Source organism: Micromonospora sp. NPDC047467 (assembly GCF_040643095.1).
Lineage (GTDB): Bacteria > Actinomycetota > Actinomycetes > Mycobacteriales > Micromonosporaceae > Micromonospora.
In genome coordinates this window covers 1-57,671 of the sequence record NZ_JBEYTO010000012.1, presented here as the reverse complement: position 1 = coordinate 57,671, position 57,671 = coordinate 1, and the positions used below count along the sequence as shown (strand labels likewise).

At 71.4% G+C, this 57,671-nt stretch carries 45 protein-coding genes (1 of these 45 running past the window's edge); 17 read left to right on the top strand and 28 right to left on the bottom strand.

Annotated features, from left to right (window positions below):
* On the bottom strand, positions 1-87 hold the start of the coding sequence (locus tag ABZ780_RS27625; protein ID WP_357487957.1) for a hypothetical protein. The gene continues 1,533 nt to the left of window position 1, outside the view; the window shows 87 of its 1,620 coding nt (coding positions 1-87); its start codon is at positions 85-87; its stop codon lies off the left edge, out of view.
* A 40-nt stretch (positions 88-127) separates the two neighbouring features.
* Between ABZ780_RS27625 and ABZ780_RS27620 the strand changes: the two genes are divergently transcribed.
* Both ABZ780_RS27620 and ABZ780_RS27615 read left to right on the top strand, forming a co-directional pair.
* Positions 128-1,249, top strand: coding sequence for a phosphatase domain-containing protein (locus ABZ780_RS27620; RefSeq protein ID WP_357487956.1), 1,122 nt, complete (start codon positions 128-130; stop codon positions 1,247-1,249).
* Positions 1,250-1,314: 65 nt separating this feature from the next.
* A complete protein-coding gene (locus ABZ780_RS27615; protein WP_357005968.1) occupies positions 1,315-1,659 on the top strand; it encodes a hypothetical protein in 345 nt (114 codons plus the stop codon).
* 477 nt (positions 1,660-2,136) lie between these two features.
* On the opposite strand, the gene glgB is transcribed toward ABZ780_RS27615, so the two are convergent.
* Together glgB and ABZ780_RS27605 are read right to left on the bottom strand one after the other, a co-directional pair.
* Positions 2,137-4,239: a 1,4-alpha-glucan branching protein GlgB gene (glgB, locus tag ABZ780_RS27610; protein WP_357487955.1), complete on the bottom strand. Its 2,103-nt coding sequence runs from the start codon at positions 4,237-4,239 to the stop codon at positions 2,137-2,139.
* Entirely contained in the window at positions 4,227-6,416 is a 2,190-nt protein-coding gene (locus ABZ780_RS27605; protein ID WP_357487954.1) for a maltotransferase domain-containing protein, read from the bottom strand. Before ABZ780_RS27605 ends, glgB begins: the two co-directional genes overlap by 13 nt.
* 144 nt (positions 6,417-6,560) lie before the next feature.
* On the opposite strand from ABZ780_RS27605, the gene ABZ780_RS27600 reads away from it, so the two are divergent.
* On the top strand, positions 6,561-6,800 hold the full coding sequence (locus tag ABZ780_RS27600) for an AbrB/MazE/SpoVT family DNA-binding domain-containing protein (RefSeq protein ID WP_357487953.1): 240 nt from the start codon (positions 6,561-6,563) through the stop codon (positions 6,798-6,800).
* Positions 6,790-7,245, top strand: a complete 456-nt coding sequence (locus ABZ780_RS27595; protein WP_357487952.1) for a type II toxin-antitoxin system VapC family toxin — start codon at positions 6,790-6,792, stop codon at positions 7,243-7,245. Before ABZ780_RS27600 ends, ABZ780_RS27595 begins: the two co-directional genes overlap by 11 nt.
* A gap of 136 nt (positions 7,246-7,381) precedes the next feature.
* Here ABZ780_RS27595 and ABZ780_RS27590 read toward each other — a convergent pair whose 3' ends face one another.
* The gene (locus tag ABZ780_RS27590; RefSeq protein ID WP_357487951.1) at positions 7,382-7,609 is read right to left on the bottom strand and encodes a winged helix-turn-helix domain-containing protein; all 228 of its coding nucleotides are present in this window, start codon (positions 7,607-7,609) and stop codon (positions 7,382-7,384) included.
* A 219-nt stretch (positions 7,610-7,828) separates the two neighbouring features.
* Here ABZ780_RS27590 and ABZ780_RS27585 point away from each other — a divergent pair, with 219 nt between their 5' ends.
* Together ABZ780_RS27585 and ABZ780_RS27580 are read left to right on the top strand one after the other, a co-directional pair.
* Positions 7,829-8,026: a hypothetical protein gene (locus tag ABZ780_RS27585; RefSeq protein WP_357005983.1), complete on the top strand. Its 198-nt coding sequence runs from the start codon at positions 7,829-7,831 to the stop codon at positions 8,024-8,026.
* A 31-nt stretch (positions 8,027-8,057) separates the two neighbouring features.
* Positions 8,058-9,314, top strand: a complete 1,257-nt coding sequence (locus tag ABZ780_RS27580) for a helix-turn-helix domain-containing protein (protein ID WP_357487950.1) — start codon at positions 8,058-8,060, stop codon at positions 9,312-9,314.
* 13 nt (positions 9,315-9,327) lie between these two features.
* On the opposite strand, the gene ABZ780_RS27575 is transcribed toward ABZ780_RS27580, so the two are convergent.
* Positions 9,328-10,578: a DUF222 domain-containing protein gene (locus ABZ780_RS27575; protein ID WP_357487949.1), complete on the bottom strand. Its 1,251-nt coding sequence runs from the start codon at positions 10,576-10,578 to the stop codon at positions 9,328-9,330.
* 174 nt (positions 10,579-10,752) lie between these two features.
* On the opposite strand from ABZ780_RS27575, the gene ABZ780_RS27570 reads away from it, so the two are divergent.
* A complete protein-coding gene (locus ABZ780_RS27570; protein ID WP_357487948.1) occupies positions 10,753-11,631 on the top strand; it encodes an inositol-3-phosphate synthase in 879 nt (292 codons plus the stop codon).
* Between the two features lie 28 nt (positions 11,632-11,659).
* Here ABZ780_RS27570 and glgA read toward each other — a convergent pair whose 3' ends face one another.
* Positions 11,660-12,868, bottom strand: a complete 1,209-nt coding sequence (gene glgA / locus ABZ780_RS27565; RefSeq protein ID WP_357487947.1) for a glycogen synthase — start codon at positions 12,866-12,868, stop codon at positions 11,660-11,662.
* Positions 12,869-12,940: 72 nt separating this feature from the next.
* Between glgA and glgC the strand changes: the two genes are divergently transcribed.
* Complete coding sequence (glgC, locus tag ABZ780_RS27560) at positions 12,941-14,173, top strand: glucose-1-phosphate adenylyltransferase (RefSeq protein ID WP_357487946.1); 1,233 nt, start codon at positions 12,941-12,943, stop codon at positions 14,171-14,173.
* 31 nt (positions 14,174-14,204) lie between these two features.
* Positions 14,205-15,848 (top strand): phosphoglucomutase (alpha-D-glucose-1,6-bisphosphate-dependent), encoded by a 1,644-nt coding sequence (gene pgm / locus ABZ780_RS27555; RefSeq protein ID WP_357006000.1) that lies wholly within the window; start codon positions 14,205-14,207, stop codon positions 15,846-15,848.
* A gap of 135 nt (positions 15,849-15,983) precedes the next feature.
* On the opposite strand, the gene ABZ780_RS27550 is transcribed toward pgm, so the two are convergent.
* Complete coding sequence (locus ABZ780_RS27550) at positions 15,984-16,904, bottom strand: NAD(+)/NADH kinase (RefSeq protein ID WP_357006003.1); 921 nt, start codon at positions 16,902-16,904, stop codon at positions 15,984-15,986.
* Positions 16,905-17,103: 199 nt separating this feature from the next.
* Here ABZ780_RS27550 and ABZ780_RS27545 point away from each other — a divergent pair, with 199 nt between their 5' ends.
* A complete protein-coding gene (locus tag ABZ780_RS27545) occupies positions 17,104-18,354 on the top strand; it encodes an acyltransferase (RefSeq protein ID WP_357487945.1) in 1,251 nt (416 codons plus the stop codon).
* A 67-nt stretch (positions 18,355-18,421) separates the two neighbouring features.
* Here ABZ780_RS27545 and ABZ780_RS27540 read toward each other — a convergent pair whose 3' ends face one another.
* The 12 genes from ABZ780_RS27540 to ABZ780_RS27485 all read right to left on the bottom strand — a co-directional run bounded on the left by ABZ780_RS27540 (position 18,422) and on the right by ABZ780_RS27485 (position 37,326).
* Positions 18,422-21,529 carry a M14 family zinc carboxypeptidase gene (locus ABZ780_RS27540; RefSeq protein WP_357487944.1) on the bottom strand — a complete coding sequence of 1,036 codons (3,108 nt, stop codon included), beginning with the start codon at positions 21,527-21,529 and terminating at the stop codon, positions 18,422-18,424.
* 189 nt (positions 21,530-21,718) lie between these two features.
* On the bottom strand, positions 21,719-23,434 hold the full coding sequence (locus tag ABZ780_RS27535) for a nucleoside-diphosphate sugar epimerase/dehydratase (protein ID WP_357487943.1): 1,716 nt from the start codon (positions 23,432-23,434) through the stop codon (positions 21,719-21,721).
* Positions 23,435-23,684: 250 nt separating this feature from the next.
* Positions 23,685-24,953 carry a glycosyltransferase family 4 protein gene (locus tag ABZ780_RS27530; RefSeq protein ID WP_357487942.1) on the bottom strand — a complete coding sequence of 423 codons (1,269 nt, stop codon included), beginning with the start codon at positions 24,951-24,953 and terminating at the stop codon, positions 23,685-23,687.
* The gene (locus tag ABZ780_RS27525; protein ID WP_357487941.1) at positions 24,950-26,218 is read right to left on the bottom strand and encodes a glycosyltransferase family 4 protein; all 1,269 of its coding nucleotides are present in this window, start codon (positions 26,216-26,218) and stop codon (positions 24,950-24,952) included. The genes ABZ780_RS27530 and ABZ780_RS27525 overlap by 4 nt, the downstream gene beginning before the upstream one ends.
* 14 nt (positions 26,219-26,232) lie before the next feature.
* On the bottom strand, positions 26,233-28,959 hold the full coding sequence (locus ABZ780_RS27520; protein WP_357487940.1) for an O-antigen ligase family protein: 2,727 nt from the start codon (positions 28,957-28,959) through the stop codon (positions 26,233-26,235).
* Between the two features lie 140 nt (positions 28,960-29,099).
* Positions 29,100-30,323, bottom strand: coding sequence for a glycosyltransferase family 4 protein (locus tag ABZ780_RS27515; RefSeq protein WP_357487939.1), 1,224 nt, complete (start codon positions 30,321-30,323; stop codon positions 29,100-29,102).
* A 72-nt stretch (positions 30,324-30,395) separates the two neighbouring features.
* A complete protein-coding gene (locus ABZ780_RS27510; protein WP_357487938.1) occupies positions 30,396-31,040 on the bottom strand; it encodes an acetyltransferase in 645 nt (214 codons plus the stop codon).
* Positions 31,037-32,185, bottom strand: coding sequence for an aminotransferase class I/II-fold pyridoxal phosphate-dependent enzyme (locus ABZ780_RS27505; protein ID WP_357487937.1), 1,149 nt, complete (start codon positions 32,183-32,185; stop codon positions 31,037-31,039). The genes ABZ780_RS27510 and ABZ780_RS27505 overlap by 4 nt, the downstream gene beginning before the upstream one ends.
* A complete protein-coding gene (locus ABZ780_RS27500) occupies positions 32,182-32,874 on the bottom strand; it encodes a sugar transferase (RefSeq protein WP_357487936.1) in 693 nt (230 codons plus the stop codon). The genes ABZ780_RS27505 and ABZ780_RS27500 overlap by 4 nt, the downstream gene beginning before the upstream one ends.
* 444 nt (positions 32,875-33,318) lie before the next feature.
* Positions 33,319-33,738 carry a hypothetical protein gene (locus tag ABZ780_RS27495; RefSeq protein WP_357487935.1) on the bottom strand — a complete coding sequence of 140 codons (420 nt, stop codon included), beginning with the start codon at positions 33,736-33,738 and terminating at the stop codon, positions 33,319-33,321.
* 23 nt (positions 33,739-33,761) lie between these two features.
* On the bottom strand, positions 33,762-34,646 hold the full coding sequence (locus ABZ780_RS27490) for an aminoglycoside phosphotransferase family protein (RefSeq protein ID WP_357488023.1): 885 nt from the start codon (positions 34,644-34,646) through the stop codon (positions 33,762-33,764).
* A 190-nt stretch (positions 34,647-34,836) separates the two neighbouring features.
* Positions 34,837-37,326, bottom strand: coding sequence for a Tex family protein (locus ABZ780_RS27485; protein ID WP_357487934.1), 2,490 nt, complete (start codon positions 37,324-37,326; stop codon positions 34,837-34,839).
* 205 nt (positions 37,327-37,531) lie between these two features.
* On the opposite strand from ABZ780_RS27485, the gene dgt reads away from it, so the two are divergent.
* Positions 37,532-39,043 (top strand): dGTP triphosphohydrolase, encoded by a 1,512-nt coding sequence (dgt, locus tag ABZ780_RS27480; RefSeq protein WP_357487933.1) that lies wholly within the window; start codon positions 37,532-37,534, stop codon positions 39,041-39,043.
* 2 nt (positions 39,044-39,045) lie between these two features.
* On the opposite strand, the gene ABZ780_RS27475 is transcribed toward dgt, so the two are convergent.
* The 6 genes from ABZ780_RS27475 to ABZ780_RS27450 all read right to left on the bottom strand — a co-directional run bounded on the left by ABZ780_RS27475 (position 39,046) and on the right by ABZ780_RS27450 (position 46,204).
* On the bottom strand, positions 39,046-40,182 hold the full coding sequence (locus tag ABZ780_RS27475; RefSeq protein WP_357487932.1) for an MBL fold metallo-hydrolase: 1,137 nt from the start codon (positions 40,180-40,182) through the stop codon (positions 39,046-39,048).
* A 110-nt stretch (positions 40,183-40,292) separates the two neighbouring features.
* Entirely contained in the window at positions 40,293-41,300 is a 1,008-nt protein-coding gene (locus ABZ780_RS27470) for a serine hydrolase (RefSeq protein ID WP_357487931.1), read from the bottom strand.
* A gap of 148 nt (positions 41,301-41,448) precedes the next feature.
* Positions 41,449-42,633: a zinc-dependent alcohol dehydrogenase gene (locus tag ABZ780_RS27465; protein WP_357487930.1), complete on the bottom strand. Its 1,185-nt coding sequence runs from the start codon at positions 42,631-42,633 to the stop codon at positions 41,449-41,451.
* 187 nt (positions 42,634-42,820) lie between these two features.
* Positions 42,821-43,585 (bottom strand): succinate dehydrogenase/fumarate reductase iron-sulfur subunit, encoded by a 765-nt coding sequence (locus tag ABZ780_RS27460; protein ID WP_357487929.1) that lies wholly within the window; start codon positions 43,583-43,585, stop codon positions 42,821-42,823.
* The gene (locus tag ABZ780_RS27455; RefSeq protein ID WP_357487928.1) at positions 43,582-45,519 is read right to left on the bottom strand and encodes a fumarate reductase/succinate dehydrogenase flavoprotein subunit; all 1,938 of its coding nucleotides are present in this window, start codon (positions 45,517-45,519) and stop codon (positions 43,582-43,584) included. The genes ABZ780_RS27460 and ABZ780_RS27455 overlap by 4 nt, the downstream gene beginning before the upstream one ends.
* A 1-nt stretch (position 45,520) precedes the next feature.
* Positions 45,521-46,204: a succinate dehydrogenase cytochrome b subunit gene (locus tag ABZ780_RS27450; RefSeq protein ID WP_357006063.1), complete on the bottom strand. Its 684-nt coding sequence runs from the start codon at positions 46,202-46,204 to the stop codon at positions 45,521-45,523.
* Positions 46,205-46,287: 83 nt separating this feature from the next.
* On the opposite strand from ABZ780_RS27450, the gene ABZ780_RS27445 reads away from it, so the two are divergent.
* Complete coding sequence (locus tag ABZ780_RS27445) at positions 46,288-47,217, top strand: LysR family transcriptional regulator (RefSeq protein WP_357006065.1); 930 nt, start codon at positions 46,288-46,290, stop codon at positions 47,215-47,217.
* A gap of 6 nt (positions 47,218-47,223) precedes the next feature.
* Here the strand turns inward: ABZ780_RS27445 and hrpA are convergent, their stop codons facing one another.
* Positions 47,224-51,285 (bottom strand): ATP-dependent RNA helicase HrpA, encoded by a 4,062-nt coding sequence (gene hrpA / locus ABZ780_RS27440; RefSeq protein ID WP_357487927.1) that lies wholly within the window; start codon positions 51,283-51,285, stop codon positions 47,224-47,226.
* Positions 51,286-51,422: 137 nt separating this feature from the next.
* On the opposite strand from hrpA, the gene ABZ780_RS27435 reads away from it, so the two are divergent.
* Positions 51,423-51,779: a cytidine deaminase gene (locus ABZ780_RS27435; RefSeq protein WP_357487926.1), complete on the top strand. Its 357-nt coding sequence runs from the start codon at positions 51,423-51,425 to the stop codon at positions 51,777-51,779.
* Positions 51,780-51,812: 33 nt separating this feature from the next.
* Here ABZ780_RS27435 and ABZ780_RS27430 read toward each other — a convergent pair whose 3' ends face one another.
* Positions 51,813-52,172 (bottom strand): YciI family protein, encoded by a 360-nt coding sequence (locus ABZ780_RS27430; RefSeq protein ID WP_357006073.1) that lies wholly within the window; start codon positions 52,170-52,172, stop codon positions 51,813-51,815.
* Positions 52,173-52,304: 132 nt separating this feature from the next.
* Between ABZ780_RS27430 and ABZ780_RS27425 the strand changes: the two genes are divergently transcribed.
* From ABZ780_RS27425 to ABZ780_RS27410, 4 genes are read left to right on the top strand one after another with little or no spacing between them, the layout of a single operon-like run.
* Positions 52,305-53,351, top strand: a complete 1,047-nt coding sequence (locus tag ABZ780_RS27425) for an iron ABC transporter permease (protein ID WP_357487925.1) — start codon at positions 52,305-52,307, stop codon at positions 53,349-53,351.
* Complete coding sequence (locus ABZ780_RS27420; protein ID WP_357487924.1) at positions 53,348-54,418, top strand: iron ABC transporter permease; 1,071 nt, start codon at positions 53,348-53,350, stop codon at positions 54,416-54,418. The genes ABZ780_RS27425 and ABZ780_RS27420 overlap by 4 nt, the downstream gene beginning before the upstream one ends.
* A 20-nt stretch (positions 54,419-54,438) precedes the next feature.
* Complete coding sequence (locus tag ABZ780_RS27415) at positions 54,439-55,356, top strand: ABC transporter ATP-binding protein (protein WP_357487923.1); 918 nt, start codon at positions 54,439-54,441, stop codon at positions 55,354-55,356.
* Positions 55,356-56,303: an iron-siderophore ABC transporter substrate-binding protein gene (locus ABZ780_RS27410; RefSeq protein ID WP_357487922.1), complete on the top strand. Its 948-nt coding sequence runs from the start codon at positions 55,356-55,358 to the stop codon at positions 56,301-56,303. The genes ABZ780_RS27415 and ABZ780_RS27410 overlap by 1 nt, the downstream gene beginning before the upstream one ends.
* 216 nt (positions 56,304-56,519) lie before the next feature.
* Here the strand turns inward: ABZ780_RS27410 and ABZ780_RS27405 are convergent, their stop codons facing one another.
* Positions 56,520-57,440 carry a hypothetical protein gene (locus ABZ780_RS27405; RefSeq protein WP_357487921.1) on the bottom strand — a complete coding sequence of 307 codons (921 nt, stop codon included), beginning with the start codon at positions 57,438-57,440 and terminating at the stop codon, positions 56,520-56,522.
* Between the last annotated feature and the right edge of the window lie 231 nt (positions 57,441-57,671).

Sequence of the window (57,671 nt, the reverse complement as noted above, 5' to 3'; positions counted from 1 at the left end):
GCCGATCAGCCCGAACAGCAGCGCCACGAGCGCCGGCCGGTCGAGTCGCGGACGCCACCGCCCACGGTGCTGCTCTGGATGTGTCACGACCACGCCCCCGTCGTCGCTCCGACGGAGTGTTTCACGTTTGGCGGGGCCGTCGAGGTGGATCAGCAGAGCCGGGCCGGCTCGCGTGGCCGCGATTGTCGACGTGTGGCAGGGTTGGCGGGTGCCACCCACTCCCGCCGGCCAGCTGGCCGTGCCGAACCTGCACCGGGCCGCGCGGATCGAGGACGCCGTGCACCAGCTCGTGGAGCGTCGGTTGCGGCGCACCGGCTGGCGGATGAACATCGTCGCGTACGCCGGTTACGGCCGCCCCGGTTGGGTGCGGGTGATGTGCCGGGTGTTGCTGGGCCGCCCCGACACCCGCCAGCGGGGCCGCCTGGACAAGGTCCGCGGCTGGCGCAGCTTTACCACGCTGCCCGCCAAGCACGTCACCGTGCACATCGAGGCCGGCGGGGTGCGGCACGAGACGCAGGCTGACCGCAGCGGCTTCGTCGACACGCTCGTCGAGGCCGACCTGCCACCTGGCTGGGGGACGGTCCGGCTCAGCGTCCCCGACGCCGAGCCGGTCGACGCGCCGGTGCGGATCCTCGACCCGGAGGTCAAGTTCGGCATCCTCTCCGACATCGACGACACGGTGATGGTGACCGCGCTGCCCCGGCCGCTGCTCGCCGCGTGGAACACGTTCGTCCTCGACGAGCACGCCCGCAACGCCGTGCCGGGCATGGCGGTGCTCTACGAGCGGCTGGTCACCGCGCACCCCGGCGCCCCGGTGTTCTACCTGTCCACAGGCGCGTGGAACGTCGCGCCGACGCTGACCCGGTTCCTGTCCCGGCACCTCTACCCGGCCGGGCCGCTGCTGCTCACCGACTGGGGGCCGACCGCCGACCGCTGGTTCCGCAGCGGCATGGAACACAAGCGCAGCACCCTGGCCCGGCTGGCCAAGGAGTTCCCGGACGTGCGCTGGCTGCTGGTCGGCGACGACGGCCAGCACGACCAGGAGATCTACCGCGAGTTCGCCGCCGCGCACCCGGAGAACGTCGCCGGGGTGGCGATCCGCCGGCTCTCCCCGACCCAGTCGGTGCTGGCCGGCAGCCTGCCCGCCCCGGCGGGCGCGTCGTCGGCGGGACCGGTGGGGCAGAAGTGGCTCTCCGCGCCGGACGGCGCCGGCCTGTGGCAACTACTGCGCGACGCCGGCCTGGTTTGAGACCGCCGGTTGGATCACCGGGGCCGGGGCGAGCGCGGCCGACGCGACGGCGGTGGGAGGTAGTCATGCTCAGCGACCAGAGAGACGACATCCGTAGGCGCAGGTCGTACCGCTTGCACGTGCTGTCGTGGCGGGCGATGTTCTTGTCGCTCGCCGTCATCGCGTCGACTCAGGTCCTACAGGCTTATCACCTGGTCCGCCATGAAGTATCGGTGGGCGTGGTAGCCCCACTTGCCGTGGTCTTCGTTGTTTCCGCGACGACGGGGATCGTGACGCTGGGGATCCAAGCGGCCTATCTTGCGTCCAACCCGCTTGGCAGAGGCATTCACGAACGCCAGATTCGATTCGCTCGCATGCTCCTGGTGGATCTGGTGACCCTTCGCTGGAGTCTTAAAGCCCCCGAGAAGTGATCGGCGCTTCTCGGGTCTCGTGAGCTAATCGCCTCCGGGGAATGGCGACTCTCGTGCGGTGCGTAGCGAGCCCACCGGAGCGACCGCGTGCGTTCCCTCCTGTCCGTAACAGCGCCAGCTCACGTCGTCTCCCACCTCGGCCGCTGACGATCCCTGCGACTCACCTCGTAGGCGATAGACGCTGGCGACGGTCCGGTGCACGGGGCACTCTGGCCATGCCTTCCAGAGGACACCCATGACGGTGTCCTGAGCGGCTTCGGCGACCACCGCGATGATCATGGCGGCAGTGTCCCCGGGCCGAACCTGGACCGGGTCACCGTGAAACCGGCCATCACGTAAAGCTACGAATACCTCGCCCCTGTCGGTGACCAGGCGTAGTCCTTCGGCATCGCCGAGTTCTGCCTGCACGTCTTTCTCCACGATGGAGAGTGCATGGTCGAGCAGCGGGTGTTCGGCCGGTGTCGGCGGCGGCACGGGTCAGCCCTGGCGCAGCCAGACGGCACCCAGCGGGGGGACCTGGAGGGCCGCGGACGCCACCATTCCGTGCCACGGCACGTCCTCGGCCCGCACCGCGCCCAGGTTGCCCACGCCCGACCCGCCGTAGTGGTGGGCGTCGGTGTTGAGCACCTCGGTCCACGTCCCGCCGGCCGGCAACCCGATCCGGTAGTCGTGCAGCGGCTGGGCGGAGAAGTTCGCGACGCAGACAAGCGTCGAACCGTCTGGGGCGATCCGGATGAACGAAACGGTGTTGTTGGCGACGTCGTCACCGGCGATCCAGCGGAACCCGGCCGGTTCGGTGTCCTGCGCCCAGAGCGCCGGGGTGTCCCGGTAGACCCGGTTGAGGTCGCCGACGAGCCGTTGCACGCCCGCGCGGGCGGGGTCGTGCAGCAGGTACCAGTCGAGGCCGCGCTCCTCGCTCCACTCCCGGTCGTCGGCCAGCTCGGAGCCCATGAACAGCAACTGCTTGCCCGGGTGCGCCCACATGTACGCCAGCAGCACTCGTACGTTTGCCAGCCGCTGCCACGTGTCGCCGGGCATCTTGCCGGCCAGTGAACCCTTGCCGTGCACCACCTCGTCGTGGCTGATCGGCAGCACGTAGTTCTCGCTCCAGGCGTACGCCAGGGAGAACGTGAGCTGGTGGTGGTGGTGCTGACGGTAGATCGGGTCCTTCGACGTGTAGAGCAGGGTGTCGTGCATCCAGCCCATGTTCCACTTGAACCCGAAGCCCAGCCCGCCGTCGGCGGTGGGCCGGGTGACGCCCGGCCAGGCGGTGGACTCCTCGGCGATCATGACGACGCCGGCGTGGTGCTTGTAGACCGTCGCGTTCACCTCCTGCATGAGCGCGAGGGCCTCCAAATTCTCCCGGCCGCCGTACTTGTTGGGCTCCCACTCGCCGTGGTTACGGGAGTAGTCCAGGTAGAGCATCGACGCGACCGCGTCCACCCGCAGCCCGTCGACGTGGAACTGGTCGCACCAGTAGAGGGCGTTGGCGACCAGGAAGTTGCGCACCTCGCGGCGGCCGAAGTCGAAGACGTACGTGCCCCAGTCGGGGTGCTCGCCCCGGCGCGGGTCGGGGTGCTCGTAGAGCGGGGTGCCGTCGAAGCGCGCCAGCGCCCACTCGTCCTTGGGGAAGTGCGCGGGCACCCAGTCCAGGATCACGCCGATGCCGGCGGCGTGCAGCTCGTCGACGAGGTGCCGGAACTCGTCCGGGTCGCCGAATCGGGACGTCGGCGCGTAGTAGCCGGTCACCTGGTAGCCCCAGGAACCGCCGAACGGGTGCTCCATCACCGGCAGGAACTCCACGTGCGTGAAGCCCAACTCGGTGACGTACGCGGTGAGCTGCTCGGCCAACTCGCGGTAGCCCAGGCCGGGCCGCCACGAGCCGAGGTGCACCTCGTAGACGCTCATCGGCTCCTGGTGCGGCTGCCGCTCGGCCCGCCGGGCCAGCCAGTCCGCGTCGTTCCACCGGTACGTCGAGTGGTACACCACCGACGCGGTGGCCGGCGGCACCTCCGCGTACGCGGCGAGGGGGTCGGCCTTGTCGCGCCACTGCCCGTCGGCGCCGAGCACCCGGTACTTGTAGCGGGCGCCGACGCGGGCGTTGGGCACGAACAGCTCCCACACGCCGCTGGAGCCGAGCGAGCGCATCGGCCAGCCGTCGTCCGGTGACCAGCCGGTGAAGTCGCCGACCACCCGTACGCCACGGGCGTTGGGCGCCCAGACGCTGAACGCCACGCCCTCGTCGAACACCCGGGCGCCGAGCGCGTCCCACAGCCGCTCGTGCCGGCCCTCGCCGATGAGGTGCAGGTCCAGCTCACCGAGCGTCGGCGGGTAGCGGTACGGGTCGTCGTGCGCCGTGCCGTCGACCTCCACCCGGTAGTCGAGCACGTTGCCCTCGACCTGTGCCTCGAAGACGCCGACGTCGTGCACCCGCTTCATCGGGTACCGCTCGTCGCCGACGAGCAGCACCACGTCGCCGGCACCCCGGCGCATCGTGCGGATCGTGGTCGAGGAGTCGGTGGGGTGCGCGCCGAGCAGCGCGTGCGGGTCGTGCGTCGCGCCGGTGATCAGCTGGTCCATCGGGCGTCCTTCGGTGCGGGAGCGGTCGGCGCGGAGCGGGACGGGCGGGTGGCAGCCGCACGGGCCGCCGCGCGGGACGCCACGGTGGCCGGCGTCGCCGCCACGCTTGCCGGGTTCACTGGCGCGGTGGCCGGGGCCACTGGGGCGGTGCCGCCGGACAGGTCATCCGGTACGTCGGCGACGGTGAGGTCCGCAGGCTCCGCGCCCGTCGGCTGCGGCACGGCCGGCGGGGCCGGGCGGCGCACGGTCAGCACGTGCGCCGGTTGCAGGTACGGGTCGAGCCGGACCGCGTTGCGCTGACCCCAGTCGTAGCTGGTGCCGGTCAGCTCGTCGTGCACCGTGAACCGCTCGTGCCAGTCGAACCCGAGGGCCGGCATGTCCAGCGTGGTGTTGCCCCACTGCACCTCGCGCGAGTCGAACGAGCAGACCACGATCACCGTGTTGCCGGTCGCCGGGTCGTGCTTGGACCAGCACAGCAGCGCCGGGTTGTCGATCTCGTGGAAGCGCAGGTTGCGCAGCTGGTGCAGGGCCGGGTTGTCACGGCGTACCCGATTGAGGGTGGTCAGGAACGGCGCCAGCGAGCGGCCCTGCGCCTCGGCGGCGGCCCAGTCGCGGGGCCGCAGCTCGTACTTCTCGTTGTCCAGGTACTCCTCGGCACCCGGCCGGGCCACGTGCTCGAACAGCTCGTAGCCCGCGTACAGCCCCCAGGAGGGGGAGAGCAGCGCGGCCAGCACCGCCCGGATCTTGAACATCGGTGGCCCGCCGTGCTGCAACGACTCGTGCAGGATGTCCGGCGTGTTCGGCCAGAAGTTCGGCCGCATGTAGTCGGCCGACGCCACCAGCTCCTCGCAGTACTCCCGCATCTGCGCGGCCGTCGTGCGCCAGGTGAAATAGGTGTACGACTGCGTGAAGCCGATCTTGCCCAGGCCGTGCATGATCGCGGGCCGGGTGAACGCCTCGGCCAGGAACAGCACGTCCGGGTCGACCTTCTTCACCTCGGCGATCAGCCAGTGCCAGAAGTCGAACGGCTTGGTGTGCGGGTTGTCCACCCGGAAGATGCGGATGCCCTCACCCACCCAGTGCAGCACCACCCGCAGCACCTCGGCCCGGATGCCCTCCGGGTCGTTGTCGAAGTTCACCGGGTAGATGTCCTGGTACTTCTTCGGCGGGTTCTCCGCGTACGCGATGCTGCCGTCGGCCCGGGTGGTGAACCACTCCGGGTGCTCGGTGACCCACGGGTGGTCCGGCGCGCACTGCAACGCCAGGTCCATGGCGACCTCCAGGCGCTGCGCCGCCGCCGCCTGGATGAAGGCTCGGAAGTCTGCCGGCGTACCCAGATCGGGGTGGATGGCGTCGTGGCCGCCCTCGGCGGCGCCGATCGCCCACGGCGAGCCCACGTCGGTCGGCCCGGCGGTGAGCGCGTTGTTGCGGCCCTTGCGGTTGACCCGGCCGATCGGGTGGATCGGCGGCAGGTAGAGCACGTCGAAGCCCATCGCGGCCACACCCGGCAACCGGTCGGTCGCCGTGGCGAAGGTGCCCGACCGGCCGCCGGCCGCCCCTTCGGAGCGGGGGAAGAACTCGTACCAGGCCGAGTAGAGGGCCCGCTTGCGGTCCGCCCAGATCGCGTACGTCTCACCGGCGGTGACCAACTCCCGCACCGGGTGCTCCCAGAGCAGGTCGGCCAGGGTGAGCGCCGGGTCGACCCGCTGCGGCAGCGGCAGGTCGGTGTCCGCGAGGGCGGTGAGCGCGTCGGCGACCCGGGCTTGGTCGGCGGCCGGGACGAGGCCCCGGGCGGCGGCGAGCACCCGTGTGCCCTCGGCCAGGTCGTTGGCCAGCTCGGCCGGCCCCTGCCCGGCGGCGATCTTCTTGGTCACCGCGTTCTGCCAGGTCAGATACGGGTCCTGGAACGCCTCGACGGAGAAGGTCCACTCACCGACGGCGTCCGGCGCGATGGTGGCGTGCCAGCGGTCCTGGCCGGGCTCGCCGGGGCGCATCCGGGTGAACGGCCGGGTTTCGCCGTCCGGACCGGTCCAGACAACGTTGCATCCCAGCGCGTCGTGCCCCTCCCGGTAGGCGCGGGCCGACACCGGGACCGGCTCGTCGACCACCGCCTTGGCCGGGTACCGCCCGCACGAGACGACGGGGGAGACGTCTTCGATCGGGAACCGTCCAGTCACCCCGCCAACCTACTGTGCGAGATCGGCTCGCGCGCGGCCAAGCATCGGACGTTGGCAACCTGACGCGGCCGATAGAAGGCGTCAAGCGTGACGCATGCTCCGACGTGTCGCGTATCATGTGTGATACGTGACAGGGGGTTGGGTATGCGGTTGAATAGCAAGGGTCAGGTCACCATCCCTGCGGCGCTGCGAGCTCAGTACAACCTTCATGAGGGCGACGAGGTCGATGTGGTGGAGGAGGGCGGTGCTCTGCGCATCGTCCGCGTTCACAGTGCGGACACCCGGGGGCAGCGGCTCGTCCGTCACATGCGGGGCCGTGGGAGCGCCAAGGACACCGAGCACATGTCCACCGAGGAGTTGATGGAGATGCTGCGTGGCGAGTGATCGGCTCCGCGCCCTGCCGTCCCGCTCGCCGGACGCGACGACGACGCTTGTCGACACCAATGTGCTGCTGGACATCCTGACCGATGACCCCAAGTGGGCGGAGTGGTCCGGCACTGCTCTCGCCGAGGCTCGCGATGCCGGCAGCCTGGTGATCAACCCGATCGTGTACGCCGAGGTGTCGGTCCGTTTCGACCGCATCGAGGATTTGGACGAGGCGCTGCCTGCCGCGGACTTCCTTCGCGAGGAGCTTCCGTACCCCGCGGGCTTCCTCGCCGGCAAGGCGTACGCGCGATATCGGAGGCTGGACGGCGCGAAGCGGTCGCCGTTGGCCGACTTCTACATCGGCGCGCATGCGGCCGTCTGCCGATACAACCTGCTAACCCGTGACGGGTCGCGATACCGCACGTACTTCCCGACCCTGACGCTGATCACGCCGAGCAACTGACCGCCGCTAGGCCGTCGTCCGGCCACCACCATCAAGATCACACGCATTCAGTGAAACCGCTGTATCGGTGCGACCCGGATGCAGCGGTTTCCTGGAAGTCGTGTGGATCTAGGCCGCGCGAGTGGCCCCAACGGAGTCAGGCGGGCGGTTCCGGCGCCACGAACGAGCCCTTGCCCTGGTGCACCTCGATCCAGCCCCGCTCATCCAAGATTCGTAGGGCCAGCCTGATCGGCGTCGCGCTGGCTCGATACTGCTCGCCGAGCTCGGCGATAGACGGCAGCTTGTCGCCGGGCCGCAGCGCGCCGGACTGGATCGAGCGGATCACGTCATCGATGACCTGCTCGTACACAGGTTGTCGGGGCATGGCAGGGCCACCTCTCGTCAGCCCTCTGAGCATGCCATTGCACATGACACTCTTTGTATGCAGTGTTGACTCTGTACTCACTGCACTCTAAGTTGAGGTTGAAGGTTCTCTCGTCAGCAGCGGAGTGCCTCCATCCGGGGCGGGGTGGTTCCTGTGCTCCGCCCCGCCCTGAACACATGGCCAATCACCACCATTCCCGTGGCCCTTGAGGAGGCGCAGGTGCACGAGCGTCCGCCGGACGGGCCGCTGCCGCCCGCGTACCCGGTGCCGGGTGCCCGGCCTCCATGCCCGGACGGGGATCGGGTGCCCTGTCTACCCCGTACGCCCCGCGCGCCGCTCACCCGCCGGCAGTACGCCTACGGCCTCACGATGGCTGTGGTCGTACTCGTGTTGTTCGTGCTGGGGGTCCTGCGGTGAGCGGGACGGGCCCGCGGTGAACGAGCTGCCGGTGGGTCGCCGAATCGCCCAGTGGCGGGTGCGGCGCAACATGACGCAGCAGCAGTTCGCCGACCGTCTCGGCAAGTCGAAGAGCTGGGTGGACAAGGTGGAGCGCGGGGTACGCCGGCTGGAGCGGGTGTCCAACCTTCGGGAGGTCGCCGACACGCTCCGCATCGACCTGGAGGTCCTGCTGACCGCCCGGCCGGTGCGGCCCGATCCCGTCGCTACCGGGGTGGAGGGGATCCGAACCGCGTTGGCTCGCTACCGCCTGCGGGGCTCGACCCGACCACCGCTCATCGAGGAGCTGCGTGCCCGGCTGGCCCACGCCGAACAGAGCTACCGACATGCCCGGTACCCGACGCTGCTCGCAGTCCTGCCCGACCTGCTCGACGCCGCCCGCGAGGCGCAGGCCGCCCGCCCCGGGTTTACGACCGACGCTCTGCTGGTCTCGGTGTACGGGTTGACCGCCCTGGTGCTGGTGAAGGTCGACCAGGGGGAGTTGGCCTGGCTGGCCGCCGATCGCGGGATCGCCGTCGCCCTCGCCACGAATGACGCACAGCTCGCCGGCGTTGCCACCGTGTCGCTGAGCCAGGCGCTACGGTCCCAAGGTCGGCGGAGGTCGGCCCTGGATGCCGCGCTCGTCGCCGCCGACCGCATCGAGGGGGCCGGGGACGGTGGTGGCACTCCAGCAGTCTCCTCGCTGCGCGGGACGTTGCTCCTCCAGGCCGCCTTCGCCGCCGCGGCTGGGGGAGACGCACGAGGTGCCACCCGGTCGCTCGACCAGGCAGCGAGGATCGCCCGACACGACGGGTTCGACGGCGGCCCTGCTGGCGGCTCCACTGGCCCTGCTGACGGCCCTGCTGGTTCTGCTGGCGGTGACTCCGGTGGCTGGGGCTTCGGTGGCGGTGGTTCCAGCAGCGGCTGGGGTTTCGGCCCTGCGGCGGTCGAGGCAGCACGGGTGGTGGCCGAGGCGGCTCTCGGCGGCGTCGCGGCGGCGACCGTACGGCACGAGCGGCTGGTAGTCACCGACGAGTGGCGGTGGCTGCCGCCCGAGCATCGGGCCGCGTACCTTCTCGACGTGGCCCGCGCGTACGCCCTCGTCGGCGACATGCTCCGGGCGGGCCGGACCCTGCTCGAAGCGGAACGCACCGCCCACGGCGAGGTACACGACCGGCCCGCGACACGGAAGCTGGTCGCCGTCGCGTGGCGGTCCGCCGACGCCCCGGCCGGCCTGGCCCACCTCGCCGCCACCCTCCGCGTCACCTGACACCCGTCGCCGGCTATCTGCGCCGGTGGTAGTGGTTGCGGCGGGGCAGTTGGTCCGGGTCGAGCCAGGCGGGTGGGATGAACTCGGGATGGCCGTCGCCACCGAGACGCACGGTCCAGTCGCCGTGGTGGATGTGACGGTGATGGTGACCGCAGAGCAGCACCGCGTTGGCCAGGCTGGTGTCACCGCCGTCGGCCCAGTGCTGGATGTGGTGGGCGTCGCACCAGCGTGGCGGGCGGTCGCAGCCGGGGAAGGCGCAGCCTCCGTCACGCAGGACCAGGGCGCGTCGCAGTGGGCCGGTGATGAGGCGGCGTTGCCGGCCGACGTCGAGGACCTGGCCGGTGCTGCCGAGCACGGCGGGCAGGATGGCGGCGTCGCAGGCGAGGCGCCGCACCGCTTCGGGCGTGAGGTGCCCGCCGGTGTCGAGGGTGCCCGTATCGAGGTGCTGGCGCAGCATGTCGTAGGTGGTGGTGACGACGAGCTGGGTGGGGTCACCGCCGTGGTCGGGCAACTCACCGGTGCGCAGGGCGAGGCGGCACACGTCGGCGAGGGCATCGTGGCGGCGTTGGCCGGGCGTGCGGGTGTCGTCGGGGCCGGCGGGTGCGGTGAGCGGGTCGATGGCAGCGCGCAGCAGGGCGGCGGCTTCGGTGTCGAGGCTGCCGGTGAGGCGCAGCCGCCCGTCGGGCTGCTCGCTCAGGGTCACGTGCCGGTCGCGGGCGGCACGCGACTCCTCGGCCCGGAGTGCCGCCTGGGCGGCAGCGTCGGCGACCTCCGGGGCGACGTGGTCGAGGATCCGCGTGCCGAGCCTGCGCAGCAGGGCGGCGTCGAACTGCGCCGCCCAGTCGACGAGGACGCCGACAGCCTTGTCGGCGGCCGCCGCACCGGCGACGCTCTGCACGGTATCGACCGTTTCGGCGATGACCCGGACCTGCTCGACGGTGACGGCCCCGCCGGCCAGCGCGTCGCGCACCCCGACCGGGGCGGCGTCGAGCGTCGCGGCGAGCTCGACCAGACGGCGTGCGGCGCCGACCCCGAGGCGCAAGCGGTCGCGCAACCACACCGCCGTCGAGGACGCGCCTTGCGCGGTTGCGGTGCCTCGACCGTCCAGCTCGCGCACGAGCGTCAGCTTGATCGCGGCCACCCGTTGCTCCAGGCGGTGGGCGACGTCCAGGGCGGTGACGAGGTCCTGCTCGTCGGCGGCCCAGGTGGCGCGGTCGAGGCAGGCCGCCACAGCGGACTCTGCCTGCGCCAACGCATCGATCACCAGCAAAGACTAGAACAGGTGTACGACACTTTCCGGCGCTGTGGTTGTGCTGCCGGCGCGCGGGTCACCGAACCAGCGGACCGGCTCAGGTGACGTAACCTCCCGCCCATGATCGAACGGGCGAGAGTTGCGATTGTGGGCGTCGGAAACAACACGTCGGCGTTGGTGCAGGGAATGGCTCTCTACCGTCAGACCGGCAGCCTGGTGGGTATCCGGCGGCCGATGATCGACGGGCTCGGGGTGGACGACATCGACGTGGTCGCGGCCTTCGCCACCTCCGAGGAGAAAATCGGTAGGGACCTGACCGAGGCGATCTTTGTGCCGCCCAACAATTTCCCTCGGCTCGACTGTGAGCTCCCCCGGGCGGATGTCCCGGTGACCAGGGGTCTTGTCGACGCGACCGAGGTGGGTCGGGTGGCGGCGGCGCTGGCAGGGGCGGAGGTGCTGCTCTACTCGGCTCCGAGCGGCCGGCCGGAGACGGCCCGGGCGTACGCCGACGCCGCTCACCGGGCTGGCGTGGCCTTCATCAACACCACCGCCGACCCGATAGCCCGCGATCCGCACTGGATGAGCACGTTCGAGGCGGCCGGCCTGCCACTGCTCGGTGACGACCTGGCCAGCCAGTTCGGCACCTCGGTGCTGCACAACGCGTTGCTGCGGCTGCTGGAGGAGCGGGGCCTCGCCCTGGTCAGTTCCTACCAGGTCAATCTTGGCGGCACCGACGACTTCCGCAACCTGGTGGAGAACCCCAGTACCAAGAAGCAGTCCAAGCTCAATGCGTTGTCGGCGGACGACAAAGTCGAGCTGGCCCCACTGGGTTACCTGTCACAGCTGAAATCGCAGAAGGTGGCGCACCTCAATATTGAGGCGCAGGGCTGGGGTGAGACAGCGGTGAGCCTGGACGTGAAATTGACGGTGCATGACCCGAGTGGTGCCGCGGGGGTCAACATCGACCTCATTCGGATCGCGGCCAACGCGCTTCGGAACGGGCTCGGTGGTCACCCCGCCGACGCGACGTCGCTGCTCAAATCCCCGCCGGGTACGGCGATCTGAGGTCGACCCGCCCGCCGCCCGCCGCCGGTCAGCCGGCGGCGCGGACCTCCCGGTAGATGTCGAGGGTGCGGGCGGCGATGGCATCCCAGGAGAAGTGCTCCACCGCGCGTCGCCGGCCGGCGCGGGCCATCTCGGTGGTCTTCGCCGGGTCGGCCAGCAGAGTGTTGATCGCCGCCGCCAGGTCGGCCACGAAGCGGTCCGGGTCCAGTGGGGTGCCCGACCCGTCGGTGGCCTGCTCGATCGGCACGAGCAGGCCCGTCTCACCGTCGGCCACTACCTCGGGGATGCCGCCGGTGGCGGTCGCCACCACGGCCGTCTCGCAGGCCATCGCCTCCAGGTTGACGATGCCCATGGGCTCGTACACCGAGGGGCAGGCGAAGACCGTCGCGTGGGTGAGCACCTGGATGACCTCGGTCTTGGGCAGCATCTCGGCGACCCAGACCACTCCGGAGCGGTTGGCCCGCAGCTCGGCGACCAACTCCTGCACCTCGGCGGCGATCTCGGCCGTGTCCGGAGCGCCGGCCAGCAGCACCAGCTGGGTGTCGGCGGGCAGTTCCCGGGCGGCTCGCAGCAGGTAGGGCAGCCCCTTCTGCCGGGTGATCCGCCCGACGTAGACCACGCTGGGTCGGGACGGGTCGACGCCGAGCCGGTCGAGCACCTCGGTGCCCTGGTCCGGGGCGTACTGGATGGTGTCGATGCCGTTGTAGACCACCCGGACCCGGTCCGGGTCGACCTGCGGGTAGGCGGTCAGCACGTCGCGCCGCATGCCGGCGCTCACCGCGATGATCGCGTCGGCGGCCTCCATCGCGGTGCGCTCGATCCAGGAGGAGAGCGCGTAACCGCCGCCGAGCTGCTCGGCCTTCCACGGTCGCAGCGGCTCCAGGCTGTGCGCGGTCAGCACGTGCGGCACCCCGTGCAGCAGCTTCGCGGTGTGTCCGGCCAGGTTCGCGTACCAGGTGTGGCTGTGCACCACGTCGGCGCCGGCCGTGCCGGCGGCCATCTCCAGGTCCACGCCCATCGTGCGCAGCGCGGCGTTCGCGCCGGTCAGGCCGGGCGGTTCGGGGTACGCGGTGACGCCCGCCTCGGTGCGCGGCAGACCGAAGCAGCGCACCCGCACGTCGGCGAGGCGGCGCAACTCCCGGGCCAGGTACTCGACGTGCACCCCGGCGCCACCGTAGACCTCCGGCGGGTACTCACGGGTGAGCAGGTCGACGCGCAGCGGGGTGGGTTCCGTCATGACCTCGCACCCTAGTGCAGAAGACTCCCCGTACGAGTGGTGAAGTCCGACGCGGGTGGATAGCGTCTGGGCATGGCTGCCAAGGTGCTCGCGATCGTCCTGGCGGGTGGTGAGGGCAAGCGCCTGATGCCACTCACCACGGACCGGGCCAAGCCGGCCGTCCCGTTCGGCGGGATGTACCGCATGGTCGACTTCGTCCTCTCCAACCTGGCCAACGCCGGCTATCTCAAGATCGTCGTGCTGACCCAGTACAAGTCCCACTCCCTCGACCGGCACATCACCAAGACCTGGCGGATGTCGACGCTGCTCGGCAACTACGTCACCCCGGTGCCGGCGCAGCAACGTCGCGGCCCCTGGTGGTTCGCCGGCTCGGCCGACGCCATCTACCAGAGCTTCAACCTCATCAACGACGAGCAGCCCGACTACGTGATCGTCTTCGGCGCCGACCACATCTACCGGATGGACCCCCGGCAGATGGTGGAGGACCACATCGCGTCCGGCGCGGCGGTCACCGTCGCCGGCATCCGCCAGCCGCTGTCGACGGCCGACCAGTTCGGCGTCATCGAGGTCGGCGAGGACGGCCGGCGCATCCGGGCGTTCCGCGAGAAGCCCACCGACGCGGTCGGCCTGCCGGACGCGCCCGACGAGATCTACGCCTCGATGGGCAACTACGTCTTCACCACCCGGGCGCTGTGTGAGGCGGTCGAGCGCGACGCGGAGGACAAGACCAGCAAGCACGACATGGGCGGCAGCATCATCCCGATGCTCGTGGCGCGGGGCGAGGCGAACGTCTACGACTTCCGCGACAACGAGGTGCCGGGCAGTACCGACCGGGACCGCGGCTACTGGCGCGACGTCGGGACGCTCGACTCGTTCTATGACGCGCACATGGATCTGATCAACGTGCACCCCGTCTTCAACATGTACAACTTCGACTGGCCGATCTACACCGAGCAGCCCCCGTGGCCGCCGGCGAAGTTCGTGCACCAGTGGGGGGAGCGGGTCGGCCGGGCGGTCGGTTCGATGGTCTCCCCGGGCGTGGTGATCTCCGGGTCGCTGGTGGAGAACTCGATCGTGTCGCCGAAGGTGCGGGTGCACTCCTGGGCGCACGTCGACGGTTCGGTGCTGATGGAGGGTGTGGAGATCGGCCGGCACGCGGTCGTCCGGCGGGCCATCCTGGACAAGAACGTGTTCGTCCCAGAGGGCGCCGAGATCGGCGTCGACCTGGAGAAGGACCGGCAGCGCTACACCGTCTCCGACAACGGCATCGTGGTGATCGGCAAGGGCCAGAAGGTCGAGCTGTGACCACCCGTACCTGCTCCAGGAGGTTCCCGCAGTGACCCATCCCCGTGCCGGCCAACCCGCCCAGCCCGCCGACCTGGTCGACGTGCCGCGCCTGGTGACCGCCTACTACGCCGAGCACCCCGATCCCACGGACCCGGCGCAGCAGGTCTCCTTCGGCACCTCCGGTCACCGGGGCTCCAGCCTGCGCAACGCGTTCAACTCCGACCACATCCTCGCGGTCACCCAGGCGCTCTGCGACTACCGGCGGGAGCAGGGCCTCGACGGTCCGCTGTTCCTGGCTCGGGACACCCACGCGCTCTCCGCGCCGGCCGCGGTGGACGCGCTGGAGGTCCTCGCCGCCAACGGGGTCACCGTGCTGGTCGACAGCCGCGACGGTTACACCCCGACGCCAGCGCTGTCGCACGCGATCCTCACCCACAACCGGGGGCGCACCAGCGGCCTCGCCGACGGCATCGTCATCACCCCGTCGCACAACCCGCCGGACGACGGGGGCTTCAAGTACAACCCCACCAACGGCGGGCCCGCCGACACCGACGTCACCCGGTGGATCCAGGACCGCGCCAACGCGATCCTCGCCGCCGGGCTCAAGGAGGTCCGCCGGATCACCTACGCGCGGGCCAGGGTCGCCGACACCACCGGGGAGTACGACTTCCTCGCCAACTACGTCGACGACCTGCCGGCGGTGATCGACGTCGACGCCATCCGTGACGCGGGCATCCGGATCGGCGCGGACCCCCTCGGCGGGGCGAGCGTGGCGTACTGGGGTGAGATCGCCGAGCGGCACCGGCTGGACCTGACCGTGATCAACCCGACGGTCGACCCGACCTGGCGGTTCATGACGCTCGACGGCGACGGCAAGATCCGGATGGACTGCTCCTCGCCGAACGCGATGGCGTCGCTGATCGCCGCCCGCGCCGACTACCAGATCTCCACGGGCAACGACGCCGACGCCGACCGGCACGGCATCGTCACCCCCGACGCCGGCCTGATGAACCCCAACCACTTCCTGGCGGTGGCGATCGACCACCTGTTCCGTACCCGCGCCGACTGGGGTCCGGCCGCCGCGGTGGGCAAGACCCTGGTCTCCTCGTCGATGATCGACCGGGTCGCCGCCGACCTGGGCCGGCCGCTGCTGGAGGTGCCGGTCGGCTTCAAGTGGTTCGTGCCGGGGCTGCTCGACGGCGCGGTCGGCTTCGGCGGTGAGGAGAGCGCCGGCGCGTCGTTCCTGCGCCGTGACGGCTCCACCTGGACCACCGACAAGGACGGCCTGCTGCTCTGCCTGCTCGCCGCCGAGATCCTGGCCACCAGCGGGCGCAGCCCGAGCGAGCACTGGGCGGAGCTGGCCGACCGGTTCGGCGCGCCCGCGTACGCCCGCATCGACGCCCCGGCCACCCGCGAGCAGAAGGCCGTGCTCGCCAAGCTTTCCCCGGACCAGGTCACCGCCACCGAGCTGGCCGGTGAGCCGATCACCGCGACCCTGACCACCGCGCCCGGCAACGGCGCCCCGATCGGCGGTCTCAAGGTCAGCACGACCTCCGGCTGGTTCGCCGCCCGCCCCTCCGGCACCGAGGACGTCTACAAGATCTACGCCGAGTCCTTCCAGGGCCCCGAGCACCTCACGCGCATCCAACAGGAAGCCAAGACCCTGGTGGACCAGGCCCTCACCAACGCCTGAACCCCACCCCACCCCACCCCACCCCCTCCACCCGGCCTGGCCCCGCCCGGCCATGTTGATCATGAGGTTAGCGGCGCGACACGCCGACACCGCCGCCGCCAACTTCATGATCGACGCGGTGGGGGTGGTGGGGTGTCAGCAGCGTGGGGGGATTTCTTGGTCGGGGGATCTGTGGAGTTCTTTGGGGAGCAGCTCGCGGAGCTGCTCGGGTAGGAAGGGCAGATCGAGCAGGGTCATCTTCAACTGGTTGCGTTCCTGGTAGCGCTGCGGGTCGAAGCGGACCACCAGGCCGGCGTTGCGGCGGTAACTGATGTCCACGGCACCCTCGGTCGCCGCGTCGCGGAACACCAGCCCGTCCATCTCCACCACGACAGCCGACGAGTGGGGCTCCAACTCCAGCCGGATCTTCTCGTCCGGGGAGAGCACCACCGACCGGGAGATGCCGGCCATCGGCGCCGACGGGGTGACCACCACGACGTCCGCCGCCGGGGAGATCAGCGGACCACCCGCGGCGTAGCTGTACGCGGTCGAGCCGATCGGCGTGCTGATCACCACGGCGTCGGCGCGGTAGTAGCCGTACTGCTGGCCGTCGACCGCGAGGGTGGCGGTGACGAAACCGGAGCCGGGCTGGCGGACCAGCGCGATGTCGTTGAACGCCACGATGTCGTCGCCGCACACGTCGCAGGCCAGGCAGGCGTGCGACTCGATGGTGAAGTCCTTGGACAGCAACCGGCTCAACGCCTCCGGCAGCGCCGGCGGCTCGACCTCGACGAGAAAACCGAGCCGACCCAGGTGTACGCCGAGCACCGGCTTCGGGTCGAGGACTGCCGAACGCAGCGCCCCCAGCATCGTGCCGTCACCGCCGATGCTGATCAACGCGTCGGCGCGTGCCGCCACCTCGGCCTCCGGCACCGGCTCGATGCTGGCCGGTACGCGGTGCGCGTCCTCCGTGCGCACCATCAACGACTTGTGGTGACGCGTCGCCCACCGTTCGATGATCCCGACCACCTCGGTGACATCCCGGGTGGGGTGCAGTACCAGTCCCAGCCCCGACACCCGTACAGCTCATCACACCGGCGTCGGACGCGTCCGGCGTACCGGGCAGGCCGCCGGCCGACGACGGCCCGGCCCCGGCTCTCGGACGGGATTGCCGCCCTCGTGCCGGCCTGCTAACTTGCCCTTCGCCGATCGCCATTGTGCAACGGCACATTGGGGGGCCGGCACGGGGCCAGGGCCCCCTTAACGGGGAGTTCGTGTGAAATCGCCTTCCGGGGTCGCGCCCTCACGCCTGTATGTGCTCGATGGCCTGCGACTGGTCGCAGCCCTGTTCGTCGTAGGTTTCCATCTCACGGTCTTCGGCGGCGCCTGGGGTGGTCCGGACGGCGCGGCCCTGCCTACGCTCAGCCTCTACACCCAGTTCGGGTGGCTCGGGGTCTACCTGTTCTTCCTGATCAGCGGTTTCGTGATCTGCATGAGCGCGGAGGGGCGTGGCCTGGGGCAGTTCGCCGCCGCTCGGATCATCCGGCTCTATCCCGCGTACTGGTTCGCGGTGCTCGCCACCACCGCGGTGCTCACCCTCTGGCCGGTGGTCCGCCAGCCGAAGCGCCCCGGCGACGTGCTGACCAACCTCACCATGTTCAACGACCTCATGGGAGTGGACGCGGTCGACTCCGTCTACTGGACCCTCGCCCACGAGCTGCGTTTCTACCTCCTCTTCGGTCTCTTCGTGCTGGTCCGCGGATACACCCCGCGGCGGGTGCTGTTCTTCGCCTCCGGGTGGCTGATCGCCAGCCTCTTCGCGTACCACTCCATCCCGATGCTCACCGATCTGCTGGTGCCCCGCAGCGCGGCCTGCTTCGTCGGCGGCATGGCCCTGTTCCTGATCTACCGCCACGGTTCCGACATCTACCTCTGGGGGCTGGTGGGCGCGTCCTGGCTCGTCGCGCTCCAGATGATCGGCACGGTCAACCCGTACGCCCCGAACCGGACCATGCTGTCGTCGACCCAGATCAGCATGGTCGAGGCGGCGCTGGTCACGCTCTTCTACCTGGTCCTGGCGGCGGTGGCCACCGGTCGTCTCGCGGTCGGCTGGCGTTGGCTGACCACCGCCGGTGCGCTGACCTACCCGCTCTACCTGCTGCACGAGTACATCGGCTGGGTGATGATCCACTACCTGCACCAGGTGCTCCCGGCCTGGTTGACCGGGCTCATCGTGGTGGTGATCCTCCTGGTCGCCTCGTGGCTCGTGCACCGGTTCGTCGAGAAGCCCGTCTCCGGCTGGCTGCGGCGCCGCTTCGCCGAGGCCCGGAAGTCGGCGTACCTGCGGAACCCGGCGGGCGGTGCGCCGTCCTGGCTGCGTCCGCCGGTGTCGACCGACGGCCCGGCGGCCGAGCCCGTGCCGGCGACGGCAGTCGTTGACGCGGTGCCCGTGCCGGACGCCCCGCGGTCGCCGATCGACGGCCCGACCCTCGCGATGGCCACGGTCACTCCCCGGCCCACCGACTGAGCCGGACGAGCGAGGTGCCCCGGACCGCGTCCGGGGCACCTGCCGTTCCTTGCACTGTCTCCCGCCGTCAGCGGCGGGGTCGGCCGGTCAGATGGGTCAGCGAGCGGGCGACCAGGTCGTTGCGGGCCGCCGGCGACAGCCCTTCCAACCCGAAGCCCAGGTAGACGGTGTCGGCGGTGACCACCACCGAACCCTCCTCGAACGCCTGCTGGCTGCGCGACCAGTCGTTGGCGTTGCCGGCGCTGCCGGCCGGCGGCCCGGCCACCGTCCAGCCGCCCAGGTCAGCCGACTCGAACGACGTCTCGGTGACCGTGGACCCGTCGACGACCACCCGGGCGTCGTCCACGAAGACGCCGAGGCCCTGGGTGGCCCAGTCCGAGGCATACGAGATCGACACCTCGACCTGCTTGCCGGCGTACGCGGACAGATCGACCACGAACTCCTTCCAACCGCCCGATGAGCCGGTCGCCGCGTTCCAACTGCCCGTGCTGCCGGTGGAGGAGCAGTCCGCGCCCTGGTAGTGCGCGAGGAACGGGTGCACCTGCGCCACCCAACCCGCGGCGCAGCTGTCCCCGGTGGCCGTGCTGGTCTTGCCGTTGGCGTCCGGCAGGGTCGTCCAGTCGTCGCTGCCCACCTCGTGCGCCTCGACGAAGAGGAAGTCCCAGTTCTGCTCGATCTCGTACGAGGTGAAGAAGCGCAACTCGCCACTCGTCGCCCCGGTCAGGTCGACAGTGCGGGAGAGCCGCTTGTACGACTCGTCCGCCTGACCGCCGTACAGGTACCACTCGCCCGTGCGCGGGTCGAACGGCGCGCCGCCCGGCCTGGTCCAGCCCACCGGCGCGGAGCTGGCGAACTGCGGGAACTGGTCCGGCGGCAGGAAGCTCGACGTGGTCAAGAACGAGGCGGTGTGCGCCTGGTTCTGCGCCGACCCGGGAGCGTTGAGCTGCCCGGTGAACCCGGTGAACGCCGCGTTTTTGCCGGCGACCGGGTACGGGTCACCCTCCGGTGACGTGCCGCCGTCGGAGACGTAGGTGTGGGCGCCCAGCCAGTACTGCTGGAAGTCGTTCAGCAGTGGCAGGCAGGTCGGGTCCTCGCCGTTGGTGCACTCCGGCGGCGCGCCCGGCTGGTACACGTACGACCCGTTGGCGCCCTGCGCGAACAGCGCGTACTGGCCGCTGACGAGCAGCTTGCCACCCTCGTTGAGGTAGTCCCGCACAGCCAGTTCGGTGTCCAGTGCGGCCTTCGCCGCCGTGCCGGGCACCTGGCCGGGGGAGCGCAGGATCACGTCGTCGCCGGTCTCCCAGACCACCGCCTTGTAGTGCGACAGCACGCCGAGCGGGTGCGGCGCCGTCCGTCCCCGCGCGTCGAAGTCGTACACGTCGCTGCTGCGCCCGGCGGCGGTCAGGGACGCGGCGACCTCGTCGGCGTACTTCGCGGTGGTGCCCGTCTGCGCCGGGCTGAGCCCGGTGACGTCCTCCATCGCGAGGACCAGCACGTCACCGCCGATGTCGGTGTGCACCCGGTAGGTGAAGTGCTCGCTGGTCACCACCCCGGCCCGCTGCTTGACCCCGGTGAACCAGACCTCCACCCGGTCACCCGGTTTCGTCCCGGTGACCGTGCCGCGCAGTTCGGCGTAGTAGTCGTCGTGCGTGCCGCCGTACCGTTCGCCACCGCGCCACTCACGGACCGGCGCGGTCTTCGGTCGACCGCCGTTGACGGCGTAGTGCATCCGCACGTTCTTCAACGCCCGACGGGTGATCGAGGCGACCTGTTGGGTGCGCCCGTACGACGTGTCGAACGAGTCCACCACGAAGTCCGGGGTGCTGCGGCCGACGACCGACACCGGGTCGTCCGGGTCCGCCGCGGAGCGCGCCACGGCCAGCGCGAACGGCAGGTTCTTGCCGACCTCACCGGCGATCAGCTTCTCGTCGTCGGGAAAGTTGAAGCCGCTGACGCAGTCCTCCGGGCGCCACTGGTCGTTCGGGTCGATGGCCGAGACGGATTCACACGTCGACATCTCCGGGGTGAAGCCCAGCGTGCCGTACTTGACGGTGGCGTGGCTGTCGGTGTCACCGTTGGTGGTGTACAGCTCGGCGGAGATGTCCGGGTCATAGCCGGGTACGGCCGGGTGCGCGTCGTCACCGGCCATCGCCTCGTAGATCACATCGTCCGGGGTGGGTGTGCTCACCTGCCAGCCGAGGCCGTAGAGCAGCAGCTGGGCCGCCGAGTGGTAGTTGACGAAAAACTCGAAGCCGACCCGGCGGAAGAGATTGTCCAGGGCCTTGGTCTCGGGCTCCGAGTTGGGCCGCAGGCCCCGGTACGTCTCGCTGTTCGGCTCCGGCGACGAGCCCTCGTTGTCGTACCCCCACTTGTAGGCGAAGTTGCGGTTCAGGTCGACGCCGTCACCGGAGGTGATCTGCCCGTCGCCGTTGTTGTCGCGCAGGTTCTTCCGCCACAGCCGGTTGCCAGGGGTGAACGTGAAGTCGTAGCCGTCCGGGTTGGCCACCGGCAGGAACCACAACTCGGTGGTGTCCAGCAGGCGGGTGATCTCCCGGTCCTTGCCGTAGCTGTCCAGCACGTGGTGCATCAGCCGGCGGGTCATCTCCGGCGTGATCCACTCCCGGGCGTGCTGGGCGCCGGCGTAGAGGACCGCCGGTCGCCGGCCGTCCGGAACGGTCCGCGCGTTCTTGGTGACCTTCACGGCGAGGATCGGCTGACCCTGCTGGGTGCGGCCGATCGTCTCCACCTTGGTGAGCTTCGGGTGCCGGGCGGCGGTGGCGTTCAGCTCGTCCCGGATGCCACCCGGCTTCCCGTACGGGCGAAACGCCGTCCAGCCCGCCGCGCTCTGCTCCCGCAGCGCCTGCGAGGCGTCCTTGCCGCGGACCTTCTTCACCGTGAGGGGGACGCCCTTGTCGGTCAGTCGCTTCGCCTGCCGACGGGTGAGGACCGTCTCGACGTTGGTACGACCGGCCGAGTCCGCCTTTGCGTCGTGGCCGAGGTCCACCCCCGCCGCGCGTAGTTGGTCGCGCTGTTTCGCGTCGACCGTGCCGACGTACACCTCCAGGCCGTCGCGGGGACCCGGGTCCGACGGTGGCCGTGCGCTCGCCGGTGGGGCCAGTGCCAGTGCGCCGAGCAGGGTGACCACGCCGGCGATCGCCAGTCGTCTCGGTCTCATCGCGCCTCCTTGGGTGAAGGACCTGTAGGCGCGAGCCTTCGGTGTGGGCTGATCAATGTCAATCGGTCGATGGGAGCGCGGTTGCTGGCCGTGTCGGCGTCACCGCCCCACGTGACGGCCGGAGTGGCGCGTGCCCCGCAGGTGCGCCGAGGGTCTGCCCTGGGCGTCACCTGCGGGGTCGGCGTCGAGTCAGCGAGCGGTGGGTGCCGGGGCGATCGCCTTGACGGACTGCGCGACGACGCCGGTCGGCTGACCACACAGCCAGGCGAGGCGATCAATGATCTTTTCCGGGTCGTCGAACGGGTCCAGCGTGGTGATCTCGATCGGGTCGAGTGGGGGTACCGCTACGTGGGAGATGAGCGGGTGCAGCGGGCGAACGTCCTGCTCGCCGGTGCCGATGAGGTCTTCGTGGAGTTTCTCGCCCGGCCGGAGTCCGGTGTACACGATCTGCACCGGCCCGGGCGCCTGGCTCGCCAACTGGCGGGCGATGTCGTCGATCCGTACCGGCTCGCCCATGTCGAGGACGAGGGCTTCACCGTCTCGGCCGATCCCAGCGGCCTGGAGCACCAGGTGTACCGCCTCCTGGACGGTCATCAGGTAGCGCGTCACGTCCGGATGGGTAACCGTTATCGGCAGTCCAGCCTCGATCTGGGCTCGGAACGCCGTAACCACGGAGCCCCGGCTGGACAGGACGTTGCCGAACCGGACGCTGAGGAACGTGCCGCCGTATGTCGCGCCGGCGTTCGCGGTCAACCGTTCCGTGATCCGCTTGGAGTAGCCGAGCACGCTGACGGGATCAGCGGCCTTGTCGGTCGAGATGTTCACGAACCTCGCCACGTCGCGGCACGCGTCGAGCACCGACTGCGTGCCCCACACGTTCGTCTTGACCGCCTCGCCCGGGTGACGCTGCAGCAGCGTCAGGTGCTTCAGAGCGGCGGCGTGGAAGACGACATCGGGTCGGCGTTCCGCCATCACCCGCCGGATCCGTTCCTCGTCGCGGAGGTCGGCGAGAATCAACTCGGGACTGTCCAGCATCGCGCGACCCGACATCGACAGTTGGAGCGCGTGCAGGGCCGACTCGTCCCGGTCGAGCATCATCAGCTCACCCGGATCGGCACGCATGATCTGGCGGCACAGCTCGGAGCCGATCGACCCGCCCGCGCCGGTCACCAGAATGCGCCGCCCCCGCAGCTGCGACTCGGCGTCGCTGAGATCGCCGATCACCTGTCGTCGTCCGAGGAGGTCCGCCATATCCGGGTCGCGTACATCGTTCACGGTGATCCGGTGGTCGACCAGTTCCCGTACCGAAGGAAGGATCTTGAACGTTGCCCCGGTCTTCAGGGTGCTCTCGCGGACCTCATTGATCAGGTCGGAGTCGGCGTTGGCGGCCGAGAAGATCACCATTTTCGCGCCGGTGCGCCGGACGACGGCGTCGACGTCGAAGCGGGAGCCGAGTACGCGCACCCCGGCCAGGGACAGGTGGCGCTTCTGTGGGTCGTCGTCGAGCATGCCTACCGGCAGGAACTGACCGGCCGGATCGCTGAGCATGGCCCGCAGGAGCCCCTGCCCGGCCGACCCCGCACCAAAGAGCAGGACCGGCTCGGCGCGGCCGGCGTCCGGGCGCAGCGTCCGGTCGCTGCGGTTGCGGTATGCCAGTCGGGTGCCGAGCATGACGAGCAGCGCGATCGCCGCGCCGACGAGTGGCGTGCTGGCGGGTACCGGCCGGGACGCCATCGGCACGAGCGCGATCAGCACGAGCACACCGGTGGTCAGGGCCGTGCTGGCCAGCCCCTGCATCTCCTCCACGCTGCCCAGGGGGTGCCGACCGGAGTAGTTCCGGCGGACGGCGGCCACCACGACGTGCAGGGCCGCAGCGAGCACACCCATGCCGATCGCGCGGGCCATTTGGGGGCCGGTGAGCGAGAACTCGAAGCGTGCCCACGCGGCGATGGCGAAACCCGCGATCCAGGCGAGGGCATCCGCTGCGAGGAGGCCGCCGGTTAGCCGGAGACCGCGACGCGACCGACCAGGGCGTGCGGACTCGCTGGGGCTTGTCCCCGAAAGATCCATGTGGAAACTCCTGCTGCGATAGCGGCCCATCTGGGGGTGAACCCACCAAGATGGCTTGTCGACGTCGTATCGAAACTAACGCGCCTTATGACTCATTTTTGACGGTTTGCGGAGTTTGTCCCGTTGGCTCGGCCGTCTGCCGTGGCATCACCGCCCCCCGCAGCACGTCCTCGAACGACTCGAAGAGCAGGTCTCGGTCGAACTCGGTGGCCGCGACCACCCGGGCCGCGGCCCGCGCCGCAGCCGTCCTGCTCGGGTCGGTGACGAATGCGCCGACGAGCCCCGCCGCGCCGGCAGGATCTCCCGCCGGCAGCACGAGTCCGGCGCCGCTGCGCCGCAGAACGTCGGCGATCCACCCTTCGTGATTGACGGCGACAGGTCGGCCGGCGGCCCAGCCGTCAAAGACCTTGTTCGCCGAGTTGGCGTGCAATGCGGGCTCGTCCCGCACCGTCGAGACGGCGAGATCGCAAGCGCCGAAGAACGCCACGACCTCGGCCTTCGGCATCTGATCGAACATGAACAGGTTCCGGTCCAGGACGTCCGATGCGGCTGCCAGTGCGCGCACCCGCGCTGCTTCCGCGCCCTGCCCGACGATCGCCACCCGGACGTCGGGATGGTCGTTGCGCAGCGTCGCGGCCATCCGGACCAGGTAGCCCACGTCGTTGACGAAGCCGAGCGTGCCCGCGTACAGGATCAGAGGCCGATCGCCCAACCAGGGCGTGCGATCCCGCAGAGCCCGGCCGGCCGCGTCCGCGTCGGCGAACAGTTGACGGTCACAACCGTTCGGGACAACCGTCACCGCCGCCCCGGGGTGCCGCGCTCGAACGCCCGCCGCCATCCCCGGCGAGAGCGCGACGATATGAGCGGCGTTGCGGTAGGCCCACCCCTCCAGAGCTGTAGCCGCACGGCGGGTCAGCGGGGAGCGCAGGGCACCCAGCGCGATCGGTACGTCCGGCCAGAGATCGCGCACCTCCAGCACCATCGGTGACCGTCGGCGCCGCGCCGAGTAGACGGCGGGTAGCGCGATGGTCAGCGGGGTGCTGGTCGCGAAGACGACGTCCTGCTCCAGTGACGCCGCACGCGTGGCCGCCAACCGGGCGAACTGCCCGAAGGCCGAGAGTCGCTCCCGCATGGACATCGCGTTGCGGTAGGGAACGGCCGCCCAGTGCACCACCGCGCCCGCCTCGACAGTTGTTCGCCAGGTCTGTCTGGCGTCGGGCGATGACTCGGTATCGCTTGTCACCACCTGCACGTCGTGGCCGTTGCGCACCAGACGCCGGGCGAACTCGTAGGACCGGGTGCCTCCGGCCATGGCCGGGGTGCGGAAGTACTGATGCAGGTAGACGATCTTCACCGGGCCGCCCCGCCCCGACGCTGTCCGGGTCGGTCGACGGTCAGCCGCTGATAGCACTCCTGCACGGTCGAGACCTGACGTGACCAGGACTCCGACGTCTCGATGAAGCGCCGGTTCCGTTCCCGCAGAGGTGGCTCCAGCGGGCGGGCGGCCAGGAACTGCTCCGACAGCGCGGCCTCCAACGGCCCCGTGACGATGTCGGCCACCAGACCGTCCTCGACCATCTCGTGATAGGGCGGCAGGTCCGCCAGCAGGAGCCTGCAACCGGCGAGCGCCGCCTCCAGGACCGTGCAGCTGCGCTGGTCGAAGCGAGGGACCGAGATGCTCACGTCGCTCGCCCGCATCAGTCGGAAGGTGTCCTCCGGCGTCAGTGACCGGTCCAGGACCGTGATCCGTCCGGGCAGGCTCGCGGCGAGTTCCTGGGCTTGCGTGACACACCGTCGCTGCGCCTGAGCGGCGGCCGCCTCGGCGGGACGGTGCCCGGCCAGGACGACGAGGTGCAGATCGGGACGGGTGGTGGCCACCTGGGCGAACGCCCGCAGCACCTCGGAGGTGCGGTAGACGGGACCGGCCGTCCGGGCCGCGAAGAGCACTGTCGCTTCGACCGGGATGCCGAACTCCCGCCGCACCGACGCTGGCATCACCGTGTCCCGGAGCGCGAACAGCGTGTCGTCCACGCCCCACGAGACGGTGCGTACGCGGTCCACCGGTATGCGGTAGCGCTCGACGATCTCCGTGCGGACCGACCCCGCGGTGGGAAGGACGAGGTCGGAGCGGCGCAGGGCGGCGCGTGCCACCCATCGGCGGATCCTGGACCGGCGCGCGGACTGCAGGTCGACGCCCCAGGGCGTGACGACCCGGGCGGGTCGACGCGGCGCCAGCAGCGACAGCAGACCCGCCATCCCCACCGAGTGCACGTGCAGCACGTCCGGGCGAGCCTCGCGTACCTGCCGGCGCATCCACCAGCCGGCGGCGACGAGCTGCCACACCGCCCCCCACCGCCCGTACCGGGTCTGGCCGGTCCCGGGCGCGACGCGCAGGTCGACGCCGTCGATCGGCTCGGCACCGATCCAACTGGCGGCGATGACCGGATGACCGCGTTCAGCCAGCGCGACCGCCCACTTGCGGGCGTGCAGCGAGCTCGCGCCGCAGAGCATCAGCACGGACGGAAGCGCGGTCGCGGGGGTTCTGTCCGCGACGGCCTGCTGCCGAGGCGGCCGGTCGGCACTCTCGACCCTCGGTATGTCGGGACGCGTCGCGGCCATGTTCGTCTCCTTGGTCATATCAGGACCCGGTCGGCGGTGGTCCGGCTGCGGCCCGCGCCGTAGCCACGCGGGCCGGTTGCCCATGCCGGTCTGGTCTTCGCGGAGTGCCTCGGTCCGGCGGGGCGCGAGTCGGTCGCGTGGTTCGGCTCGACCGGCTGGCGGGCTGTGGCGACGGCCAGCAGGAGCACGAACGGGATGAGCACCGGGAGAGTGAGCAGCGGTTCGCCGAACAGGCTGCACCCCCCGATCGCGACCATGCCGAGCACTGCCGCTTCTGCGGTGGGTTCGCCGGCGCGTAGGCGTCGGCGGGTCTGACGGATCACGATCAACAGGAGTCCGCCCACCAGGAGGACACCGACGAGCCCGGTCTGCGTCAGCACCGTGAGGTAGGTGTTGTGGGCGTGGTTGAGGCTGTCGAGCTGGACGTCGACCGCGGCCACGGTGACCTCGGGCTGGAAGTACTCCGGTAGGTGGGCTCGGAAGTTCTGGAATCCCACACCGGCGAGCGGGTGGTCGGCGGCCATCCGCAGGGCGCTGCGCCACAGGTCGAGCCGTACGCTGCTGGAGCTGTCCAGCCGCCCGTCGACGGTGGTGTAGGCGATCCGCTCGGCCACCTTCTCGGGCACCAGTTGAACTCCGGTCACGCCGACGGTGAGCACGACGACCATGCCGGTGAGGGCCAGGGCCACCGCGCGTCGCCGCCGGATCACGAAGCAGAGCAGGAGCAGCGCTCCACCGATGTATGTCGAGCGGCTGTAGGACAGGACCACGCTGACGGTCACGGCGATGATCCCCGCGAGGGTCACCGCACGAGCGGCGCGCGAGGCGTCCGGCCGCAGCCTGGACAGCAGCACGGCGAGCGCCAGCAGCAGCATCGGCCCCCACGCGTTGTGGTTCAGGCTGCTCAGGGACTCGGCCAGGGCCGGATTCTCCTCGGCGAGCATCGGTGTCCCGATCAGGGCGAGAGCGGCATGGACCAGACCGACGACGGTGGCGGCGACCGCGAACACGAGCAGGACGCTCCGCGAGCGGGCCCGGGTGCTGTCGATCAGCGGTATGCAGGCCAGCGGTATGGCGATCGCGGCGACCGAGCGGAACGCCTGGTTGGGCTGGCCACCGACTGTCACACCGAGAGCGAGGAGACAGGTCAGGCCAGTGACGATGAGGACGGCGGCCGTGCTGCGCCGGGCCGGACGGCCGCGCAGTAACGTGCCGACGAGAGTGCAGAGGATCAGCGCCAGCAACGGCGTGGTGTCCGGTGCCAGGGCGATGGGCAGCTGCGATGCGGGCACCGCCAGCGCGATGCAGTAGAGGCCGAACCCGGGCAGCGTGATGATGAGTACGACCATGGCGAGGGCGGCCAGCCGGAGCAGAAGAGTGGTGTCCTGCACCGCCACCAGTCCCGCGGCCGCACCGGCGACGAGCACACCGCCCGCCCGGCCCCACGCCGGCAGCACGGACTCACGTTCCCGTCTCGGTGACCTCGCGTGCCGACCCCCGCGTTCGATCGTCATGTTCGTCGGACCGTTTCTCCGGCCCTTGACAGGCCGGTAACCGAGGAAGGCCCAGCCAACGACCAGGCCATAGAGGACGTATCCGGTCGACACTGCGAGACCCGCTCCGACCGTGCCGAAGCGTGGAATGAGGACGACCATGGCGAGCAGCCCGGCGACGGCGGCGCTGACGGCCGCCAGGGTCGGCGGGCCCGGGCGGTCGACGGCCGTCAGGTAGCTCTGCGCGGTACGGGCGACCGCGAGCACGATGAGGCCGGGCAGCATTGCCCACAGCACCGGTACGGCTTCGGCGAACTCCGGCCCGAACAACAGCGGAAAGGCCAGCGGCGCGACCGCGGCCAGCAACCCCGCACCGACGGCGGTGATGAGCAGTGTCCGCACGGACATCCGGCGAACCGTGTGCCAGTCGGCGCCGCCGTGCGCGATCGCTGGCACCAGGATGAGGCTGAGCGCCACCGGCAGCACCAGGAGCATCTCGGCGAACGGCACCGCCACCGAGTAGACGCCGACGGCACCCGCGCCAGCCATGAGATGGATGGCGGGGATCTGGCTGCGAACCATCGCGAACTGGGCCAGGTTGGGTGCGTAGACCCGGCGGGCGAACGACCGGTATGCCGCCGCGTCCTCGGGTGTGCCGGGCTCGCGACTCAACGGCAGCGCGCGGACCAGCAGCACCGCCCCGGTGCACACCTGGCCCAGGAGGTACGCGCCGAGGACCGTGTTGGTGTTCGCCCGACCGGTCGCCGTCAGGGCGACGAGCAGCAGGCCGTACACGAGCAGCCCACCGATGACGGTGAGGTTGTAGACCGATGCACGGCTACGGCCGATCTCGGCGGTGCCGAGCAGGGAGGAGAGCAGCACCACCGGGCCGAGGATCAGCGCGAGCGCGAAGGTGACCGGGTCGAGCCCAATTCGAACGACCGGCCCGACCACCACCGCCAGTGCCCCCCAGGCGGCTGCCACGCCGGCTCCCACCGTCCCGACGTGGCGCAGGCTCCACCACACCGTTCGCCGGTGTGCGACGACCGAACCGCCGGCGTAACGGAGGTTGGCCGTCTCCATTCCCAGGGTGAGGAGCGCTCCGAAGATCGAGGCGCAGGCGAGCACGACCGCCACCACGCCTCGGTCGTGCGGGCCGAGCACCCGGGCTGCCAGCACACCGGTCACCAGGCTGACCGCCAGGAGGACGATCCTGGTTCCGACAGACCCGGCGGCGGCGGCGGACACCGTGCTCTCCGAGACACGCGCCGGTCCGCCCGAGTCGGTGGTGGGTTGGCCGCGCTCGGCCAGGTCTCGACCACTGGATGCCGTGGGTCCGGCACGCACCCCGGGGCTGGTGCTCGGGTCGAGGGGCGGTGTCGCGGCCGTCACTGGGCTACTTCCGGCAGGCGACCAGCCCGCGGGAGTGGACGACCGTCGAGCGCCGCCCGGTAGATCGCCTCGACGTCGGCAACCGTCCGCTCGATGTCGAACAGGTGCAGGCAGCGGTCCCGCCCGAGCCGCCCCATGGCAGCCCGTTGCTGAGGGCTTTCCAACAGGTCGATGACGGCGTCGGCCAGCGCCTCCGGGTCCGCCGGAGGCACCAACAGGCCGCTCTCACCATGTTGGACGGTGTCGGGCAGACCGCCGACGTCGCTGGCTACCACGCCCCGCTCCATCAACAGCGCCTCGACGGTGGCGTACGACGCGGATTCCTCGAGCGACGGTGTGACAGCCACGTCGAGACCGGCGAGGACGCCCTGAACGTCGCTCCGGCGGCCGGTGAAGTGCACCCGGTCGGCCACGCCCAACCGGGCGGCGCGCTCCTCCAGATCGCGTCGGTAGCCCACATCACCGGTGAAGTCATCGCCCACGACGAAGAGGTGGGCTGCCGGCACCCGGCTCAACAGACGCGGGGCCGCGTCGATGAAAACCTCATGGCCCTTGAAACCGATGTCCTGGAACGCCTGGAGTCGGCTGCGGTACATGTGCGCGAGCATTCCGACGGTGGGAGTGTCGGCGGTCAGTCCGAACTCCGCGCGGAAGGGCTGTCCGCTGACGGTCGGGTCGAGCCGGTGGACGTCGCACCCGTAGTGGCTGACCGTCACCGCGCGAGCGCCCAGGCGTCGGTACTGGTCGGCGAACGCGTGGCACGACCCGATCAGGACGTCCACCCGGGGCAGGGTTGCGCGGTCGATGCGCTTGAACAGTGGGCTGCGCAGGTGGACGACGCCGGCGATCTGGTTGACCAGCAGCGGGCGGCGAACGACCAGGGTGGCCAACCGGCAGACGATGTTGGCCTTCACCAGGTGGCCATGCACCACATCGGGTCTGAAGCGTCTGATCAGGCGGATGAGACGCAGTTGGGCCGCCGCGACCCGAGGAAGCTGTTGCGGGCGCCAGCCCGACATCGGCACGATCTCGGTGCGTACTCCGGCTGCCCGAAGGCGGGCGGTGAGTGGGCCCTCACCTGGGACGACCGCGCACACGTCATGGCCCAGCCGGGCCAACCCCGTCACCTGGTCGTGGAACCAGTCACCGCCGACGGCTGTGCTGGTCACCTGGAGTACGCGCAGTGGCCGTTCGTTGGCGCCGCGGCGGTTTGTGCTCACGTCCTGCTCCTCGTGCCGGACCACGTGGGCGCGGCGTCGGTGTCGATCCCGTCTGGTCTCGGTCAGTGCTGGTCAGCGCGCCGGCACGCCCTTGACCACGGCAGCGGCGGGCACGTCTCTGGTGACGCAGGCGCCCGCGCCGACCGTGGCGTCGGGACCGATCCGCAGCCCCTGGAGCACTGCGGCGGTGGTGCCGATCAGCACTCCCTCGCCGAGTTGGCAGTCACCGGAGACGGCGGCGAGGGGGTTCACCGAGACGAAGTCGGCGAGTGCGCTGTCGTGGCCGACCGTGGCGTTCTGGTTGAGGTGCACGTGCCGGCCCATGGTCACGTTGGTGGTGACCCGGGCCCCCGCGAACGCCACGAACCCGGGGCCGTGTTCGGTGTCCGGCCCGATCGTCGCCGCCGGGTGGACGAGGCTGGTCGCTGGCGTTCCGTACCCGTCGACTCGCTGGGCCACCGCTCGTCGTGTCCGAGGGTCCCCGATACCGATGACGTGCTGGGTGTCCGCAGGGGCGTCGCGCAACCACGGCAGCCCGCCCAGGTAGGGCACGTCCAGCTGCTGCACCCGTTTGAGGTTCTCCTCGCTGGGTCGGTCATCGATGAAGCCGAGCAGCAGCCAGCGGGGTCGGCCCGGGTCGGAGTTCATGGCTCGGGCGATGCTCAGCGCCTCGCGGCCGTGGCCGCCACAGCCGACGATCACCAGTGGAATCGTCATGCTGCTCGCACCCCGGGGTGCCCGCCGAGGAACTCGTCGATCGCCTCGAACACCCGCCCGATCTGCTGCTCGGTCAGGGCGCTGCCACTGGGCAGGGTGAGCCCGTGGGTGAAGAGTCGGTCGGCGGACCCGGTGAGCAGGCTCTCGGCGTCGGCGAAGACGGGTTGACGGTGCATCGGGTTCCAGACGGGTCGTGTCTCGATGTCCCGGGTGCTCAGGTGTGCCCCGAGGTCGGCGGCCCGCCAGCCACACTGCTCCTCGTCGACCGTGATGACGGTGAGCCAGCAGTTCGAGTCGGCGTCGTCGAGGCCGACCAGTTCGGCCCCGGGCACCGCAGCGAACACCTTGGCGTACTGGTCGCGTAGCTGACGGCGTCGGGCGATCATGCCGTCCAGCCGGATCAACTGGGCCCGGCCGAGTGCGGCCAGGAGGTTGCTCAGCCGATAGTTGTAGCCGGTCTCGCGGTGCTCGTAGTGCGGCGTGGGCTCCCGCGCCTGCGTGGCGAGGTGGCGGGCCCGGGCGAGCAGCTCCGCGTCGTCGGAGACGAGCATCCCGCCACCGGAGGTGGTCATGATCTTGTTGCCGTTGAAGGAGAGTGCTCCGACCTGGCCGAAGGACCCGGCCGGGCGCCCTCGATGGTGCGCGCCGAGCGCCTCTGCGGCGTCCTCGACCAGGGGGATCCCGGCCTCGGCGCAGACCGGGACCAGTTGGGTGTAGTCGGCGCAGCTGCCGAACATGTCCACCGGCACGACAGCGCCGATCCGCTCTCCGCGGGACCTCAACCGTCGCACCAACTCGTCGACGAGCCCGACGTCCACGTTGCCGGTTCGCAGGTCACAGTCGACGAAGATCGGACGGGCTCCGGTGTAGCGGACCGCATTGGCGGTCGCGATGAAGGTGAGGGTGGGCACGATGACCACGTCGCCGGGGCCGACTCCGACACCGAGCAGGGCCAGGTGCAGGGCGGCCGTCCCGGAGTTGACGGCGACGGCCCCGTCGGTGCCCACCCGTTCGGCGACGTCGTGTTCGAACGCCTGGAGGTCGGGGCCGACCGGAGCCACCCACCCGGAGCGCAGGGCGGCCACCAGGTACGACTCCTCCAGCGGCCCGATGTCCGGCGGCGACAGGTACACCGTTCGACTCATCGGGCACCGCCCGAGCGCGTGGTCACGGCGTTGGAGTCGCTACGCGGCGGCGGCGACCAGTCTGGCGTTCCGAGGAACTCGGGCGCCGTGACGGATCCGGCTGCGGAGATGCCCTCGCGGCGCAGCACGGTCCGTACGGTCGCGGCGAGGATCGTCAGGTCGACCCACAGGTTGTGGCTGTCCACGTACCGCACGTCGAAGTCCAGCTTCTCCTCCCAGCTCAGGCTGTTGCGCCCGCGTACCTGGGCAAGGCCGGTGACGCCGGGGCGCACCTCGTGCCGTCGGGCCTGGTGGGGGGAGTAGCGGTCGAGGTACTCGGGCAGCAGCGGTCGCGGGCCGACCAGGCTCATGTCGCCGCGCAGCACGTTCCAGAGCGTGGGCAGCTCGTCCAGACTGGTGGCGCGCAGCCAGCGCCCGAGCGGGGTGAGCCGGTCGCGGTCTCCGAGCAGGCCAAGGCTCAGGTCGGGTGGCCGCATGGTGCGGAACTTGACCAGCTCGAAGGGTTGCCCGTGCAGGCCGGCACGACACTGGCGAAACAGCACCGGACGACCGAGACCCACCGCGACCAGAGCCGCCCCCACGATCAGTACTGGCGTGACCAGGATGAGGGCGACTGCTGCCACAACCACGTCGATGACGCGCTTGCCTCGCTCCCGGCTGCTCCGGGGCAGTGACAGCTCGGCGTCCATGAGACCACCAGGCACCGGCACGTTGTGACCTCCCACGCGATCTACCCAAAACCTACGCATTTGTAATATCAGTCACAGACAGCGTGGCGTCGCCGAATAGCGACAGTCGGTCCGCATTCCCCCGATCAACCCCGAAACCCCGCAGTCGGACACGGCCAGATCCGCGGAGTTGTGCACCTCAGGCGGCCAACCGTCCAAGCGGGTAGAGCCGCGAGGGCCGGTCGGGCGAGGGGAGAACTGGCCGGTCGGGCGAGGTTGACGGCGTACCGCGCCCGTTTCCGGCGAACTGGTCGCTTCAGGCCGGAATGACGTGTTCAGGCGTCTTGTCCGGTGGCTGTATCTCGCCCCCGGTGGCATCGGAGCCGACCGGGCGCGGACGTGACAGTGACCGCCGGCTACGAAGCGGGCGGCTCAGTGCTCCAACCGGTGGTCGAGCTGTGGGGCTTACTCGCCGAGGAGTCGGGCGAGCAGCGTGCGCAACGGGATCGATTCACCGTCGCGCCCGCCCGCGCCGACGACCAGCGGCGCTGGGCTGGGCTGCGGGTCGACGCCGAACAGCCGGGCCCGTAGGCCGCCCGGCACGGTCAGCAGGTGGAACCGGCCCGCCACGTCCACCGCCCGGGTCTCGGCCCGGTCGACGTACCAGCCGGTCAACCGGGTCCGGTAGCGTCCGCGACCGTCGTAGCCCCGGGCGAACAGCCGGGTGGTGGGCAGCCCGCGCCGGGTCGCCTCAGCCACGAACCAGGCCACCAGCTCCGCCGCCTGCGTCTGCTCGGCGGCTCGCCGCCGCGCCTCCGCGTCGGCGTGCGCCCGCACCGCGTGCTGCTGCCGCTCCCGCCACTCCCGGCCGTCGCCCTCACCCACGAGCCGACGGTACGCGATCCGACTCAGCGCAGGACCGCCCGCAGGGTGCGCCGGGCGATGTCGGCCATCACCGGGTTGGTCTCGACGTAGTAGTGCAGCGCGTTGATCGCCTGTAACAGGGCCCACCCGCGTCCACGTTCCCACGTCGCGTCGTCCACGCCGAGCGCCCGCCGGTACGTCTCCCGCGACCCGGCGTCGAGCAGGTTCCACGCCGGCATCAGGTCCACCGCCGGATCGCCCACGCCGACCGTGCCGAGGTCGATGACCGCGACCAGCCGCCCGTCGCGTACCAACAGGTTGCCGGGCATCAGGTCGGCGTGGATCCACACGTCGGCGGCATCGTGCCGGGGGGTGTCCCGGCAGCGTGCCCACACCTCGGCGAGCCGGGCGGTGTCCGCGAGGTCGCCGCTGACGGCGAGCGCCGACCGCACGTCGGCGTCCTGGTCGGCCAGCGGCCCGCCACGGCCGAACCCGGGCCAGCTCTGCCCGCCGGTGTCGACGCGGCGCAGCGCGGCCACCACGGCGGCGAGGTCGCGGGCGAAGGCGTCCGAGCCGCCGACCTGGTCGGCCTGCCCGGTCTCGCCAGCGATCCAGCCGTACGCCGTCCACGGCCCCGGGTACCCCTCGCCCGGTTCGCCCAGGCCGAGCGGCTCGGGCACCGCCACCGGCAGGTGCGCGGCGAGCAGCCGCGCGTGCTCCTGCTCCCGCCGCAGTTCGGCGCGCAGTTCGGGGTCGGCGGTCGGTAGCAGCGGAAACCGCAGCACGATCTCCGCACCGAGCCGGAACAGGGCGTTCACCGTGCCGGTCGAGGTGAGCGGACGGACCGGCAGCGCCCGCCACTGTGGAAACTGCTCGGCCACCAGCGCGGCGACCGCGTCCGCGCTCACCTCGACCTGGTCGGCGTGCATCTTCACCGCGAGATCATCACCCCGAACCCCGCCGCCCCGCGATCCGATTTCCCCCCGGGGAGACGTGGCGGCCGCGAATCTTGGACAGTTTCCGTCAGCACCTGACGGAAACTGTCCGAGATCTCGTGTGGGCGCGACGCTGCCCGGGCACGGGCAGCGTCCCGGAGCCCGGGGAGCGCTCAGGCGCGGGTCAGGCCAGGCCGGCGCGGCGCAGGGCCTCGGCCATCGCGTCGTTGGCCGGCGGCGGCGCGCTCTGCCGCTGCTGGCCGCCACGTCCCCCCTGACCAGCGCGTCCGCCGGGCTGTCCGCCACGGCTGCCCTGACCAGCGCGTCCGTCCTGTTGGCCGCCGCGTCCGCCGGGCTGGCCGCCGCGTCCGCCGGGCTGGCCGCCGCGTCCGCCCTGCTGTCCGCCGGGACCGCCCTCGGGGCCGCGCTGCGTCGGGCCGCCGCGACCCTCCTGGTTGGTCCGGCCGCCCCGGCCGGCGTCGGCGCCCGGCTCGTCCTCCAGCCGCAGGGTCAGCGAGATCCGCTTGCGGGGTACGTCCACGTCGAGCACCTTGACCCGCACCACGTCACCGGACTTCACCACCTCGCGGGGGTCCTTCACGAAGGTCCGGGACATCGCCGACACGTGCACCAGCCCGTCCTGGTGCACGCCGACGTCCACGAACGCGCCGAACGCGGCCACGTTGGTGACCACGCCCTCCAGCAGCATGCCCGGCGTCAGGTCGCTGATCTTCTCCACCCCCTCGACGAAGGTGGCGGTGCGGAACTCCGGCCGGGGGTCGCGGCCCGGCTTCTCCAGCTCGGCGAGGATGTCGGTGACGGTGGGCAGACCGAACCGGTCGTCGACGAAATCAGTTGCCCGCAGCCCACGCAGGATGCCGCTCTTGCCGATCACCGAGCGCAGGTCCTGCCCGGTGGTGGAGAGGATTCGACGGACCACCGGGTACGCCTCGGGGTGCACGCTGGACGAATCCAGCGGGTCGTCGCCGTCGGGGATGCGCAGGAAGCCCGCACACTGCTCGAACGCCTTCGGCCCGAGCCGCGCCACCTTCTTCAGTTCGGTCCGCGACCGGAACGGACCGTTGGCGTCCCGGTGCAGCACGATGTTCTCGGCCAGCCCGGCGCCGATCCCGGAGACCCGGGTCAGCAGCGGCGCGGATGCGGTGTTGACGTCCACGCCGACGGCGTTCACGCAGTCCTCCACGACCGCGTCCAGCGACCGGGACAGCTTCACCTCGGACAGGTCGTGCTGGTACTGGCCGACCCCGATCGACCGTGGGTCGATCTTGACCAGCTCGGCGAGCGGGTCCTGGAGGCGGCGGGCGATGGAGACCGCGCCGCGCAGCGACACGTCCATCCCCGGCAGTTCCTGCGAGGCGTACGCGGACGCGGAGTAGACCGACGCGCCAGCCTCGGAGACCATCACCTTGGTCAGGTTGAGCTGCGGGTATCGCTTGATCAGGTCGCCGGCCAGCTTGTCGGTCTCCCGCGAGGCGGTGCCGTTGCCGATCGCCACCAGCTCCACGCCGTGCGCCCCGGCCAGCCGGGCGAGGGTCTCGACCGACGCGTCCCACTGTCGGCGCGGCTCGTGCGGGTAGATGGTGTCGGTGGCGAGCACCTTGCCGGTGGCGTCCACCACGGCCACCTTGACCCCGGTGCGCAGGCCCGGGTCCAACCCCATCGTGGGCCGGCTGCCGGCCGGCGCCGCGAGCAGCAGGTCACGCAGGTTGGTGGCGAAGACCCGCACCGCCTCCTCCTCGGCCGCCTGCCACAACCGCATCCGCAGGTCCGCCCCGAGGTGGATGAGGATCCGGGTACGCCAGGCCCAGCGGACCGTGTCGGCCAGCCAGCGGTCGGCCGGGCGGCCCGCGTCGGACACACCGAAGCGGCCGGCGATGGCCGCCTCGTACCGGCTCGGGCCGGTCGGAACGGCATCCGCCTCGCCGGCCTCCTCCGGGTCCATGGTCAGGTCGAGCACGCCCTCCTTCTCGCCCCGGAACATCGCCAGGATCCGGTGCGAGGGCAGCTTCGGGTACGGCTCGGAGAAGTCGAAGTAGTCGGCGAACTTCGCGCCGGCCGTCTCCTGACCATCGCGTACCCGGGAGACCAGACGCCCTCGCGACCACATCTGCTCGCGCAGCGTGCCGATCAGGTCGGCGTCCTCGGCGAAGGTCTCGATCAGGATCGCCCGGGCGCCCTCCAGCGCGGCGGCGACGTCGGCGACGCCCTTCTCCGCGTCGACGAACCCGGCGGCGGTGGCCTTCGGGTCCTGGCTGGGGTCGGCCAGCAGCGTCTCGGCCAGCGGCGCCAGCCCAGCCTCGCGGGCGATCTGCGCCCGGGTCCGCCGCTTCGGCTTGTACGGCAGGTAGATGTCCTCCAGCCGGGACTTCGAGTCGGCCGCCATGATCTGCGCTTCGAGGGTCTCGTCCAGCTTGCCCTGGCCGCGGATCGACTCCAGGACGGCGGCCCGCCGCTCGTCCAGCTCCCGCAGGTAGCGCAGCCGCTCCTCCAGGGTGCGCAGCTGGGTGTCGTCGAGCAGGCCGGTGGCCTCCTTGCGGTAGCGGGCGATGAACGGCACGGTGGCGCCGCCGTCGAGCAGCTCCACGGCCGCCCGCACCTGACGCTCGGCCACGCCGAGCTCGTCGGCGATCCGCTGATGAACAGACTGGGTCACGATCTCGATCCGCCTTCGACTCGATCCGCCTTCAAAGAGCGGGTACCGCCTGCATTGTGCCGGGCGCTCCCCGGCGATGTCGCCGCACCCGGCCGGGGCGATCCGTCCCGCCGGGCCGGGATGACCCGCCGGGCCGGGATGACCCGCCGCACCCGGCCGGGTGACCCGGCGGCGGTCCCGCCCGGCCTGCGCTAGCGTGGCGATCATGGAAACACCTGTGGAGCCGCGCACCCGGCGGCTCTTCGGCGGCAGCGCCCGGGCCCTCGGCGACCTCACGGCCAACCCGTTCCGCGCCGACCGGGACCGGATCGTCGGCTCGCCGTTCTTCGCCCGCCTCGGCGGCGTCACCCAGGTGATCAGCCCGGTCGGCTCCGGCCTGCTCGTGCACAACCGGCTCACCCACAGCCTGAAGGTCGCCCAGGTGGCCCGCTCGATCGCCGAGCGGCTGACCGCCGACGACCGGTGGCGTGACCTGCTGGACAAGCTCGGCGGCTGCGACCCGGATGTGGTGGAGGCGGCGGCGCTCGCCCACGACCTCGGCCACCCGCCGTTCGGGCACCTGGGGGAGCGGGTGCTGGACCGGCTGGCCCGCCAGCGCCTCGGCCTCGCCGACGGTTTCGAGGGCAACGCCCAGTCGTACCGGATCGTCACCAGCACCGAGATCCGGGGCGCGGCCACCACCGGGCTGGACCTGACCGCCGCGGTCCGCGCGGCGTTGCTGAAGTACCCGTGGACCCGGCTGGACTACCCCGACCCGCACCCGCGCCTGCTGAACCCGCCGCCGCGCGGTGCCACGCCCCCGCCGGACGACCCGGAGAGCGGCTCGTTGAAGTTCGGCGCGTACCGGACCGAGTTGGACGACCTGCGGCAGGCCCGGGAGCCGTTCGTCGGCCGCATCCCGGACTGGCAGCAGACCGTGGAGGCGTCCGTGATGGACACCGCCGACGACATCGCGTACGCCATCCACGACGTGGAGGACTTCTACCGGGTCGGTGTGCTCCAGCAGGGCGCGGTGTCCGCCGAGCTGATGGCCTGGCAGCGGGAGAGCGGGCACTTCCGGGCGATCACCGACGCGGCGCTGACCACCGCGTCCCGCCGTCCCGGCGCGGCGATCGAGCGGCTGCGCCGGCAACTGCACCGCAAGGACGCGTGGATCGCCGACGACGACGCGTTCGCCGCCGCCGTCGAGCACGTGCGGGAGGAGTTGGTCGACGGGCTGCTGGCGATGCCGTTCGACGGCTCCATCGAGGCGGAGCAGTACGTCTCGCGGTTCTCCGCCCGCTGGTCCACCCGCTTCGTCGAGGCGATCACGATGACCGACGAGCCATCGATCCGCTCCGGCTACGTGCTGCTCGGCTGCGCGCAGTGGCACGAGGTGCAGGTGCTCAAGTTCGTCCACCACCGGTTCGTGCTGGCCCGCCCGGATCTCGCCCTGCACCAGCGCGGCCAGGCCCGGCTGCTGGGCACCCTGGTCGAGGCGCTGTGGGAGTGGCTGCTCGACCCGGAGGAGGAGTCCCGGCTGCCCCGCCGGCTGCACGACCTGGTCGAGTTGGCCGAGGCGGAGCTGCACCCGCGTACCCCGGACCGGATCGGCCGGGCCCGGGGGCGGGCCATCGTGGACTTCGTGGCGCAGCTCACCGACGGTCAGGCGGTGGCCATGTTGGATGCCCTCTCCGGGCGGTCCGGCGCGCTCTGGACCGACGCCTTCGTGCTCTGAGCTCAGGCGATCGACTGCCACCAGCCGTCGACGGCGGGCGGCTCGTCGACGACCACCCGCTCGCCCGGGCGGGGCACGGCCAGCCGGACATCGCGGGCCTTCGCCTCCGCCCACAGCCGGTTCACCGGCTCGGACCAGTCGTGCAGGGCCAGGTTGAACGTCGCCCAGTGCACCGGGATGAGCAGCCCGCCGCGCAGGTCCTGGTGGGCGTCGACCGCCTCCTCCGGGAACATGTGGATGCTCGGCCACGCCCGGTCGTACGCGCCGATCTGCATCAGCGTCACGTCGAACGGCCCGTGCTGCGCGCCGATCGCCGCGTACCCGTCGAAGTAGCCGGAGTCGCCGGTGTAGAAGACCTTGCGTCGCTCCCCGGCGATCACCCAGGAACTCCAGAGCGTGCCGTCGCGGCGCAGGCCCCGCCCGGAGAAGTGCTGCGCGGCGGTGGCGGTGATCTCCAGCCCCGCGACCCGGTGCGACTCGGTCCAGTCCAGCTCGATGATCCGCTCGGCGGGTACGCCCCAGCGGTCCAGGTGTGCGCCCACCCCGAGCGGCACCAGGAACGGCGCGGACTGCCCGGCCGTCAGCGCCTGCACGGTCGCCATGTCCAGGTGGTCGTAGTGGTCGTGGGAGATCAGGATGGCGTCCAGCGGGGGCAGTTCGTCCAGGCGTACCGGGGGCTCGTGCAGTCGGCGCGGGCCGACCAACCCGGACGGTGAGCACCGGTCGCTCCAGATGGGGTCGAGCAGCACCCGCCGCCCCTCGATCTCGATCAGCGCCGAGGCGTGGCCGTACCAGACGATGGTGAGCTCGTCGGCGGCCTGCGGCGCGGCCGGGCGCAGCAGCGGCACGGGCGCGGTGGGGCGTCGCTTCTGCTTGCCGAAGATCAGCTCGCGGAGCAGGTTGCGACCGGGGTCGGCGGCCATCATGGGGGTGCTGCCGGCCTGGTTGTGGAAGGTGCCGTCGCGGAACTGCGGCGAGCGGGCCGCCCGTTCGGCGCGGGCGCCGGTGAGTCGCCCGCCGAGTGCCGCCGGCACGTCCCGGGCCACCCAGGCCAGGCCAGCCAGCGCCGCGAGCCCTGCCGTGCCCCGCAGCAGTCGCCCGCGCGACCGTTCACCGTTCGTACGATCCGCTGGTGCCATCGCCGTCCCTCCGCCGTGTCCGCACTACACGGTAGTCACCGAGGGCCGCCCGCGCGTCGCCGGTCGCCCGAGCGGGCCGGTCGCCGTGCGGCGACCGGCCCGCTGCCAGGTCAGCCGCCGTTGCTCGGCCGTCGAGTTGCCGCCCGGTGCGTCGCGCCCGTCCCGCTGAGCCGGTCCACCGCGGTCAGGAACCGGGGCCCCATGGCGGCGCGGGCCTGCACCGCCGGGTGGGTGGCCCCGAAGTCGTCCGGGTTGGCCTGCCCGTCGGCGAAGAGCGCGTAGGTGAGCACCGCCGCCCCGGACCGGTCGAAGATCACCCCCGCCTCGTGCCGGGCATCGGCGAACCAGCCCGCCTTGGTGGCGATGCGAGCCCGGTCGTCGGAGGACATGGTGCGTCGCATGCCGTCGGTGAAGGCCACCGGGGAGCGCAGCAGCCCGAGCAGGAAGCTCGTCGAGGCGGGGGAGAGCAGGGTGCCGGCGACCAGGGCCCGCAGCAGGTCGTGCGTCTCGCGGGGGGTGCTGGTGCCCAGGAAGAAGCGGTTTGGGTTGGCCACCGGCTCGACCTGGGTGTTCGGGAAGCCCTTGCCGACCAGGATGGCGTTCAGTTCGGCGGCCGGGCAGACCGACCCGCACAGCCGCACCGCCGTGTCGTCGGAGACGGTGAGCAGGTTCGCCAGGACGTGGCCGAGGGTCACGCTGCTGGGGTACGCGCCGTCCAGGCTGAAGATCCCGTCGCCACCCGGCACGACGATGGCGGCGGTCACCTCGACCCGCTGGTCCAGGGTGAGCAGCCCTCGGTCGATCTTGTCCAGCACCGCCGTGGCCACCGCGATCTTGTTGACGCTGTACGCCTCGATCCGCTGGTCGGCCTGAGCCGCCACGGCGACCACCGGCGGGCCGTCCGGGCGGGCCACGCTGACGTACGCCTGCCAGTTGCCGCCGGCTTGCGTGCTGAACTTGGTGTAGCTGGTGGCGACGCGGCGGGCGGCCCGCGCGGGGGTGGTCGGAGCGGCCTCGGTGACCTCGGCGCTCGCAGGTGTCGCGGCGCCGAGCACCGTGCCGGCGGTGGCCACGGTTCCGAGCCCGAGCGCTGTCCTGCGGTTCAGCCGGATAGTCAATCTTCTCTCCCGTCGTGGGGCGCCTAAGCGCTTGCCGGCCCCCCACCCTATGCGAGTTGATCGATACATGGTGTACCCGATGCCGCTCAGCCGAGCCGCGCTGGCCGGCGGGCTCGGCTGGCCGCAGTGGCGATCACGACCACCCGGCTCACGGTGCGAGCACCACCTTGACGCAGCCGTCCTCCTTCTTCTGGAACATCTCGTACGCCCGCGGCGCGTCGCTCAGCGGCAACCGGTGGCTCCGCAGGTCCTCCACACCCAGGGGGTCGTCGTCGCCGGCGAGCAGCGGCAGGATCTCGTCGGTCCACCGGCGCACGTGGCACTGCCCCATCCGCAGTTGGACGCCCCGGTCGAACATCTCCATCAGCGGCATCGGGTCCGCCTCGCCGCCGTAGACGCCGGAGACCGAGACGGTGCCGCCGCGACGGACCGCCTTGAGCGCGGCGTGCAGCACCGAGAGGCGGTCCGCGCCCACCCGGTCGGTCATCGTCTGGGCCAGCTTGTCCGGCAGCAGTCCGGCGGCGGTCTGGGCGAGCTTGCCCATCGGCGAACCGTGCGCCTCCATGCCGACCGCGTCGATCACCGCGTCCGGGCCACGGCCGTCGACCAGGTCGATCAGCGCGCCCGGCACGTCGGACAGCTCGCGGACGTCGAGCACCTCGATGCCGTGCCGGCGGGCCAACTCCAGCCGCTCGGGCACCAGGTCCAGCCCGATGACCCGGCCCGCGCCGAGGTGGCGGCCGATCCGGGCGCAGAACTGCCCGACCGGCCCCAGCCCGAACACGGCCAGGGTGCCGCCGGGCGGGGTGTCGGCGTACTTCACCGCCTGCCAGGCGGTGGGCAGGATGTCGGACAGGTAGAGGTAGCGCTCGTCGGCCCCGGTCTGGGGGATGACGATCGGTCCGAAGTGGGCCTGCGGGACGCGCAGGTACTCGGCCTGGCCGCCGGGCACCGAGCCGTAGAGCGAGGTGTACCCGAACAGCGCGGCGCCCTTGCCCTCGCTGGTGACCTGGGTGGTCTCGCACTGGGCGTAGAGCTGACGCTGGCACATCCAGCAACTGCCGCAGGAGATGTTGAACGGGATCACCACGCGGTCGCCGGGCTTGAGCCCGGTCACCGCGGACCCGACCTCCTCGACGATGCCCATCGGTTCGTGACCCAGGATGTCACCGGGCTTCAGGTACGGCCCCAACACCTCGTACAGGTGCAGGTCCGAGCCGCAGATCGCGGTCGACGTGATCTTCACGATCGCGTCGGTCGGCTCCTCGATCCTCGGGTCCGGCACCTCCTCGACCCGTACATCACGCTTGCCCTGCCAGGTCAACGCCTTCATGCCCTCGTCCCCTCTCGCCGCTGTCTCCCGAGACTGCTACCCGGGCGCGGGCACTTGAACCGGGCAGCGCTCCAGGGCCGCTGTCCGTGGATCACGCGGGCGTGGCGTGCAGGCCGCCGGCGGGCCAAACGCCGGACCGCCGTACCCCGAGGTGCGGGGTACGGCGGTCCGGGTGATGCGGTGGACCTCAGGAACCGGGGGTGTTGCCGGCGCCCTTCGCGGTGGCCGCGAGGTAGTCGCGGTTGAGTCGGCCGATCGTGTTCAGCGGAATGCCCTTCGGGCAGGCCACCGTGCACTCGCCGGCGTTCGTGCAGCCGCCGAAGCCGGCCTCGTCGTGCGCGTCGACCATGCCGATGACCCGGGTGTAGCGCTCCGGCTGGCCCTGCGGCAGCAGCGAGAGCTGGGTGAGCTTGGCGGCGGTGAAGAGCATGCCGGAGCCGTTCGGGCAGGCCGCCACGCACGCGCCGCAGCCGATGCAGGCCGCCGACTCGAAGGCGGCGTCGGCGTTGGCCTTGGCCACCGGGGTGGAGTGCGCCTCGGGCGCGCTGCCGGTCGGTGCGGTGATGTAGCCGCCGGCGGCGATGATCGTGTCGAAGGCGCCCCGGTTGACGACCAGATCCTTGATGACCGGGAAGGCGCTGGCCCGCCACGGCTCGATGTCGATCGTCTCGCCGTCGGAGAACTGCCGCATGTGCAGCTGGCAGGCGGTGGTGCCGCGCTGCGGGCCGTGCGCGTCACCGTTGATCATCAGACCGCACATGCCGCAGATGCCCTCGCGGCAGTCGTGGTCGAACGCGACCGGGTCCTCACCGTCGAGGATCAGCCGCTCGTTGAGCACGTCGAGCATCTCCAGGAACGACATGTCCGGGGACACGTCGTCGACCGGGTAGGTCACCATCCGACCCTTGTCCTCAGGGCCCTTCTGGCGCCAGATGCGCAGGGTCAGGTTCACTTGTAGCTCCGCTGCGTGGGGTGGACGTATTCGAACTTCAGGTCTTCCTTGTGCAGCACCGAGGGCTCGCCGGTGGCGGTGAACTCCCAGGCCGCCACGTACGCGAAGCGGTCGTCGTCGCGTTGCGCCTCACCGTCGGGGGTCTGGTGCTCGGCCCGGAAGTGGCCGCCGCAGGACTCCTCGCGGTGCAGGGCGTCGATGCACATCAGCTCGGCCAACTCGAAGAAGTCGGCGACGCGGCCGGCCTTCTCCAGGGACTGGTTGAACTCCTCGCCGGTGCCGGACACCTTGACCCGCTGCCAGAACTGCTCGCGCAGGCCGCGGATCTCGTCGATCGCCTTGCGCAGCCCGGCCTCGCTGCGCTCCATGCCGCAGTGCTCCCACATGATCTGGCCCAGCTCCCGGTGGAACGAGTCCACGGTCCGGTCGCCGTTGATCGCCAGCAGCCGCTGGACCCGGTCCTCGACGTCGGTACGCGCCTCGATCGCCGCCGGGTGACTGGCGTCGACCTTCTCCAGCGGGCCCGAGGCCAGGTAGTTGGCGATCGTGGTGGGCAGCACGAAGTAGCCGTCGGCGAGGCCCTGCATCAACGCGGAGGCGCCGAGTCGGTTCGCGCCGTGGTCGGAGAAGTTCGCCTCGCCGATAACGAACAGGCCCGGGATGCTCGACTGGAGGTCGTAGTCGACCCAGAGGCCGCCCATCGTGTAGTGCACGGCGGGGTAGATCCGCATCGGCACCTCGTACGGGTCCTCGCCGGTGATCCGCTCGTACATCTCGAAGAGGTTGCCGTACTTGGCCTCGATGGCCTTGCGGCCCAGCCGGCCGATGGCGTCGGCGAAGTCCAGGTAGACGCCGAGCTTGGTCGGCCCCACGCCCCGGCCGTCGTCGCAGACGTTCTTCGCGGCGCGGGAGGCGATGTCACGGGGGACCAGGTTGCCGAAGGAGGGGTAGATCCGCTCCAGGTAGTAGTCCCGCTCGTCCTCGGGAATGTCCCGGGGGTTGCGGTCGTCGCCCTTGGTCTTCGGCACCCAGACCCGGCCGTCGTTGCGCAGCGACTCGCTCATCAGGGTCAGCTTCGACTGGTGGTCGCCGGAGACCGGGATGCAGGTCGGGTGGATCTGCGTGTAGCAGGGGTTGGCGAAGTACGCGCCCTTGCGGTGCGCCCGCCAGGTGGCGGTGACGTTGCAGCCCTTGGCGTTGGTGGAGAGGTAGAAGACGTTGCCGTAACCGCCGGAGGCGAGCACGACGGCGTCGGCCATCTCGGTGCTGATCTCGCCGGTGACCATGTCCCGGACGACGATGCCCCGGGCCTTGCCGTCGACGAGGACCAGTTCGAGCATCTCGTGCCGGGCGTTCATCTCCACGGTGCCGAGGCCGATCTGCCGCTCCAGCGCCTGGTACGCGCCGAGCAGCAGTTGCTGGCCCGTCTGACCCCGGGCGTAGAAGGTGCGCTGCACCTGGGCGCCGCCGAAGGAGCGGGTGTCCAGCAGGCCGCCGTACTCGCGGGCGAACGGCACGCCCTGGGCGACGCACTGGTCGATGATGTTGACCGACACCTCGGCCAGCCGGTGCACGTTCGACTCGCGGGAGCGGAAGTCGCCGCCCTTGACGGTGTCGTAGAACAGCCGGTGCACCGAGTCGCCGTCGTTGCGGTAGTTCTTCGCGGCGTTGATGCCGCCCTGCGCCGCGATCGAGTGCGCGCGGCGCGGGCTGTCCTGGTAGCAGTAGGACTTGACGTGGTAGCCCTGCTCGGCCAGCGTGGCGGCGGCCGAGCCGCCGGCCAGGCCGGTGCCGACCACGATCACCGTCATCTTGCGGCGGTTGGCCGGGTTGACCAGCTTGGCCTCGAAGCGCCGGGTCTCCCAGCGCTTCTCGACCGGGCCGGCGGGAGCCTTGGTGTCGGCGATCGGGTCGCCCTCGGTGAAGAGTTCCATGTCAGGACACCAATCCGGTGAGAACGGCGAACGGGACCACCAGGTATCCGGCGCACAGCGCGACGGCGAAGACCAGCGCGGCGTTGCGCGCCCGGCGCTCGCCCCGCGGGGTCTGCTGGCCGAGGCTGCGGAACGCGCTGAACGCGCCGTGGCGCAGGTGGAAGCCGAGCGCGACGATCGCCAGGGTGTAGAAGAGCGTGACGTACCAGCGCTCCGGCGCGAAGTCGGCGACGACGTTGCCGAACGGCTTGCTGGGGTCGCCGACCGGGTTGAGCGTGCCGGTGGTCAGGTCGAGGAGGTGGTAGATCACGAAGAGCAGGATGATCACTCCACCCCAGCGCATCGTGCGGGCCGCGTAGCTGGCCCGGACCTTCTTGCGGTGGGCGTACTTCACCGGGCGGGCGGCGCGGGCTCGCAGCGCCAGCACGGTCGCGGCCCAGATGTGACCGACGACGGCCACCACCAGCACGATGCGCAGGATCCACAGGAACCAGACGCCGGGCAGCAGCGGCTTCCCGATGTCGCGCAGCCAGTGCGCGTAGTGGTCGAACGAGGCTGCCCCCGTGAACACCTTCAGGTTCCCGAGCATGTGCGCGATCAGGAACAGCACCAGCACAATGCCCGTCACCGCCATGACGGCCTTGAGACCGACGTTCGAGCGGATGGGCGACCGAGTTTTCGTCATTACCACGTGACCGACGCTAGGAGCACTTGGATCAGTCGTCCAATGCATCGAACTCGCAGTGTTGATAGCCGTAAGCTATGTAGATGCAGCTCCATCAGCTTCGGTACTTCGTCGCGGTAGCCGAAGTACGACATTTCACCCAGGCGGCCGACATCGTCGGCATCACTCAGCCTTCTCTCAGTAAGCAAATTCACGCTCTGGAAACCGACCTCGGCGCCCCCCTCTTCGAACGGGTAAGGGGAAACATCACACTCACCGCGGCCGGCGAGGTGCTGCTGCCGCTGGCCACCCGGATCCTCGCCGACGTGGACACCGCGACCCGTGAGGTGCAGGAGTTGGTCGGGCTCCGGCGGGGCCGCGTCCGGCTCGGCGCCACGCCGAGCCTCGCCACCTCGCTCGCCCCGCCGGTGCTGCGCCGGTTCCGCGACGCCCACCCCACCGTCGACCTGCGCGTCGAGGAGGGCGGCTCCCAGGACCTGGTCCGCGACCTGCTCCGCGGCGACCTCGACCTGGCCCTGATCATCATGCCGGCCCAGGGCGCCGACCCGGGTCTGCGCGTAGACCCGATCCTGCGGGAGAGCCTGGTGGTGGCCTCGGTGGAGGAGGTGCCGACCGCCTCGACGACCGGCGAACTGCACATCACCGACCTGCGCGACCAGCCGATGGTGATGTTCCGGGAGGGCTACGACCTGCGCGACGCCACCATCCAGGCGTGCCGGGAAGCCGGCTTCGAGCCGACCTTCGCGGTCGACGGCGGCGAGATGGACGCCGTCCTCAGCTTCGTCGAAGCCGGGCTCGGCATCGCGCTGGTGCCCGGCATCGTGCTGGCCCGCCGCCCCGGGGTGCGGATCACCCCCCTCGCCCCACCCGGGGTGCGGCGGACCATCGCGGTGGCCCGCCGCCGGGACGTGGTGCCCACCCACGCCGGCCGGGAACTGCGGCGGATCCTGCTCGACTACATCCAGTCCGCGATCGACCGCGACGACCTGCCGCCGGGCGTGGACCCGCGCTGAGCGCCGTCAGCGGCCCTCGGCGTCGTCCATCGCCCGGTAGATCCGCTGCTCCGAGACGGGGTACGGGGTGCCCAGCGCCTGGGCGAAGACGTTCACCCGCAACTCCTCGATCATCCAGCGGATCTGCCGGACGGCGGCCTCCTGCCGACGCGCCGGCGGCAGCGCGGCGAGCAGATCGTCGTACTCCTTCTGCACCGTGGCGATGCGGTCCTGCTGCTGGCGGTCGCGTTGCGGGTTGCCGCCGAGGCGGTCCAGCCGGCGCTCGATGCCGGTGAGGTAACGCAGCAGGTCGGGCAGGCGGGCGTACCCGGTCTCGGTGATGAAACCGGCGTGCACCAGCCCGGCGAGCTGCTTGCGGATGTCGGCCAGCGCCGCCACCACGGCGAGGTTGCGGGTGGCGCCGAGCCGCTGCTCGACGGCGTACGCGGCGGCGAGCACCTTGCGTACCCGGTCCATCACCTCGACCACGGTGTCGACCAGGTCGGCGCGGACCTTCTCGCGTAGCGCCGCGAAGCCCTCGGCGTCCCAGGCCGGCCCGCCGGCGTCGCCGATCAACCGGTCGATGGCCGCGCCCGCCGCGTCCTCGATCAGTTGCTGCACACCGCCGTGCGGGTTGCGGCTCAGCGCCAGCTTCGCCTCGTTGCTCAGTCGGCCCTGCAGGAACCGGGCGGGGGACGGCACGGTGAGCCGCAGCAGCCGCCGGGTGCCGGCCCAGTGCGCCGCCTCCGCCTCGGCGGGGGAGTCGAACACCTTCACCCCGACGGTGGCGCCCTCGTCGACCAGCGCCGGGTACGCGGTCACCGCGTAGCCGGCGCGGACCTGCTCGATGGTGCGCGGCAGCGTGCCGATGCTCCACTCGCGCAGGCCCGTCCGGGCGACCTCCGGCGCGGCGGCCGCCACCACCTGGCGTACCTCCTGACGGAGCTGACGTTGCAGGGCCGGCAGGTCCTTGCCCTCGGCGACGGGCTTCTCGTCGTCGCCCAGCACCCGGAACGTGACCCGCAGATGGGCCGGCAGCTTGGCCGGCTCCCAGGCGTCGCGGGGCACGGTGACCCCGGTCATCCGCCGCAGCTGCCGGGTGAGCGCGTCCAGCAGCGACTCCTCGCCGGGGGTGATGGCGGCCAGGGCGGCCCGCGCGAAGTCCGGCACCGGGACGAAGTTGCGGCGTACCGGCTTGGGCAGCGACCGGATCAGCGCGATCACCGTCTCCTCGCGCAGCCCCGGAACCTGCCAGTCGAAGCTCTCCGCCGGCACCTGGTTGAGCAGTGGCAGCGGGATGTCCACGGTGACGCCGTCGGTCGGCGTGCCCGGCTCGAACCGGTACGTCAGCGGCAGGCTTACCCCGTCGGCCTGCCACTCGTCCGGGTAGTCGCCCTCGTCCACGCCGGCCCGACCGTCGTTGATCAGCAGGTCCCGGGTGAACGTGAGCAGGTCGGGCTGGTCCCGGCGGGTCTTCTTCCACCAGGAGTCGAAGTGTCGGCCGGAGACCACGTCGGCCGGGATCCGCTGGTCGTAGAAGCCGAAGATGGTCTCGTCGTCGACCAGGATGTCCCGGCGTCGGGCCCGGCTCTCCAGCTCCTCGATCTCGGCGAGCAGCCGCTTGTTGTCGGCCCAGAAGTGGTGGTGGGTCTGCCAGTCGCCCTCGACCAGGGCGTGCCGGATGAACAGCTCCCGGCTCAGCGTCGGGTCGATCCGCCCGAAGTTGACCTTGCGGGAGGTGACCAGCGGAACGCCGTACAGGGTGACCTTCTCGTAGGCCATCACCGCGGCCTGCTTCTTCTCCCAGTGCGGCTCGCTGTAGCTGCGCTTGACCAGGTGCTGCGCGAGCGGTTCGACCCACTCCGGCTCGACCCGGCCGGCGATGCGGCCCCAGAGCCGGGACGTCTCCACCAGCTCGGCGGCCATCACCCAGCGCGGCGGCTTCTTGAACAGCGCCGAGCCGGGAAAGAGCGCGAACTTCGCGCCCCGGGCACCCAGGTACTCGTGCTTCTGCGCGTCCTTCAGGCCGATGTGCGACAGCAGGCCGGGCAGCAGCGACTGGTGCACCTTCGGGGTGTCGATCTCCTCCGGCAGGTCGGCCGCGTGCCGACCCCGGCCGGCGTCCGCGTCGCCCGAGGTGTCCCGCTCCGGCCGCCCACCACGCCGCTCGCCGTCGGACGGGGTACGCAGCACCTGGCGCAGTTGGCCCACGATGTCCTGCCACTCGCGGACCCGCAGGTAGTTCAGGTACTCCGCCTTGCACATCCGGCGGAACGCGCTGGAGGACAACTCCCGCTGCTGCTCCCGCAGGTAACGCCACAGGTTGAGGTAGGCGACGAAGTCCGACTCCCTGTCGGCGAACCGGGCGTGCGCCTGGTCGGCCTGGGCCTGCTTCTCCGCCGGCCGCTCGCGGGGGTCCTGGATGGAGAGCGCGGCGGCGATCACCAGTACCTCGGTGGCGCAGCCGTTGCGCTCGCCCTCGACCACCATCCGGGCCAGTCGCGGGTCGACCGGCAGCTGCGCCAGCCGCCGGCCGAGCGCGGTGAGCCGCTTCGCCGGGTCGGCCTCGGCCGGGTCCAGTGCGCCCAGCTCGTGCAGCAGGTTGACGCCGTCGGCGATGTTGCGCTTGTCCGGTGGGTCGATGAAGGGGAACGCGGCGAGGTCGCCGAGCCCGATCGCGGTCATCTGGAGGATGACCGACGCCAGGTTGGTGCGCAGGATCTCCGGGTCGGTGAACTCCGGCCGCGACAGGAAGTCCTGCTCGTCGTAGAGGCGGATGCAGATGCCGTCGGAGGTCCGCCCGCAGCGCCCCTTGCGCTGGTTGGCCGACGCCTGGGAGACCGGCTCGATCGGCAGGCGCTGCACCTTGAGCCGGCTGGAGTAGCGGGAGATCCGCGCCGTGCCCGGGTCCACCACGTACTTGATGCCGGGCACGGTCAGCGACGTCTCCGCGACGTTGGTGGCGAGCACCACCCGGCGCGAGGTGTGCGCGGCGAACACCCGGTGCTGCTCGGCGCTGGACAGCCGGGCGTACAGGGGCAGGATCTCGGTGCCGAGCAGCGAACGTTTCGTCTGCACCAGCTTGCCCAGGGCGTCGGCGGTGTCCCGGATCTCCCGCTCCCCGCTGAGGAAGACCAGGATGTCGCCCGGCCCCTCGGCGGCCAGCTCCTCGACGGCGTCCCCGATCGCCTGGATCTGGTCGCGGACGTTCTCCTCGTCGCTGTCGCCGTCCTCCTCGCCCTCGGCCAGCTCGACGAGTGGCCGGTAGCGCACCTCCACCGGGTAGGTGCGCCCGGACACCTCGACCACCGGCGCCGGTACGCCCTCCGGCTCGTCGGCGGTGGGCGGCCCGGCGAAGTGCCGGGCGAACCGGTCGGTCTCGATGGTCGCCGAGGTGATGATCACCTTGAGGTCGGGTCGCCGGGGCAGCAGCTCCCGCAGGTACCCGAGGATGAAGTCGATGTTGAGGCTGCGCTCGTGGGCCTCGTCGATGATCAACGTGTCGTACTGGCGGAGCATCCGGTCGGTCTGCAACTCGGCCAGCAGGATGCCGTCGGTCATCAGCTTGACCAGGCTGCGCTCGCTGACCTGATCGGTGAAGCGCACCTTGTAACCGACCACGTCACCCAGTTCGGTGCCCAGCTCGTCGGCGATCCGGTCGGCCACCGTCCGGGCCGCCAGCCGCCGGGGCTGGGTGTGCCCGATCAGGCCGTGCACCCCGCGCCCCAACTCCAGGCAGATCTTCGGTAGCTGGGTCGTCTTGCCGGAGCCGGTCTCGCCGGCCACGATCACCACCTGGTGGTCGCGGATGGCGGCGGCGATGTCGTCCTTGCGCTCACTGACCGGCAACCCCGCCGGGTACGTGATGACCGGTACCGCCGCTTGGCGGGTGGCGATCCGCTGCTCGGCCCGGACGACGTCGGCGGTGATCTCGGCCAGTGCGGCCTCCCGACGCTGCGGGTCACGCAGCTTGCGGGCACCGTCGAGCCGCCGCTGGAGCCGGCGCTGGTCGCGGAACATCAGGGGAGTGAGGCGGCGGTGCAGCTCGCGGACGGGATCGGTCGCGGCGGCGGCGGCTGGATTCTGCATGTCGTGCCCAAGAATAGGCAGCGCGGCGGCGTACCGCCGCCGGGTTATCGCCCCGGCCGCCGCCCGGTGGCCTGAGGGCTGGCCGGGTGCGCCGCCGTCTAGTGTTGGCGGCCGATGTCGAGCGCCAGGGGGCCGGGATGGAACTGCGGGACACGGACCGGGCGCTGGTGCAGGCCGCCACGGCGGTCGCCAAGCTGCGCTGCCGCAGCCAGCACCACACCGTCGCGTCGGCGGCGCGAACCGGCGACGGTCGGGTCTTCACCGGCGTGAACGTCCACCACGAGACCGGAGGGGCCTGCGCCGAACTGGTCGTCATCGGCACCGCCGCGACCCAGGGCGTGACCGAGTTGGAGACGATCGTCACGGTGGCCGACCGGGGCCGCGAGGTCGTCGCGCCGTGCGACAGGTGCCAGGCCGTCCTGCGGGACCACTTCCCGTCGCTGCGGGTGATCGTCGGCCCGATGGACGCCCTGCGGGTGACCCCGCTCGGCTGACGCTGCCCGCCTGGCCCCGGCCCGGCGGTCAGGTCAGTCGCCGGACGCCGCCTCCAGCATCGACCGGGGCATCGGCACGCCCTCGAACCGTACGTTGCCCTCCGGCACCATCCAGCTCATCACCCGCACGGCCAGCAGGCCGGCCCGTACCGCCGGATCGTTGTGGAACAGCTCGCGGGCCTCGTCCGGGCCGATCGAGAGCACGACGAAGCCCCGCAACCGCTCGTCGTCGCCGGCCAGGAACGGTCCGGCCGCGAGCACGAGGCCCTGCTCCACGAGACCGGCCTGATGGGCCAGGTGGGCGTCCCGCAACCGGTCGGCCGCGTCGAGCGGCAGCTCGGGGGCGTCCGCCGGCCGGGCCAGGAGTACGACCGTGTGCTGGTCGAATCGCATGAACCCACCCTAGGCGCGACGGCGTGGGCGTCCGCCCGGTCCGCGATTCTCGGATCGACGCACACCAGTTAGGTAACCCTCAGTGCCTCGGCTACGGTTAGGCGACCCTAAGCGTGAACGTGCAGGAGACTCGTGACCACCCTCGCCACCCGGCCGGCCCGGGTCTCCAACCGTGCCGGCACCCGCACCGGCCGTCGGGTGGCCGTCACCGTCGGGGCCGCGCTGGTGCTGCTGCTGGCCGTGCTGGCCAGCTTCGCCCTCGGCAGCCGGCCGCTCGGCGTCGACCAGGTGTGGCATGCCCTCGTCGCGCCGGACAGCGGCGACGCCACAGTCATCGTCCGCGAGCTGCGGATGCCGCGCACCGCGCTCGGGCTCGCCGTCGGCCTCGCACTCGCTATGGCCGGCGTGCTGTTCCAGGCGCTCACCCGCAACCCCCTCGCCGAGCCGCGCATCCTCGGCATCAGCGCCGGCGCGTCGTTCGGCGTGGTGCTCGCCATCTCCGTCTTCGGCGTCGGCACGCTCGCCGGGTACGTCTGGTTCGGCATCGCCGGGGCGCTGATCGCCGGCCTGCTGGTCTTCGCCATCGCCGCCCGCGCCCGCGAAGGCGCGAGCCCGGTCACCCTCGCGCTGGTCGGCGCGGCGCTCGACGCCAGTCTCGCCTCCGGGGTGTACGCGCTGCTGAGCATCGACGCCCGCACCTTCGAGGAGTACCGGTTCTGGGTGGTCGGCGGCCTCTCCGGCCGCGACCTGACCGTCACCGCGCAGCTCCTGCCCTTCGTCCTGGTCGGGCTCGTGCTGGCCGCCGTGGTCGCCCGAGGGCTGGACGCGCTGGCCCTCGGCGACGACGTGGCTCGCGGCCTCGGCCACCGCATCGGCCTGGTCCGCCTCGGCGGTGGCCTCGCCGCGGTGCTGCTGACCGGCGCGGCGGTGGCGGCGGCCGGGCCGATCGCCTTCGTCGGGCTCGCCGTGCCGCACCTGGCACGTGCCCTGGTCGGCGCGGACCACCGCTGGACCCTCGCCATCTCCGCGCTGCTCGGGCCGGCGCTGCTGCTCGGCGCCGACGTCGTCGGCCGGCTCGTCGCCCCACCCGGCGAGATACCCGCCGGGATCGTCACCGCCCTGATCGGCGCCCCGCTGCTGGCCTTCCTGGTCCGCCGCGCCCGGGTGGTGACCGCGTGACCACCACGACCCGCCGCCCAACCACCCCTTCCGACGCTCACCTGCCCGGCCGGTCGCTGCTGCGGATCGGCCCGGTCAGCCTGCAGATCCGCCGCCGCGCCGTGCTGGTCGCCGCCACGCTGACCGTCCTGCTCCTGCTGGCGATGCTGCTCAGCCTCTCCCTGGGCACCCCGTACGTCGCCTCGGCCGACGTCGTGCGCTCCCTCGCAGGCGTCGGCACCCCGTACGACCTCGTTGTCCTTGATCTTCGGTTGCCCCGGGTCATGCTGGCCGCGGTGGCCGGCGCGGCCTTCGGCGTGGCCGGCACGCTCATCCAGAGCGTGGCGCGTAACCCCCTCGCGAGCCCGGACGTCATCGGCATCACCCAGGGCGCCGGCCTCGCCGCGACCGTGGCGCTGACCAGCGGGGCGGCCGCGGTGCTGGTGGCACCCAGCGCGCTGGTCGGCGGGCTGGTCGCGGCGGGCCTGCTGTTCGCCCTCGGCGCCCGGCACGGGCTGGCCGCCCAGCGGTTCGTGCTCGCCGGGGTGGCGGTGGCCTTCGCCTTCCGGGCGCTGACCGAGGTGGTCATGCTCACCGCCGACCCGATCGACGGGCTACGCGCGCAGATCTGGCTGATCGGCACCCTGGCCGGCAAGGGCTGGACCGAGGCCACCTGGATCGCCGGCACCCTGCTGGTGCTGCTGCCCGTGCTGGCCTGGGCCGGCTGGGCCCTCAACAGCACCGCCCTGGACGACGACACCGCACGCGGCGTCGGGCTGCGCCCGGTGGCCCGCCGGATCGGCCTGGCCGGGACCGGCGTGCTCGTCGCCGCGATGGCCACCGCCCAGGTCGGCGCCGTCGACTTCGTGGCGCTGGTCGCCCCCCAACTGGCCCGCCGGCTGGTCCGCGCCGAGCGGCCACCGCTGGTCTGCGCCGCCCTGCTCGGCGCGCTGCTGCTGGTGCTCGCCGACCTCGCCGGCCGGCGGCTGTTCGCGCCCACCCAACTGCCGGCCGGTGTGCTGACCGCCGCGATCGGCGGCCCGTACCTGATCTTCCTGCTGCTTCGCGGACGGCGGCGGTCGTCGTGACGCACCTAAGGAGTCGTGTGATGCTCTCCACCCGCGACCTGGTCGTCGGCTACGACGAGCGGACCGTGCTCGACGGGCTCAGCCTCGACCTGCCGACCGACGCGTTCACCGTCATCGTCGGGCCGAACGCGTGCGGCAAGTCCACCCTGTTGCGCACCATGGCCCGGCTGCTCAACCCCCGACGCGGCGCGGTCCTGCTGGACGGCACCGCGATCCGTGACCTGCCGACCCGGGAAGTCGCCCGCCGGCTCGGCGTGCTGCCGCAGAGCCCGCTCGTGCCCGAGGGCGTCACCGTGGCCGACCTGGTCGGGCGGGGTCGGCAGCCGTACCAGCGGTGGTGGCGGCAGTGGTCGACGGAGGACGGCGCCGCGGTCGACGAGGCGATGGCCCTGGCCGACGTGGCGGACCTGGCCGACCGGCAGGTGGACAGCCTCTCCGGCGGCCAGCGGCAGCGGGTCTGGATCGCCATGACCCTCGCCCAGGACACCGATGCCCTGCTGCTCGACGAGCCCACCACCTTCCTCGACCTGGCACACCAGGTGGAGGTGCTGGACCTGCTGCACCGGCTGCGCGTCGAGCGCGGTCGCACCGTCGTCGCCGTGCTGCACGACCTCAACCAGGCCGCCCGCTACGCCGACCACCTGGTCGCGATGCGCGCCGGCGCGGTGGTGGCCGCCGGGCCGCCCCGGGAGATCCTCACCGCGGACCTGGTCCGCGACGTCTTCGGGCTGGCCTGCGTGGTCGTGCCCTGCCCGGTGACCGGAGCGCCCCTGGTGGTGCCCGCCCTCACCGGCGGCACCTCCGCCCCGACTGCCGCTCCGGCCGCGCCCGCCGCTGCCGTTGGCCCCGATCCGTCGGATGCGTCCCTGCCGGACGCCCGACCCGCTGGCGACGCGGTCAAGCCGCTCGCCGTCTCGCACCCCTCGAAAGGACTCTGATGCGTCGTCTCGTCGCCGTTCTCGCCGCGGCCGCCGCCCTTGGCGTCGGACTCACCGCCTGCGGTGAGAGCGACCCGGTCGCCAGCTCCACCGCCGGGGAGACCCGGGAGATCACCCACGCCATGGGCACCACCAAGGTCCCGGCGGAACCCAAGCGCGTCATCGTGCTCGACACCGACAAAATCGACACGGCGCTCTCGCTGGGCATCACACCGATCGGTGCCGCCACCGCCGGTGAGGCCAAGAGCTGGCCGACGTACTTCGGCGAGGACAAGCTCGCCGGCATCAAGGAGGTCGGGGTGCTCACCGAGCCCGACCTCGAGGCGATCAACGCGCTGAAGCCGGACCTCATCCTGGGCAGCAAGTTCCGCCAGGAGAAGTTCTACGACGAGCTGGCCGCCATCGCGCCCACCGTGTTCACCGAGAAGGTGGGCATCACCTGGAAGGAGAACTTCCTCCTCGACGGCAAGGCGCTCGGCCGCGAGCAGCAGGCCAAGGACCTCCTCGGCGCGTACGAGAAGCGGGCCAAGGACTTCGGCGCGACCCTCGGCGACCCCGCCGCCCGCAAGGTGTCGATCGTGCGGTTCATTCCCGGCAACATCCGGGTGTACGGCCCCGACTCCTTCTCCGGCATCGTCATCGGCGACACCGGCCTCGGCCGCCCCGAGCGGCAGTTGCTCGCCAACAAGGAGGACAAGCGCTTCGACCTGGTCAGCCCCGAGCGGGTCAACGAGGTCGACGGTGACGTCATCTTCGTGACCGCGTACGGCGAGAAGGCCGCGGCCGAGCAGGCCAAGGTCGGCGGTGGCACCCTCTGGAAGGGCCTGGGCGCGGTCAAGGCCGGCAAGGCGTACCCGGTCTCCGACGAGATCTGGATGACCGGCATCGGCGTCGGCGCGGCCAACAAGATCCTCGACGACCTGGCCAAGCACCTCCCCGCCGCGTAACCCGGCGCCCCCGCCGGGCCCCGTGCGTGCCGGGTGCGTGCGCTCGGGCCCCCATGATCGTGCTCGATCTAGGAAGTAGTGGCCTCCATCGCTGTGGGAGGCCACTACTTCCATGTTCGAGCACGATCATGGGGTTCCTCGCCCGGATCTGGGGCCGGTCGCTCCCGCGATGCCTCGGGTCTGAGGCGATCATGGTGGTCTGGGGAGCGGGAGCGGCTACTGGGAGGTCGACGGCGAGGACGTGGACCCCGACCGGCTGCGCAGGGCGGTGCGGACCTCAGCAAGGAAGCCGTCGAAGTCCTCCCGGAGACGCTTGCTGGTCACGTGCAGGACGATCCAATCACCGCCGAGCAACCGGTTGAGCCGTCGACGGTCCCGGTGGAACTGCGCGGGGTCGTCGTGCCAGAGCCCGTCGTACTCGACCGCGACCTTGTACTCCGGCCAGGCCAGGTCCAGACGGGCCACGAACCGGCCCTGGTCGGTGACGACCCACTGCGTCTGCGGCCTCGGCAGCCCGGCGAGCACCAGCCGTACCCGGGTGCGGGATTCCTGCGGCGACTCCGCCCCCTGGTCGGCGAGGTCGGTCACGCGCAGCAACGACCGCCAGCCCCGGCGGCCGGCCCGATTCAGCGCGTACGCGCGCAATGTCGCCACGTCGGTGAGCCTGTGGGCCAGCAGGGCGTCGATCACGACCACCGCCTCGACCAGATCGAGCCAAAGGGCGAGATCCCAACAGGTACGCATCGGGCTCGTCACCCTGACACCCGCCCTGTCCACCGTGTCCCCGGGGTCGATCTCGCCGCGATGGATCCGAAGCCCGGCGCTCGGCCCGAGCCGGTTGTCGCGGGGTACCAGCACGTCGACCGGCTCACTGGGGGTTGGTGTCACGCATCCGTACAGGGCTGCGGCGGCCCGCCCGGCGATGGCCGCGCCGGGTGGAACAAGCCATCGCCCCACGGCGGCGCACCGGGTCTCGTGGGTGACTCTGACCTGGGCGTCGGCGTAGACATCCCGGAACAGCGGCCGCCACGCGGAGCTGCGCAGGTCGTTGCGGGTGACCAGGCCGCGCGAGACGGCGACCGAACCACGAAAGACGCGCCCCCGCAGTTGCGGCGGCCGGCGAGGAGCTTTGGGCATAGCCTCCAGGCTGGCCGATCACCCCACCCCCGCGCCGCCCCTGTGGATAACCACAGATCACGCGGCCTCCCCGGAGCAAATTCCCACCCATGATCGCGCTCGAACATGGATGTAGTGGCCTCCGGAAGAGCGCGAGGCCACTACATCCTGGATCGAGCACGATCTTGCCGGCCGGCGGCCGCCGGCCCGCCGCCCCGCGGGGCAGGGCGGGGGCCGCGCGCCGCGGGCCAA

Excerpts from the sequence above, each read along its gene's own strand:
- ABZ780_RS27525 (WP_357487941.1), bottom strand. The coding sequence starts at position 26,218 with ATGGCCGCGACGCGTCCCGACATACCGAGGGTCGAGAGTGCCGACCGG.
- hrpA (WP_357487927.1), bottom strand. The coding sequence starts at position 51,285 with ATGCAGAATCCAGCCGCCGCCGCCGCGACCGATCCCGTCCGCGAGCTG.
- ABZ780_RS27540 (WP_357487944.1), bottom strand. The coding sequence starts at position 21,529 with ATGAGACCGAGACGACTGGCGATCGCCGGCGTGGTCACCCTGCTCGGC.
- ABZ780_RS27600 (WP_357487953.1), top strand. The coding sequence starts at position 6,561 with ATGCGGTTGAATAGCAAGGGTCAGGTCACCATCCCTGCGGCGCTGCGA.
- dgt (WP_357487933.1), top strand. The coding sequence starts at position 37,532 with ATGGAAACACCTGTGGAGCCGCGCACCCGGCGGCTCTTCGGCGGCAGC.
- ABZ780_RS27455 (WP_357487928.1), bottom strand. The coding sequence starts at position 45,519 with ATGGAACTCTTCACCGAGGGCGACCCGATCGCCGACACCAAGGCTCCC.
- ABZ780_RS27615 (WP_357005968.1), top strand. The coding sequence starts at position 1,315 with ATGCTCAGCGACCAGAGAGACGACATCCGTAGGCGCAGGTCGTACCGC.
- ABZ780_RS27490 (WP_357488023.1), bottom strand. The coding sequence starts at position 34,646 with ATGCACGCCGACCAGGTCGAGGTGAGCGCGGACGCGGTCGCCGCGCTG.
- ABZ780_RS27510 (WP_357487938.1), bottom strand. The coding sequence starts at position 31,040 with ATGACGATTCCACTGGTGATCGTCGGCTGTGGCGGCCACGGCCGCGAG.
- ABZ780_RS27535 (WP_357487943.1), bottom strand. The coding sequence starts at position 23,434 with ATGGCCCGCGCGATCGGCATGGGTGTGCTCGCTGCGGCCCTGCACGTC.
- ABZ780_RS27405 (WP_357487921.1), bottom strand. The coding sequence starts at position 57,440 with ATGCCCAAAGCTCCTCGCCGGCCGCCGCAACTGCGGGGGCGCGTCTTT.
- ABZ780_RS27410 (WP_357487922.1), top strand. The coding sequence starts at position 55,356 with ATGCGTCGTCTCGTCGCCGTTCTCGCCGCGGCCGCCGCCCTTGGCGTC.
- ABZ780_RS27570 (WP_357487948.1), top strand. The coding sequence starts at position 10,753 with ATGGCTCTCTACCGTCAGACCGGCAGCCTGGTGGGTATCCGGCGGCCG.
- ABZ780_RS27500 (WP_357487936.1), bottom strand. The coding sequence starts at position 32,874 with ATGGACGCCGAGCTGTCACTGCCCCGGAGCAGCCGGGAGCGAGGCAAG.
- ABZ780_RS27435 (WP_357487926.1), top strand. The coding sequence starts at position 51,423 with ATGGAACTGCGGGACACGGACCGGGCGCTGGTGCAGGCCGCCACGGCG.
- ABZ780_RS27475 (WP_357487932.1), bottom strand. The coding sequence starts at position 40,182 with ATGGCACCAGCGGATCGTACGAACGGTGAACGGTCGCGCGGGCGACTG.
- ABZ780_RS27430 (WP_357006073.1), bottom strand. The coding sequence starts at position 52,172 with ATGCGATTCGACCAGCACACGGTCGTACTCCTGGCCCGGCCGGCGGAC.
- ABZ780_RS27590 (WP_357487951.1), bottom strand. The coding sequence starts at position 7,609 with ATGCCCCGACAACCTGTGTACGAGCAGGTCATCGATGACGTGATCCGC.
- ABZ780_RS27465 (WP_357487930.1), bottom strand. The coding sequence starts at position 42,633 with ATGAAGGCGTTGACCTGGCAGGGCAAGCGTGATGTACGGGTCGAGGAG.
- ABZ780_RS27505 (WP_357487937.1), bottom strand. The coding sequence starts at position 32,185 with ATGAGTCGAACGGTGTACCTGTCGCCGCCGGACATCGGGCCGCTGGAG.
- ABZ780_RS27450 (WP_357006063.1), bottom strand. The coding sequence starts at position 46,204 with ATGACGAAAACTCGGTCGCCCATCCGCTCGAACGTCGGTCTCAAGGCC.
- ABZ780_RS27415 (WP_357487923.1), top strand. The coding sequence starts at position 54,439 with ATGCTCTCCACCCGCGACCTGGTCGTCGGCTACGACGAGCGGACCGTG.
- glgA (WP_357487947.1), bottom strand. The coding sequence starts at position 12,868 with ATGACGGAACCCACCCCGCTGCGCGTCGACCTGCTCACCCGTGAGTAC.
- glgC (WP_357487946.1), top strand. The coding sequence starts at position 12,941 with ATGGCTGCCAAGGTGCTCGCGATCGTCCTGGCGGGTGGTGAGGGCAAG.
- glgB (WP_357487955.1), bottom strand. The coding sequence starts at position 4,239 with ATGGACCAGCTGATCACCGGCGCGACGCACGACCCGCACGCGCTGCTC.
- ABZ780_RS27445 (WP_357006065.1), top strand. The coding sequence starts at position 46,288 with ATGCAGCTCCATCAGCTTCGGTACTTCGTCGCGGTAGCCGAAGTACGA.